At 71.6% G+C, this 55,717-nt stretch carries 51 protein-coding genes and 3 pseudogenes (1 of these 54 cut by a window edge); 29 read left to right on the top strand and 25 right to left on the bottom strand.

The window, feature by feature from the left end; all coding sequences use genetic code 11:
• Positions 1–14: the 5' end (the start) of a DUF1059 domain-containing protein gene (locus AB0F18_RS16565; protein WP_362060531.1), read on the bottom strand. The gene continues 178 nt to the left of window position 1, outside the view; the window shows 14 of its 192 coding nt (coding positions 1–14); the start codon lies at positions 12–14; the stop codon falls past the left edge of the window.
• Between the two features lie 83 nt (positions 15–97).
• Complete coding sequence (locus AB0F18_RS16560) at positions 98–760, bottom strand: deoxynucleoside kinase (protein WP_362060528.1); 663 nt, start codon at positions 758–760, stop codon at positions 98–100.
• Between the two features lie 368 nt (positions 761–1,128).
• Here AB0F18_RS16560 and AB0F18_RS16555 point away from each other — a divergent pair, with 368 nt between their 5' ends.
• The 3 genes from AB0F18_RS16555 to AB0F18_RS16545 all read left to right on the top strand — a co-directional run bounded on the left by AB0F18_RS16555 (position 1,129) and on the right by AB0F18_RS16545 (position 3,221).
• Entirely contained in the window at positions 1,129–1,602 is a 474-nt protein-coding gene (locus tag AB0F18_RS16555) for a tRNA adenosine deaminase-associated protein (RefSeq protein ID WP_362060525.1), read from the top strand.
• A gap of 180 nt (positions 1,603–1,782) precedes the next feature.
• Entirely contained in the window at positions 1,783–2,976 is a 1,194-nt protein-coding gene (locus AB0F18_RS16550) for a cytochrome P450 (RefSeq protein ID WP_362060522.1), read from the top strand.
• Positions 2,973–3,221 carry a ferredoxin gene (locus AB0F18_RS16545; RefSeq protein ID WP_362060519.1) on the top strand — a complete coding sequence of 83 codons (249 nt, stop codon included), beginning with the start codon at positions 2,973–2,975 and terminating at the stop codon, positions 3,219–3,221. The genes AB0F18_RS16550 and AB0F18_RS16545 overlap by 4 nt, the downstream gene beginning before the upstream one ends.
• A 13-nt stretch (positions 3,222–3,234) precedes the next feature.
• On the opposite strand, the gene AB0F18_RS16540 is transcribed toward AB0F18_RS16545, so the two are convergent.
• A complete protein-coding gene (locus AB0F18_RS16540) occupies positions 3,235–3,543 on the bottom strand; it encodes a hypothetical protein (protein ID WP_362060516.1) in 309 nt (102 codons plus the stop codon).
• A gap of 228 nt (positions 3,544–3,771) precedes the next feature.
• Here AB0F18_RS16540 and AB0F18_RS16535 point away from each other — a divergent pair, with 228 nt between their 5' ends.
• Together AB0F18_RS16535 and AB0F18_RS16530 are read left to right on the top strand one after the other, a co-directional pair.
• A complete protein-coding gene (locus tag AB0F18_RS16535; RefSeq protein WP_362060546.1) occupies positions 3,772–4,416 on the top strand; it encodes a phospholipase A2 in 645 nt (214 codons plus the stop codon).
• Entirely contained in the window at positions 4,413–6,650 is a 2,238-nt protein-coding gene (locus AB0F18_RS16530) for a serine/threonine-protein kinase (RefSeq protein ID WP_362060513.1), read from the top strand. Before AB0F18_RS16535 ends, AB0F18_RS16530 begins: the two co-directional genes overlap by 4 nt.
• Before the next feature lie 121 nt (positions 6,651–6,771).
• Here AB0F18_RS16530 and AB0F18_RS16525 read toward each other — a convergent pair whose 3' ends face one another.
• Positions 6,772–7,383, bottom strand: coding sequence for a hypothetical protein (locus AB0F18_RS16525; RefSeq protein WP_362060510.1), 612 nt, complete (start codon positions 7,381–7,383; stop codon positions 6,772–6,774).
• 949 nt (positions 7,384–8,332) lie between these two features.
• Between AB0F18_RS16525 and AB0F18_RS16520 the strand changes: the two genes are divergently transcribed.
• The gene (locus AB0F18_RS16520; protein WP_362060507.1) at positions 8,333–8,731 is read left to right on the top strand and encodes a universal stress protein; all 399 of its coding nucleotides are present in this window, start codon (positions 8,333–8,335) and stop codon (positions 8,729–8,731) included.
• Positions 8,732–8,884: 153 nt separating this feature from the next.
• Positions 8,885–9,115: pseudogene (locus tag AB0F18_RS16515) on the top strand (response regulator); the annotation flags it as partial.
• Between the two features lie 367 nt (positions 9,116–9,482).
• On the opposite strand, the gene AB0F18_RS16510 reads toward AB0F18_RS16515, so the two are convergent.
• Complete coding sequence (locus AB0F18_RS16510; RefSeq protein WP_362060504.1) at positions 9,483–10,514, bottom strand: hypothetical protein; 1,032 nt, start codon at positions 10,512–10,514, stop codon at positions 9,483–9,485.
• Positions 10,515–11,369: 855 nt separating this feature from the next.
• Between AB0F18_RS16510 and AB0F18_RS16505 the strand changes: the two genes are divergently transcribed.
• Complete coding sequence (locus tag AB0F18_RS16505) at positions 11,370–11,582, top strand: hypothetical protein (protein ID WP_362060501.1); 213 nt, start codon at positions 11,370–11,372, stop codon at positions 11,580–11,582.
• Positions 11,583–11,584: 2 nt separating this feature from the next.
• On the top strand, positions 11,585–13,114 hold the full coding sequence (locus AB0F18_RS16500) for a cytochrome P450 (protein WP_362060498.1): 1,530 nt from the start codon (positions 11,585–11,587) through the stop codon (positions 13,112–13,114).
• Here AB0F18_RS16500 and AB0F18_RS16495 read toward each other — a convergent pair.
• The 4 genes from AB0F18_RS16495 to AB0F18_RS16480 all read right to left on the bottom strand — a co-directional run bounded on the left by AB0F18_RS16495 (position 13,048) and on the right by AB0F18_RS16480 (position 16,828).
• The gene (locus AB0F18_RS16495) at positions 13,048–14,571 is read right to left on the bottom strand and encodes an FAD-dependent oxidoreductase (RefSeq protein ID WP_362060495.1); all 1,524 of its coding nucleotides are present in this window, start codon (positions 14,569–14,571) and stop codon (positions 13,048–13,050) included. The two genes, AB0F18_RS16500 and AB0F18_RS16495, sit on opposite strands and share 67 nt — an antisense overlap.
• Before the next feature lie 180 nt (positions 14,572–14,751).
• On the bottom strand, positions 14,752–15,309 hold the full coding sequence (locus tag AB0F18_RS16490; protein WP_362060544.1) for a DUF6817 domain-containing protein: 558 nt from the start codon (positions 15,307–15,309) through the stop codon (positions 14,752–14,754).
• 71 nt (positions 15,310–15,380) lie between these two features.
• Entirely contained in the window at positions 15,381–16,001 is a 621-nt protein-coding gene (locus tag AB0F18_RS16485; protein ID WP_362060492.1) for a nucleoside/nucleotide kinase family protein, read from the bottom strand.
• A gap of 272 nt (positions 16,002–16,273) precedes the next feature.
• Positions 16,274–16,828 (bottom strand): hypothetical protein, encoded by a 555-nt coding sequence (locus tag AB0F18_RS16480; RefSeq protein WP_362060541.1) that lies wholly within the window; start codon positions 16,826–16,828, stop codon positions 16,274–16,276.
• 413 nt (positions 16,829–17,241) lie between these two features.
• On the opposite strand from AB0F18_RS16480, the pseudogene AB0F18_RS16475 reads away from it, so the two are divergent.
• Positions 17,242–17,483: pseudogene (locus AB0F18_RS16475) on the top strand (IS5/IS1182 family transposase); the annotation flags it as partial.
• Positions 17,484–17,506: 23 nt separating this feature from the next.
• Positions 17,507–17,779, top strand: a pseudogene (locus AB0F18_RS16470) (transposase); the annotation flags it as partial.
• Positions 17,780–18,423: 644 nt separating this feature from the next.
• Here AB0F18_RS16470 and AB0F18_RS16465 read toward each other — a convergent pair.
• Positions 18,424–19,044, bottom strand: a complete 621-nt coding sequence (locus tag AB0F18_RS16465) for a TetR/AcrR family transcriptional regulator (RefSeq protein ID WP_362060489.1) — start codon at positions 19,042–19,044, stop codon at positions 18,424–18,426.
• Positions 19,045–19,131: 87 nt separating this feature from the next.
• Here AB0F18_RS16465 and AB0F18_RS16460 point away from each other — a divergent pair, with 87 nt between their 5' ends.
• Positions 19,132–19,569 carry a DUF4345 domain-containing protein gene (locus AB0F18_RS16460; RefSeq protein ID WP_362060486.1) on the top strand — a complete coding sequence of 146 codons (438 nt, stop codon included), beginning with the start codon at positions 19,132–19,134 and terminating at the stop codon, positions 19,567–19,569.
• A 1,261-nt stretch (positions 19,570–20,830) separates the two neighbouring features.
• Positions 20,831–21,265, top strand: a complete 435-nt coding sequence (locus AB0F18_RS16455) for a DUF5958 family protein (protein WP_362060483.1) — start codon at positions 20,831–20,833, stop codon at positions 21,263–21,265.
• A gap of 58 nt (positions 21,266–21,323) precedes the next feature.
• Here AB0F18_RS16455 and AB0F18_RS16450 read toward each other — a convergent pair whose 3' ends face one another.
• Positions 21,324–22,286, bottom strand: coding sequence for a MerR family transcriptional regulator (locus tag AB0F18_RS16450; RefSeq protein WP_362060481.1), 963 nt, complete (start codon positions 22,284–22,286; stop codon positions 21,324–21,326).
• Positions 22,287–22,523: 237 nt separating this feature from the next.
• Here AB0F18_RS16450 and AB0F18_RS16445 point away from each other — a divergent pair, with 237 nt between their 5' ends.
• On the top strand, positions 22,524–24,173 hold the full coding sequence (locus AB0F18_RS16445; protein WP_362060478.1) for a carboxylesterase family protein: 1,650 nt from the start codon (positions 22,524–22,526) through the stop codon (positions 24,171–24,173).
• A gap of 363 nt (positions 24,174–24,536) precedes the next feature.
• Positions 24,537–24,989, top strand: a complete 453-nt coding sequence (locus AB0F18_RS16440) for a hypothetical protein (RefSeq protein ID WP_362060475.1) — start codon at positions 24,537–24,539, stop codon at positions 24,987–24,989.
• A gap of 149 nt (positions 24,990–25,138) precedes the next feature.
• On the opposite strand, the gene AB0F18_RS16435 is transcribed toward AB0F18_RS16440, so the two are convergent.
• Positions 25,139–26,359: an acetylhydrolase gene (locus tag AB0F18_RS16435; protein WP_362060472.1), complete on the bottom strand. Its 1,221-nt coding sequence runs from the start codon at positions 26,357–26,359 to the stop codon at positions 25,139–25,141.
• Positions 26,360–27,079: 720 nt separating this feature from the next.
• Here AB0F18_RS16435 and AB0F18_RS16430 point away from each other — a divergent pair.
• From AB0F18_RS16430 to AB0F18_RS16415, 4 genes are all read left to right on the top strand, one after another.
• Positions 27,080–27,709: a DNA polymerase ligase N-terminal domain-containing protein gene (locus tag AB0F18_RS16430; RefSeq protein WP_362060469.1), complete on the top strand. Its 630-nt coding sequence runs from the start codon at positions 27,080–27,082 to the stop codon at positions 27,707–27,709.
• A complete protein-coding gene (ligD, locus tag AB0F18_RS16425; protein WP_362060467.1) occupies positions 27,706–28,623 on the top strand; it encodes a non-homologous end-joining DNA ligase in 918 nt (305 codons plus the stop codon). Before AB0F18_RS16430 ends, ligD begins: the two co-directional genes overlap by 4 nt.
• A complete protein-coding gene (locus AB0F18_RS16420) occupies positions 28,620–29,267 on the top strand; it encodes an endonuclease (protein ID WP_362060464.1) in 648 nt (215 codons plus the stop codon). The genes ligD and AB0F18_RS16420 overlap by 4 nt, the downstream gene beginning before the upstream one ends.
• A gap of 162 nt (positions 29,268–29,429) precedes the next feature.
• The gene (locus AB0F18_RS16415; RefSeq protein ID WP_362060461.1) at positions 29,430–30,404 is read left to right on the top strand and encodes an LLM class flavin-dependent oxidoreductase; all 975 of its coding nucleotides are present in this window, start codon (positions 29,430–29,432) and stop codon (positions 30,402–30,404) included.
• 80 nt (positions 30,405–30,484) lie between these two features.
• Here the strand turns inward: AB0F18_RS16415 and AB0F18_RS16410 are convergent, their stop codons facing one another.
• Together AB0F18_RS16410 and AB0F18_RS16405 are read right to left on the bottom strand one after the other, a co-directional pair.
• Positions 30,485–31,237 carry a CAP domain-containing protein gene (locus AB0F18_RS16410; RefSeq protein ID WP_362060458.1) on the bottom strand — a complete coding sequence of 251 codons (753 nt, stop codon included), beginning with the start codon at positions 31,235–31,237 and terminating at the stop codon, positions 30,485–30,487.
• Positions 31,238–32,132: 895 nt separating this feature from the next.
• Positions 32,133–32,423 carry a hypothetical protein gene (locus tag AB0F18_RS16405; protein WP_362060455.1) on the bottom strand — a complete coding sequence of 97 codons (291 nt, stop codon included), beginning with the start codon at positions 32,421–32,423 and terminating at the stop codon, positions 32,133–32,135.
• Positions 32,424–32,830: 407 nt separating this feature from the next.
• Here AB0F18_RS16405 and AB0F18_RS16400 point away from each other — a divergent pair, with 407 nt between their 5' ends.
• Positions 32,831–33,178, top strand: a complete 348-nt coding sequence (locus tag AB0F18_RS16400) for a MarR family transcriptional regulator (protein ID WP_362060452.1) — start codon at positions 32,831–32,833, stop codon at positions 33,176–33,178.
• Between the two features lie 20 nt (positions 33,179–33,198).
• On the top strand, positions 33,199–33,825 hold the full coding sequence (locus AB0F18_RS16395) for an STAS domain-containing protein (RefSeq protein ID WP_362060449.1): 627 nt from the start codon (positions 33,199–33,201) through the stop codon (positions 33,823–33,825).
• Between the two features lie 154 nt (positions 33,826–33,979).
• Here AB0F18_RS16395 and AB0F18_RS16390 read toward each other — a convergent pair whose 3' ends face one another.
• A complete protein-coding gene (locus AB0F18_RS16390; RefSeq protein ID WP_362060446.1) occupies positions 33,980–34,255 on the bottom strand; it encodes an isoamylase early set domain-containing protein in 276 nt (91 codons plus the stop codon).
• A 203-nt stretch (positions 34,256–34,458) separates the two neighbouring features.
• Between AB0F18_RS16390 and AB0F18_RS16385 the strand changes: the two genes are divergently transcribed.
• The 3 genes from AB0F18_RS16385 to AB0F18_RS16375 all read left to right on the top strand — a co-directional run bounded on the left by AB0F18_RS16385 (position 34,459) and on the right by AB0F18_RS16375 (position 37,347).
• Positions 34,459–34,665 carry a hypothetical protein gene (locus AB0F18_RS16385; protein WP_362060443.1) on the top strand — a complete coding sequence of 69 codons (207 nt, stop codon included), beginning with the start codon at positions 34,459–34,461 and terminating at the stop codon, positions 34,663–34,665.
• A gap of 548 nt (positions 34,666–35,213) precedes the next feature.
• Positions 35,214–36,356 (top strand): alpha-hydroxy acid oxidase, encoded by a 1,143-nt coding sequence (locus AB0F18_RS16380; RefSeq protein ID WP_362060440.1) that lies wholly within the window; start codon positions 35,214–35,216, stop codon positions 36,354–36,356.
• Positions 36,357–36,555: 199 nt separating this feature from the next.
• Positions 36,556–37,347, top strand: coding sequence for a DUF4239 domain-containing protein (locus tag AB0F18_RS16375; RefSeq protein WP_362060437.1), 792 nt, complete (start codon positions 36,556–36,558; stop codon positions 37,345–37,347).
• A 29-nt stretch (positions 37,348–37,376) separates the two neighbouring features.
• Here the strand turns inward: AB0F18_RS16375 and AB0F18_RS16370 are convergent, their stop codons facing one another.
• The 5 genes from AB0F18_RS16370 to AB0F18_RS16350 form a co-directional block, all read right to left on the bottom strand.
• The gene (locus AB0F18_RS16370) at positions 37,377–37,712 is read right to left on the bottom strand and encodes a hypothetical protein (RefSeq protein WP_362060434.1); all 336 of its coding nucleotides are present in this window, start codon (positions 37,710–37,712) and stop codon (positions 37,377–37,379) included.
• 292 nt (positions 37,713–38,004) lie between these two features.
• Complete coding sequence (locus AB0F18_RS16365; RefSeq protein WP_362060431.1) at positions 38,005–40,143, bottom strand: xanthine dehydrogenase family protein molybdopterin-binding subunit; 2,139 nt, start codon at positions 40,141–40,143, stop codon at positions 38,005–38,007.
• 31 nt (positions 40,144–40,174) lie between these two features.
• On the bottom strand, positions 40,175–41,185 hold the full coding sequence (locus tag AB0F18_RS16360) for a xanthine dehydrogenase family protein subunit M (RefSeq protein WP_362060428.1): 1,011 nt from the start codon (positions 41,183–41,185) through the stop codon (positions 40,175–40,177).
• Complete coding sequence (locus AB0F18_RS16355; RefSeq protein WP_362060539.1) at positions 41,182–41,721, bottom strand: 2Fe-2S iron-sulfur cluster-binding protein; 540 nt, start codon at positions 41,719–41,721, stop codon at positions 41,182–41,184. Before AB0F18_RS16355 ends, AB0F18_RS16360 begins: the two co-directional genes overlap by 4 nt.
• A gap of 217 nt (positions 41,722–41,938) precedes the next feature.
• Entirely contained in the window at positions 41,939–43,177 is a 1,239-nt protein-coding gene (locus AB0F18_RS16350; protein ID WP_362060425.1) for a hypothetical protein, read from the bottom strand.
• Between the two features lie 447 nt (positions 43,178–43,624).
• Between AB0F18_RS16350 and AB0F18_RS16345 the strand changes: the two genes are divergently transcribed.
• Positions 43,625–44,845 (top strand): cytochrome P450, encoded by a 1,221-nt coding sequence (locus tag AB0F18_RS16345; protein WP_362060422.1) that lies wholly within the window; start codon positions 43,625–43,627, stop codon positions 44,843–44,845.
• 90 nt (positions 44,846–44,935) lie between these two features.
• Here the strand turns inward: AB0F18_RS16345 and AB0F18_RS16340 are convergent, their stop codons facing one another.
• The 4 genes from AB0F18_RS16340 to AB0F18_RS16325 form a co-directional block, all read right to left on the bottom strand.
• Positions 44,936–45,385 (bottom strand): SRPBCC family protein, encoded by a 450-nt coding sequence (locus tag AB0F18_RS16340; protein WP_362060419.1) that lies wholly within the window; start codon positions 45,383–45,385, stop codon positions 44,936–44,938.
• Between the two features lie 182 nt (positions 45,386–45,567).
• Positions 45,568–47,988: a SpoIIE family protein phosphatase gene (locus AB0F18_RS16335; RefSeq protein ID WP_362060416.1), complete on the bottom strand. Its 2,421-nt coding sequence runs from the start codon at positions 47,986–47,988 to the stop codon at positions 45,568–45,570.
• The gene (locus AB0F18_RS16330) at positions 47,985–51,767 is read right to left on the bottom strand and encodes a HAMP domain-containing protein (protein ID WP_362060413.1); all 3,783 of its coding nucleotides are present in this window, start codon (positions 51,765–51,767) and stop codon (positions 47,985–47,987) included. The genes AB0F18_RS16335 and AB0F18_RS16330 overlap by 4 nt, the downstream gene beginning before the upstream one ends.
• Positions 51,768–51,834: 67 nt before the next feature.
• Positions 51,835–52,179 (bottom strand): STAS domain-containing protein, encoded by a 345-nt coding sequence (locus tag AB0F18_RS16325; protein WP_362060410.1) that lies wholly within the window; start codon positions 52,177–52,179, stop codon positions 51,835–51,837.
• 188 nt (positions 52,180–52,367) lie between these two features.
• Between AB0F18_RS16325 and AB0F18_RS16320 the strand changes: the two genes are divergently transcribed.
• The 4 genes from AB0F18_RS16320 (at position 52,368) to AB0F18_RS16305 (ending at position 55,124) form a co-directional block, all read left to right on the top strand.
• Entirely contained in the window at positions 52,368–53,276 is a 909-nt protein-coding gene (locus AB0F18_RS16320; protein WP_362060407.1) for a SigB/SigF/SigG family RNA polymerase sigma factor, read from the top strand.
• Between the two features lie 8 nt (positions 53,277–53,284).
• Positions 53,285–53,593, top strand: coding sequence for an STAS domain-containing protein (locus AB0F18_RS16315; RefSeq protein ID WP_362060404.1), 309 nt, complete (start codon positions 53,285–53,287; stop codon positions 53,591–53,593).
• A complete protein-coding gene (locus tag AB0F18_RS16310) occupies positions 53,590–54,543 on the top strand; it encodes a sensor histidine kinase (RefSeq protein WP_362060401.1) in 954 nt (317 codons plus the stop codon). Before AB0F18_RS16315 ends, AB0F18_RS16310 begins: the two co-directional genes overlap by 4 nt.
• Before the next feature lie 113 nt (positions 54,544–54,656).
• Positions 54,657–55,124: an ATP-binding protein gene (locus AB0F18_RS16305; RefSeq protein WP_362060398.1), complete on the top strand. Its 468-nt coding sequence runs from the start codon at positions 54,657–54,659 to the stop codon at positions 55,122–55,124.
• Positions 55,125–55,223: 99 nt separating this feature from the next.
• Here AB0F18_RS16305 and AB0F18_RS16300 read toward each other — a convergent pair whose 3' ends face one another.
• On the bottom strand, positions 55,224–55,631 hold the full coding sequence (locus tag AB0F18_RS16300) for a VOC family protein (RefSeq protein WP_362060395.1): 408 nt from the start codon (positions 55,629–55,631) through the stop codon (positions 55,224–55,226).
• Between the last annotated feature and the right edge of the window lie 86 nt (positions 55,632–55,717).

Here is a 55,717-nt window from a genome sequence, read left to right as displayed (position 1 = left end):
ATGGTCTTGCGCATGACGCGCCTCCCAGTGGCGATTCGTACGGTCTACTCCCACGATCCTCCGCTTCCGCCCGGGGCGAAAGCCCAGACGACCGGCTTCAGGCGCGGCGCCGGCTCGCCGCCAGGGCGTCCTTGACCTCCTGCGCCACGCGGGCCGCGTCCTCGGGGTTGTTCACCACGTCGGTGCGGTTCATGTCGATGACGAGGACTTCGCTGGCCGAGTAGTGCTTGTGCACCCAGTCGTCGTAGCCGGACCACAGGGTCCGGTAGTACTCGACGAGGCTCTCGTCCTGCTCGAAATCGCGGCCCCGCAGCCCGATGCGGTACAGGACGGTCTGGAAGTCCGCCTTGAGGTAGACCATGAGATCCGGCGCCTTGCGGTACGGCAGGCCGTCGATCTCGCGCATCATCTCGTCGAGCAGTCCCTCGTACACCTGCATTTCGAGGGTGCTGATCCGGCCCAGATCGTGGTTGACCTTGGCGAAGTACCAGTCCTCGTAGATGGACCGGTCGAGGACGTTGTCGCCCTGCTTGTACGCCTGCTTGATCGAGGCGAACCGCGTCTGCAGGAAGTACAGCTGGAGGAGGAAGGGGTAGCGCTTGGCCTGGATCTCCTCGGGGCTCGCCGTGTAGAAGAGCGGAAGGATCGGGTTGTCTTCCACGCTCTCGTAGAAGACGTCGCTGCCCAGCTCCTTGGCGAGCAGCTCGGCCACGCTCGTCTTGCCGAGTCCGATCATGCCTCCGACACAGATCACCGGCATACCTCACTTCTCCCTGGGGGTCTTCTGTTCGCGGGCGGGTGGGGCCGGGCGCCCACACCACTGGGACACGTGTCGGCGGTCACTCGATTCCCCGAGATCGTCATGATCGGCGTCATGTGGTCCCCGTCCGGGCCGAGGCCCGGCGCGAGCCTCCCCGACCGGCCGGACTGACCGTTCCGCAGTTGCCGCATACGGCGACGAGCCACCACCCCGCGGCCGCTCTGAAGCATAAATGACAATCCGCTTCCCCCTGGCCAGAGCACCGGCCCCGCTCCGGTGGCGGAGTGGGCGGGGGCGAGCTTGCTCCGTGTGGGCCATGCGCGGCCTCCCGGCGGCTAGCGGGCGCTCCGACGGGGCACTGTGGGGCCGTGACAGAACACAAGAACCACCGATACGCGGTCGCCGTCGTCCGCCGGGACGGCCGCCCGCACTGCACCCGGCTGGACCGCACCGCGCTGACGGGCCTCGACGAGGCGATCTCCGCGGTACGCGACGACGGGACCTCGGACACGGTGTTCGGGTTCTTCAACGCGGACGAGGCGTTCTTCCTGATCCTGCGCTCCACCCCGGAGGGGACCGGCCTGCTGCTGTCGGACGCCCGGGCGGCGCGCCGGCACACGCTCGCCGCCCAGGCCCTGGACGTCCTGGGCGCCGACCCGCCCGACGAGAACGCCGCCGGGGCGCGCCCGGCCGGAGATCTGGGGATCGTCGCCGAACTGGGGCTCACCGCCGACGGCATGGGGGCCATCCTGGCCCGGCCGGACAGCCTGCCCGACGACCAGCTGCGGATGATCGCGGAACGGTGCGGATTCGCAGCCGAGTTCGACCGTATGAAGAGATGACGAACGGCATTGCCTTCGGCGGCAGTCATTGCAACGACTCGTTGCATTCGATTCCAGGCCATTGCATCAATTTATAGGCTTCTACCTGCGGTTATGCGTCAGCGAGATTGACTGCCCTATGAATGCAACGTAGCTTTCGGGAGATACCAAACACGTCATATCGCAAGACGAGGAATGAACGTGAGCGAATCCCTCCACACCGTCACGGCTCTGCCGACGCAGCGTCAGGCCGGCTGCCCCTTCGCCCCCCCGGCGGAGCTGGCCGACGCCCAACGGCACGGCCCCATCAGCCGCTTCACCCACCCCGGCGGCAAGCCCGGCTGGCTGATCACCGGATACGACCTGATCAGGTCGGTCCTGGCCGACCCCCGGTTCAGCTCGCGCAAGGAGCTGCTGAACATCGTCGACTTCGAGCTTCCCCCCGCGCCGCCCGGCGAGTTCCTCCTCATGGACGAGCCGCAGCACAGCCGCTACCGCAAGCCGCTGGTGGGCAAGTTCACCGTGCGGCGGATGCGGCTGCTCACCGAGCGCATCGAGCAGATCACCGCCGAATGCCTGGACGCCATGGAGCAGGCCGGGCCTTCGACGGACCTGGTGACCGCGTTCGCCAAGCCCATCCCCACCATCGTGATCTGCGAGATCCTCGGCGTGCCGTACGAGGACCGGGCCTCCTTCCAGGAGCAGATCGACGCGTTCATGGGCGGCGGGGTCAGCGACGAGGAGGTGATGGCGGCCTACACCGCGACCCAGGAGTACCTCGCACGGCTGGTCGCCGCCAAGCGCGCGAACCCCACCGACGACGTGCTGAGCGAGCTCACCGACAGCGATCTGACCGACGAGGAGCTGAAGGGGATCAGCCTCATCCTGCTGGCGGCCGGTTTCGACACCACCGCCAACATGCTCTCCCTCGGCACCTTCGCGCTGCTGCAGAACCCGGAGCAACTGGCCGCGCTGCGCGCCGATCCCGCGCTCGTCGACGGGGCGGTGGAGGAGCTGCTGCGGTACCTGAGCGTCGCCAAGACGTTCATGAGGACGGCGCTGGAGGACGTCGAGGTGGGCGGCCAGACCATCGAGGCCGGAACGACGGTCGTCCTGTCGTTCAACACCGCCAACCGCGACCCCCACCGCTTCGCCGACCCCGACGTCCTCGACCTCCGGCGGCCGTACGACGGGCATTTGGCCTTCAGCCACGGCATCCACCAGTGCCTGGGCCAGCAGTTGGCCCGTGTCGAGATGCGGGTGGCGTTCCGCGCCCTGTTCGACCGCTTCCCCACGCTGCGCCTGGCCGTGCCGGCCGACGAGGTCCTCCTGCGCCCGGAGAGCGCCGACATCTACGGGGTGAAGAGCCTCCCGGTCACCTGGGACGCGAAGTGAGCACGCCCCGCCTGAGCGTCGACCGCGAGCGGTGCATCGGCGCCGGGATGTGCGCCATGACGGCCCCCGAGGTCTTCGACCAGGACGCCGAGGACGGACTGGTGGTCCTGCTGCGCGCCGAACCGGCCGCCGCCCATCAGGCGGCCGCACGGATGGCCGTGGGCGTGTGCCCGTCGGGGGCGATCACCCTCGGCGAGCGGGAATCCGGCGGAGCGGGCGCAGGAGACCGACCGCCGGCCGCCTGAGCGGGGCCGCGCGTCACCCCTCCGGTGGATCAGCGGCGCAGGAGCAGGGCCCCCACATCGCCCGGGTGCGGTGGGAGCGGTAGGAGAGCCGCGGGAAGGGGCTGTAGCGCCAGGGGAGGCCGTGCGTGTAGCCGTCGACGTGGCGGAACTGGGCGACCGCCTCCCGGTAGCGGCCCTGGCGGAGCAGGAAGTACGCGAGCGTGTGGCGGACCCGCGGCAGTTCGGGGTGGTCCCCGGCCGCGGCGGCGTCCTCCAGCGCGGCGTCGACCAGGGCGATGAGGTGCGGGCTGCGGAAGGCCGCCGCCGTGGGGCGTTGCTCCACGAACACCCCTCTTCGGCATGTTCTCCATCATGGACATCCCTCCCCGGGCCACAAGCCCAGATCTCGGATGTCCGCCAAACCGAAGCAACCCCATTCAAGACCTTGAACCAGGAGGGCGAAGACAGCCGCAAGGCATGGAAGGGCGCCCGCGACGCACACCGCGACGGCACACCCGACCCCTACGAATTCCGGTGGGACACCGACTAATGCAACTTCCCGGCCCTCGACATCGCGTTCGCAACGTTCGACTTCAGGGACGCCTGCGCCCGACACGACTTCCTGCACCGCAACTACCGTGACATGTACGGCGAGAAAGCCTTCCAGCACAACCCCGACGGCCAGGAACACATCGACGAGATCCTCCAGGGCGACATGCTCGACACCTGTGCAGACCGCGCGTTCCTCGTGGAGCAATCATGCGGGTTCACCGCAGACTCGTACTACGAGGGCGTCCGACTCCATTCGCAGGCACGGCTGCCCCTACCCGGCACCACCCCCTTGCCCGGCCCGCAACCAGCTGGCCGGGCAAGGCGCACCCCACCACAGCGCCCTGCGGACTATGCTGATGCCAGCCAGGCCCCGAACATCGTCGGGCTGATGCGGATCTCGAATTTTCCCCAGGGCTGCTCCTTCCCCAGGTGGTTGCTCTCGGCAATGGGGGTCGGAGCCGGCCCGCTCGTGGAGTGTGCGGCCCGTGCTGACTGTGCTGCGGGCGATCCGCTGCGATACCCCTGGCCGGACGCGATCGCGACGTGCCCCTGTCATCTACGCTGCCCCCGCAGTGATGTGAGATGCTCGCGCCAGAGTAGGCAACAGGGGCTTTCTCGGTCGGAGTTGCCGCTGAGGCCTCGATGCATCGGAGGGGGCCGATGAAGCCTTTGGGGGATGCGGACCAGCTCACGCTCAGTCCCTACCGCCTGGTGGCCGAGCTGGGGCGGGGCGGCATGGGGCGGGTGCTGCTGGGCGTCGCGCCGGACGGGCGGTTGGTCGCGGTCAAGGTGGTGCGTTCACAGTTCGTAGAGGACGACGGATTCCGTGTGCGCTTCCGCCGGGAGGTGGAGGCGTCCCGGCGGGTGTCCGGCGCGTACACGGCGGCCGTGGTCGATGCGGACGCAGACGCGCCGCTACCGTGGCTGGCCTCGGTCTTCGTCCCCGGCCCCTCCTTGAGCGATGTCGTGGTGAAGACCGGTCCGCTGCCGTCGTTCGCGCTCGTGCGCCTGGCCGCCGGGCTGGCCGCCGCGTTGGGTGGGATCCATCGGGCCGGGCTCATCCACCGCGACCTCAAGCCGTCCAACGTCCTGCTTGCCGCCGACGGACCCCGGGTCATCGACTTCGGGATCGCCCGTGCCACCGACAGCGAGGGCGGCACCGAGATCACCCACACCGGATGGCTCGTCGGCTCCCCTGCGTTCATGTCCCCGGAGCAGGCCGAAGGGCGGGAACTGGACTCGTCCAGCGATGTGTTCTCGCTCGGCGCGGTGCTGGTGCAGGCGTGCACCGGCCGGAGCCCGTTCACCAGTACCTCTGCACCGCAGACGCTCTACAATGTCGTCCACACCGAGCCCGACCTCGCCGCCGTTCCGGAGGCGCTGCGCGACATCGTCGGCCGATGCCTGTCCAAAGACCGGGCCCTGCGGCCCACACCCGAGCGGATCGCCCGCGCCCTCGGGCCGCTGGCTCCGTCCGTACGGCCGTGGCCCGAAGACGTGCACGCCCTGATCGACGAGCAGCAGGCCACGATCGCCGGCCTCCTCGGCCTGCCTGAGGGTGAGGGGCATTGGGTGACGTCCGGCACCGGGACGGTCGCCCTGACCGGGCGCACCGCGAACGAGGATCTGACGACGAGAACCGCCCTTCCGGTACCGGGTCGGCCGGAACCGCTCGTCCCGCCGCCCGGTACAGCGGATCGCCCGGCGAACGAGGGAGCCGACGAGGACCCGGCGCCGCGCTGGCGCCCGAGCCGGCGAACGATCCTGTTCGGCGCGCTCGGAGCGGGTGCCGCCACCGCGGCCGCGGTGCCGATCGCACTGAGCCGAACCTCGGGTTCTCCCACTGCGGGCGGTTCAGGGACGCCGCGGCCGACAGCCTCGGCAAGCACGCGGCCGTCGGTTCCGGCGAGCCCGAGCCAGACGGCCACACCCTCGACGACCCCAACGGCGGACCCCACGTACAAGGTCTCCCCCAAGTGGCACACCATGCTGTCTGACGTGGACTTCAGCACGGACGGCAAGTTCCTCGCGGTGGGCGACAGGGACGGTGCCGTGATGCTGTGGAACAGCCCTGGTCTGGACGTCGCGACCAAACTCGGCGACAGCGCTGTCCCGGGCATCGGCAACAAGACCCTCGGCGTGAAGTTCAGCCCGGACGGCTCGCTGCTCGCCAGCGTCGACGACTTCGCGACCATCACACTCTGGGACGTGGCATCCCGGCAGAAGACAGGCACCCTCCAAGGTGACAGGATCCAGAAGCAGGCCGGATACACGAATCTCGCCTACAGCCCGGACGGCAAGACGCTGGCGTACGGCGCCAACAGCGTGATGACCTTGTGGGATGTCCAGAGCCGCTCCTTGGCCGCGACCCTCGTGAATGTCCCGGTACAGCAGCCCAGCACGAGCAACGCCGATGGAGACCTGCTGCGCATGGCGTTCGCCCAGGACGGCCGCACCCTCATCACCTCGACCTTCCAAGAACTGCTGCGCTTCTGGGACGTCCGCACCGGCAAGCTCACTGCGACCGTGGAGAACGCCGGCGACGGCGTGATCGGCCTCGCGGTCAGTCCGGACGGCAAGGTCCTCGCCACAGCCTCCCGGGGCGAGGTCAGGGTGTGGAGTGTCGCCACCCGCAAGGTGATCGAAACGCTGCCCTTCTCTTCGAAGCCGGTCTGCTCCGTGGAGTTCAGCCCGGACGGCGCGTTGCTGGCCGCCACCGAGCAGTACGGAGGTGTCCGGATTTGGTCCACGGCCAGCTGGAACCCCGTCCGCGGATTCGACCAGGCGAAGACCATCACCCCGCAACCCTTCATGCCGGGGCCCCTCGTCTTCAGTCCCGACAGCAGGTTCCTGGTCGGAAACTTCGACTACAGCCTGGCCCTTTGGAAGGTCGGGTGAACCAGCGAAAGTAACCCAGGGCAGACGCGCGAACGGCGACGTCGACACCGCCGCCGACAGCGCCGCTCGGCCCCGACGCAGCCCGCTCACCAGCCGCTCAGGAGTCCTTGTGCGGAGGCCGTCAAGGCCGGTACGGGCTCCAGCGTCCCAGTCGGGCGAGTTCGCGGCGGGCGGCCGCCTCGGTCAGGCCGAGCGCGGTGGCGGCCTGGGCCGGGGTGGTGTCGTGCTGGGCGGAGCGGGCGATCCAGTACCCCGCCGCGCGGGCGGCGGCCTCCAGGCGGCGGACGGCGCGGAGTGCGGCGAGGGGTGAGTCGTCGCCGAGTTTGCCGATCTCGGCCTGGAGCTGCTCCAGCAGGTGGGTCACCGATTCGGGGACGGGGATCGTGGCCGCTTCGACGGCGGTCGTGTGGTCGTCCCAGTCCTCGCAGCAGGCATCCGTCTGTTCGTCGGCGGCGTCCTCCAGGTCCTGCTTGCCGATCGCTTCCCAGTCCAGCGGGTGTTCGGGGCCGGTCCATCCGCACGAGCAGGTTCCGCGGAGCGCGGCCGCGCGCGGGATGTGGGCGAAGCGGCCGTCGTAGACGGACCAGTGAGATGTCTGGTGGACGTCGGGGCCCGACCCGGTGTCGAAGAGCGCCGGCGCCGGGACGGTGCCGTCGGCCAGGAGGACCCCGACCCAGCCCTCGTGAGAGGTCCCGAACTCCTCCGTCGTCCACGTCTCCCCGTCGCTGGCCATAACACCCCTTCACCGCCCAGCAGGACCCGCCCGACTGCGGGTCCGTCTGCCACGACCCTGGCGCACCGACGTCGCCTGGGTCAGGCGAACGCGGGAATCCGTCCCGAAAGGCTGACCAGCGCAGCGACGGGCAGGCTGGCCTTCAAGCCGCGGACACCGGGGAAATTCCGGACGGCGGCTCGACGGAAGGACGGTGGTCGCGCTCGCAGTCGAGGCGAATCCGTCGAGGCAGTGCCTTATGCGTTCTCGGTGCCCAATTCGCCCGAGACCTGGCTTCCAGACTGGCCGACGGACCAGAGAGCAGCTGACCGGCCCGGTCCCTCCGTCCTCAGATGCGCCGGATCCGTCCGAGCGATCCGTGACCCCGGCCGCCGGGGCGAAGTCCGGCGCGGAGTTCGCTTCCCCGAACCCACGAAATGGCAGGTGGACGAACCCGGTTGGACCCGGTTTCCACGGTGCCCCACCGAGGCCGGCCGCCGTCACCCTGCGCAGGCACGCGGTTGCGGCCGCCGGGCTGCGACCGATCCCCAGCATGCCCTGGACCAGGTGCCCACCCGCCGCAACCCCACTGGCACCCCGGCCGTGACGGACACGCCGTGGGTGCGGGTTCTGGACAGCCGTACCCGCCACCGTGCACACCGAGGGATGCACGGTGACGGAGCAGCAGGACGCCCCCGTGCTCGACTCTTCCACCGTGACGCCCCAAGCTCACTCCGCCGGGAGTTCAGCGGGCCATCCCGCTCCACCACCCCATCTGGGCCAGGACCACACCCGCCGACATCGCCTTCGCCCATCGCCACACGGCACACGGCACACGGCACGGGGTTCGCGTAGCCGGCGGGCAGGTCCTCATCCGCGTTGCACGTCAGCGAAAGCGGAAGCAGCGTCGCCATATGCTCGTCCCCGGGGCGAACCGGGTGTGCAAGGTGAGTTCGCACATCACTCGGACATGTCTTCGACGACGGCCGGTGAGGTGGCGGGAGGTGGGCCGCGACCTCGGCCGCGACGTCGGAGCGGATCTCCTCGTCCGTTCGCAGGACCGTCGGTTTCCGCCTTCGATCCGGCGTCGATCGCCCCCGAGGTACGGGACGGGGCGGCGGCCGGTGCGGCCGCCGCGCTCGGTGACGTACTGCGGCCTTGGCGCGGCAAGTACCCCGATGTGCACGTCGAAGAGGAATCCGTGGTGGGCCAGTCCGCGGGTCACCTGGTCGACGCCTCGACGGACGCCTCACTGCTGGTCGTCGGCCGGCGGATCCGCCGCTCGGCGATCGGACCGCACCTCGGCCCGGTCGCCCACGCCGTACTGCACCACTCCGCCGCCCCGGCCGCCGTCGTACCCCACCCCTGAGGCAGTCCCCGCATCAAAACGGACGGACAGGGCCGATCGGCCCTGTCCGTCCGGCCTGCGGGAGGGGCACCGTGCTGGAGTTCGCGCGCGTGCCGGACGAGCCACCCAGGCCAAGGAGTTGTGCAATGACCGACAGCGGCGCCCCCGTCCCCCGTGAAGACGCCCATCAGCGTCATCCTCCTCGACGACCACGAAGTCGTACATCGGGGCGTGCACGACCTGCCGGACGCCGAGCCCGATCTGACCGTGATCGGCGAAGCCTCGACTGCCGAGCAGGCGTTGGTCCGGATCCCAGCCCTGCGCCCCCGGGTCGCGATCCTGGACGTCCGGCTCCAGGACAGCGACGGGGTCAGCGTCTGCCGCGAACTGCGCTCGCGGATGCCCGGACCCGCGCGACGGCCACCGGCCGGAGCTCCGCGGGATCCTCGGCATACATCAGGGGAGCGTTGGGCAGTCCGCTGACGAAATCGTGACCGGCCGGCTCACCCGCCACCCCGCCGCCCCGGCTCTACGGCCGAGCCGGATCCGAACTCCTACACAAGATGATCTTGCTTCAGTAGGGGACGTGTTGCCGAGTTCTGGAAACGCGCCGGTACTTGCTCGACGCCCTTCCCGTTTGCTGGCCGACTCGGAACAGGTGGTGAGGTGGTGGGCCAGATGCCGAATGCCCGGGAGGCCCGGTACGCCCGACTCCCCGCTGCCGGCTCCGGGGCCGGCGTCCGCGCGTCCTCGTGCGGTGGTGCGTACGCAGCTACTGGATGCTCGTGAGGTGGGGATGTCCCGGGTCGGCGGGGCAGGCGAAGACGTTCAGCTTGCCCGCGCGGCCCACCGTGATCCCGGTGTCCGCCCCGCCCCTACGGACGGCCGGGTCCCGCTCCTCCAGCGGCATCCAGCTGCCGCTGCCGCCGTCCCACTCCGAGCTGTCGATGGTCAGCAGCAGTTCCATCGGGGCGGCGCAGGCCGGGCAGTCCGTGGCGGCGGGGTCGGTCAGGTTCCAGGACGCGTAGCCCCCGGCGCGCCAGCCGGGCGGGATGGACAGGTCGAACTGGTAGGTCGGCCAGTCCCATTCCTCCGCGCCCGCTTCCTCGGCCTCCTCTTCGAGGGCCTCTTCCCTGGCCTCGATCCGGGCGCACAGTTCTTCGGGCAGCAGCCCGGCGAAGGGGTACGTGACCACCTGCTCGGGGTGCAGCACGCACGGCTCGGGTACGTAACCCTCGAAGCCCACGACCTCCGGCACGGGCGGCTGCGCCAGCGCCCTGACGACCTCCCACGACCGGCGCCAGCGCAGGTCCAGCAGCATGCCGGTCCGGTTCTCGCCGTGCGCGTCGAAGGGGCACCAGAACACCTGGAGCAGATCGCAGTCCTCGGGCCCCGCAAGCAGGTCGGGCACGTCCCGGCGGTACAGCTGGGCCACACCGATCATCGGGAGCGGATCCCTCTCCCCGCTCTCGCCCGCCACCCGGTGCCTGCGCCTGAGCTCCTCCAGGAGCCGACGCTCCTCGTCCGTGGGGCCGGAGTCCGGGTCCCGGGCCCACGCGGCGGCCAGGAGCTGACGCTCCCGGTGGATGTCCGCGGGGCGCCGGCCGCGCCCGTGAGGGTGCGGATCGGTGCACACCGGCCACGGCTCGTCCGCCGGCCAGAGCATCGGCCCGCCCACGGAGCTCACCGACGCGTCGGGGCTGCCCGGCCGCGGGTGCAGCCGGGTGGTCGTGCCGCGGTGGGCGGCGAGCCCGGGGAAGAGCACTTCGACGTCGAGCGGGCGCGGTGGCGTGGTCCTCGTCATGATCCCGAACCCTAAGGCCACGGCCGGGCAGGCCCTCAGCCGGCCCGTCGCCGGGCCGAGGGGCCCGGCGCCGATGGCCGGGAGGTGTTCCTACCTTGCCCACCGCTTCCCAGATCGCAGCAGGAGGGTCACTCGGAGGCAATCACAGAAGGAGGGCTGCGCCCTGCACGGACGGCGGGGAGGGCTGCTGCTATGCAGGGTACCGACACCGTCGCCGTTGCCCCGACGGCTCCGAGCCCCGGGGCAGACCGGCACCCCGTTCTCGCACTCCGTGTCTCCCGGCGCGGCCCTGTCGGTTCGTCGGGTGAGTTCCTGCGGGTCTACCTTGCGGGTAGGCAGGGCTCGGGGCTGGAGCGCTGCCTCTCGCCCGGCGTGCGTCTGTCAGCTCCGGCGGCCCCCCGAGCACCTCCACGCCACCTGGTAGCCGCCCTGTTCAGCCCTGCCTCGAGGTGTGCCCGGCGGCTTTCCGGGCCACCATGGCTGGGAGCCGGGAAGGGCCCTGCGCGCCAGCACCCGGCATGAGAGGGACCGCCCGCCCGGACGGGAGGACACGTGCACCTGGACGAATCAGCCCGAGCCTGCGCCGTGGTCATCGGAGTCGTCGGCATCATCCTCGCGAACCTCACGGCGATCATCCTGATGAACGTCGTCGGCAGGTAAGCCACCGCCAGCCATCGGTACGCCCCCGCCCGACCACGACACCGGACGGGCGGGAGGGGCCGGTCATTGTGCCAGACGCGGCGGCCGAGGGCATGTCCCGTCTCCTCGTGACGTGTCCCGAGCAGCTCCCCAGGGCGGAATGGAGGCAGCAGACCAGGCGGAAACACCGCCCGGCGCCTTCGAAAGGAACCACCCATGGCTGCCCTGATCCCCCTGCGCAAGTCGCTCCTCGTCGCGGTCTCCGCCGTCGCCGCACTCCTCGGCGGAGGATCAGCCTTCGCCGCCTCGAACGCGGCCCCCCTGGCCAATGACCCTTCCGGGGCGAGAATCCAGCGCACCAGCCCGCTCACCACGCTCGGTACGGATCGTGGCAGCGCGTATTACTACTACTACGTACAGGGGCAGTAGCCATGCCGCTGCTCAGCGTGCCGCCCGGCCCCGCCGGGGCCGGGCGGCACGGCAGCCGCCGTGCCTTCGAACGCGACCAGCTCGGCTTCCTGCTCCACCAGCAGCAGTACGGCGACCTCGTCCGCGTCGACGACGGCCTGTACCTCGCGAACTCCCCGGTCCTTGCCGAGGAGGTCTTCAAGCACACCAACACCACGTACGCGATCAGCCGCGACCTCCTGGGCGAGGAGACCGACGGAGGCCGAGCCTCCGAGGACCTGGCCCTGTGGATGCGGGCCCGCAGCCTGGCGGGGCGCGGCCTGAACCGCACCAGCATGCGAGCCGCCGAGGACCGCCTCGCGGCCACAGCCGCCCGGCACGCACAGGCCTGGCGGGCGCGCGGCACCGTCGAGGCGATCCCCGCGCTGGAGGACCTCAGCGCACACCTCATCGCCGAGTTCTGTCTGGGGCCCGATACCGGCAGGGTTCCCGTCCTCCTGGCCCAGCTGCAGGACGCGCTCCTGCCCCCCGTACTGCCGCTGCCCGCCCGCTGGCGCGTCCTGCGCGGGCGGCGCCTGCACCGCGTCAACCGCGACCTGGCGGCCGAGGTGTCCCGCCTGATCGACCACCGGCGCACGGCACACCGCGACGGCTCCCCGCATGTGGTCGCGGACCTGCTCAACACCGCTCGCGACGAAGGCGCCCTCACCCCTCAAGGAGCCACCAGCATCATCGTCGCCAACCTGTTCGCGGCCCACGAGACGACCGCCGCGGCACTCGCCTGGCTGTTCCTCCTCCTCGACCAGCACCCCCTCATCCGCCGACAGGTACGGGACGAGGCCGAGCGGGAACTCGCGGGCCGCCTCCCGACCGCCACGGACGTCCCGCGCCTGGCCGTCACGGAATCCGTCGTGAAGGAGACGCTCCGGCTGTACCCGCCCCTGTGGCTGATCGAAAGGACCGTCGAAGAGCCCACCGAACTCGCCGGCTACCCCCTGCGCCCCGGGCAGCGCGTCGCCGTCAGCCCCTTCGTCCTCCAGCGAGACCCCCGCCACTACCACCAGCCGGCCGCGTTCCGCCCCGACCGCTGGACCGACCGCTCCCCCGCCGATCCGCTGCCCAAGTACGCGTTCATGCCCTTCGGCGGCGGACCGCGCACCTGCCTGGGAACCCACTTCGCCACCGTCGCGATGACCATCACCGCCGCCACCCTCACCAGCAGCTACCAGATCACCCGCACCCCGGGCACCACGCCCGTCTTCAGCACCCGCACCATCCTCCAACCCCACAAGCTCACCCTCGACATCACCGACCACCCGCCCGGCCGCCGCCCACGTCCCACCGGCCCACCAGCCTCCACGACCGATTTCCGGACTCCAGCCACCATCGGCGATCAGACGGCCTCGCCCCGCCCAGGACCGCCGGCGGGGGCGACGCCCGGCGCCGTCGGAGTGGGTGCGGGGGCGGGGCGGGCGCCGGCGGTGGGTCAGGCCGGGGCCGGACCACCGAACCAACGGCCGGCGGCCTGCTCGAACTCCTCCCGGTCAGGGTGACGGTCACCTGCCCAGGCGACCACACCGTCCGGCCGTATCAGCACGGCACCTGACCCGAGGTCGTTGGTCGCCGTCCCGGCCGCGTACCGTATCCGGCCCTCCCAGCCGGTCGCGGAAGCGTGCAGGCGTCGGTCGGTGCTGAAATCGAGCACGACTCCCCGTCCGTCCTCCATGAGGTCGCCGAGACGAGTGCCGTCCTCGAGACGGAAGTCAGGGGCGCTGCGGCCGACCAGCGGATGCTCGCTGCCCAGGTCGTACCGGATCCACGATCCCGACAGCCTCGCGAACACGTAGGTCGCCCCGTCACGCGTCCCGATGAGATCGCGAACCACTGCCTGGATCGCCTGGGCGTACGGTTCCGGCCCCATGGTCGCCACCTGGGCGCGCGACCAGTCGAGCACCGCCGCACCGATCGGATGGCGCTCGTCGGAGTAGGTGTCGAGAAGCCCGTCCGGCGCGTACCCGTGCACGGTCGCCGCGAGCTTCCACCCCAGGTTCACGGCGTCGCCGATGCCGGTGTTCAGCCCCTGGCCGCCGAGGGGGGAGTGGATGTGGGCGGCGTCGCCCGCGAGCAGGACGCGTCCCCGCCGGTAGTCCGTCGTCTGCATCGCCCGGTCGGTGAAGCTCGAGGCGATGTGGACCTCGCCGATCGTCACGTCGACGCCGGACACGCGGCGCAGCACCGCCTGGAGATGGTCGCGGGTCGGCGGCTGTGAACGGTCGAACGCGCCGCCGTCGAAGTCCGCCATGGCGATGTGCCCGTCGGCGGGTATTCGCAGGTACATGCCCGTCGGCGTCAGGTGGAACCCGGGGCGCAGCATGTCGGGATCGGCGAGAGTGACTTGCATGGTGTAGCCGGTGAACCGCGGCTCGGTACCGACGAATTCGAAGCCCGCGAGCCTGCGCACGGTACTGCGTCCGCCGTCGCAGCCGACCAGCCAGCGCGCCTCGTACACGTCCGCGCCGGCTCGTGCGACCACGCTCTCCCCGTTCTGGGAGACGGCCGAGACCGTGACCCCGCGCCTGATGTCCACGCCGAGCTTGGACGCCTGCTCGGACAGCACCGTCTCGACCGCTTCGAGGTCCGTCAGCACGGCTTCGCGCGCCGGGCCGGGAAGCCGGAAGGGGAGGGCCTCGACGTCGACCTGCTCCCCGTCGAGCATCATGCCGGCGAAGTGGCCGATGAACCGGGGGCGTGTCGGCGCACCGGCTTCGGGGGCCGGATCGAAGAACTCCTGGACGCCCGACGCCGCCAGCAGCGGTTCCAGCAGTCCGCGCCGGTAGAACGCCTCGACCGATGCGGCGGACAGCCCACGCCTCCCGAGCGGGGCCGACCGTAACGGGGAGCCGAGCCCCGGCTCCCGTTCGAGCACCAGTACGGAACAGCCCGCGAGGCCAAGCTCGCAGGCGAGGGCCAGACCCACCGGACCGGCTCCCACGATCACCACGTCATGCACGAGAGATCCCCTCCTCGAACTCCGAGCCGGATGGGTACCCGGCCGGACCTCTCAAATGGTGTCAGCCCCCACCGACATCGCACCGACAGCCCCGGCGAGCCACCGACAGACGACCGTCACCACCGACAGACGACCGTCACCAGCGGCGACTCCGCGGTCGCCCCGGGGCCGAATTCGGCCTCAGCCGAGGACCGCGGTCACCTCGCGGCGGGTCGCCTCCGACAGGAGGGACGCCCAGCCTGTGAACAGTTCGAGCAGGCCCGCCCCATTGCGCTCGCGGAAGGACTCGTTCACCCTCGCCAGGTCCAGCTCGTTGGCCACCGTGAGCTCGGCGAAGTCCCGACGCTGCCGCAGCGACGCTGTGAACTCCTCACCCGTGAACCGGTCCCGGAAGGGCGCCTCCGCCCCGTCCGCTGCGGCGAGGCTGGGGTAAGAGGCCTTACGGTCGCAGCTGGCGTAGAAATACACGAGTTCCTCCGCCTCCGCACCGATCACCTCGGCCAGGCGACCGCGCTCGGACAGCTCCAGGAGTACCAACGGCAGCCCGTCGGTGCCGTAGAAGGCGTGACACAGCGCTGCGGTCCGCAGGACGGGCCGCGCACCCCACGCGGCGAGAAGCGCCTCGACGCGCAGCAGGTGGGTCAGGAGCGTGCCGCCGGAGTGTTTGATGGTCTCCGCTCCCAGCTCCTTGAGCAGGGCTATCGCCGGCGAATCGGTGCGCTGATCGTCGCTGTGCATCATGGGCCCATCATGACGAGCTCCCCGCGCCGGCGTATACGGGGACCGGCATGCGGACACCGCCGATTCCTTCAGGCGGTCTCGACGACGAGGTCGGCGCGGTGGCGGCCCAGGGCGACGAGGCGGGCGTTGGGCTCGTCCGAACGGGCCACCCAGGCGCGCGCGTACGCCGGGTCCTTGCCGTGCCTGACGTGGCGGGCGGTCAGCCGGTCCAGGCGCAGGTCGTCGGGCGGGTCGAGGTACCAGGCCTCGTCCAGGAGCGGCCGTACCGAGGCCCACTCCCCCGCGTCGTGCAGCAGGTAGTTCCCCTCGGTGATCACCAGCGGTACGTCCGGGGCGACGGGGATGCTGCCCGCGATCGGCTCCTCCAGCGAGCGGTTGAAGGCCGGCGCGTACACCGTGGACCCCTGTCGCGGCGCGCGCAGCCGCCGCAGCAGGGCCACGTAGCCGGCGGCGTCGAAGGTGTCCGGGGCGCCCTTGCGGTCGGCGCGGCCCGTGCGCTCCAGCACGGCCTGCGCGAGATGGAAGCCGTCCATCGGGACCACCACGGCCCGGTCCGGCCCGAGCGCTTGCGCGATCCGGGCGGCCAGTGTCGACTTTCCGGCCCCCGGGGGGCCGGCGATGCCCAGGACGCGCCGCTCGCCGGTGGTGGCCAGCGCCTCCGCTCTCGATACCGGTTCCGTCGTACGCATCCGTCCATCCTGCCCGAGGAACACCGCCCGGCCGTACCGGTTCCTCAAGGCCGTGCACGCCTGGTCCAGGCAGCCGTCGCCCGCGGCGGGGAGCGGATCAGCCCCACGACGAGAACGCCTGGCCGGCCCTCCCCGACGCCGAACCGCAGCAGTCGACCGGGACCACACCGCGCCTTCGTGCCGCTCGCACACGCACGACTCCCGGGCGTGCTTCTCACTGATCCGGTACCGGCCGAGGGACCACTCATGTCATACCCGTTGTCGATCGCGGTTCACGAGGCGTAGCGGCCGGTGGTCGCGTGCCATTCGTGGCTGCCTCCGAGCCATGCGCGCAGTCCGGAGAGGTAGCGCCACAGTTCCAGGGAGGCGATGGTGGCGCAGAGCTCTGTGTGTGCGGTTTCGAAGCTGCGGACGAGTTCATCGTGGTAGGCAGCACTGAGGTCGATGGCCTCCCGTAGCGGGCAGCCGCGTTCGGCGGCGATGACGTGGGGCAGGCCTCCGTCGCCGATGCCCGGCTCGGCTTCCTCGGCCATCGAGTAGAGGTCGTTGAGGATGATGCTGGCGCTGGCCGCGAGCATGGTGGTCCGGCGTACCGGGGGGTGGGCGTAGAGGGAGGCGGGCAGTTCGTATCCGCCGATGATGTCGATCAAGGTCATGTACGCCAGGAAGCTGTTGACCTGGCGGGCGGCCAGGTACTCCCATGCCGGTGGTGTGGTCCGGTTGGTCCGCCAGCCGGCTTCGGCGTTCATGACGACGAACATGGCCACGGTCTCGTGGCGGACCCGGCTGACCTGTGCGGGGGCGCCGAAGCCGGCTACCCGTTCGATTTAGGACCGCAGGCCCACCAGAACGGGGCCGCCGGCCAGGGCTTGCTCGAGTTCGTCCTGGTAGCCCCGGCCGCCACATGCGTTCCGAACGTAACAGCCGGCTCCTGTCAGCTGCATGGTCGGGCGAGGAGCGACCTCAAGAGGAGGACTTCGAGGGGATCGAGGACGCCATTGAGGCATGGGAAAAGCGCAGGGAACCAGTGATGTGGTCAGAGGACCGCACTGTCGGTGCCATCGTGATCTCAACGCTGGGCTGCGCCGCCCGCGAGTGGCTGATCATCAGCGGCCCGGAGCGTGGGCGAATGTGGTCCGACAGCAGGGTGGATGACGAAGACCTGAAGCCGCTTCTCGACGACACTGGTGCGCCGATGACCTTCGCTAGCTGGTATCTGGCGTGGCGTGAGAAGACCCTGGCACGCTACGTCGTCGATACAGGCTGCAAGGGGAAAGCCCTGCCCGCCGGCTAACCGCCATGGCGCACGGTCTGGGGGTTCATGGCCCGCTGGACCGCGGCTGGCTCATTGGTCAGATCCGCGACCACCTGCGCGGACGGATCCGCCGTGACATGGGCAAAAGGCCTCGTGCCGTCACCACGGTCATCGAGCCCCAGAGCGTGAAGGCCGCTGGAACCGTCGGCAAGAACTCACGCGGCCACCGGATTCATCGTCCTGCCCGCTCGCACAGGATCTCCGCCGGCCCTGGGAGCGGGCGGCGGAACCGAACAGACTCACACCTGCCCGCGTCCGGCGCGGGTTCAGGAACCTGCACGTGAAGACGGGCACGCCAGCCCGTGCACCGAAACCCACTCGGCCCGGCCCCGGCCGGCCACTCGGATCAAAGAACAGGCAGCCAGCCACCCGCTACGACGTCGGACGAGTTCTTGCTACCGGCGAGACCTACACCCGACCCGCACACCACAACGTCGGCACCAAACCCCGCAGGACAAGCTGACAAGCGACATCGAGCATCAGCACACTGAGCACATGCGATACGAGGAGAAGGCGAAGCTCACCGCCACGAGAGCCCTGGTCCCCGTGGCCATCCTTGTCGCCTCACCAGTGCTGCTGATTGCCGGAGCTCCGGTCCGTCGCAGATACCTCCGTTACGTCTACCGGGATAACGTCCCACCGATCCTGGACAAGCAGCAGGGCCGAATCAGTGTCCACTGGTTCGTGGTCACCAGCCCTCTTCTCGCATGGCTCTGCCGGCCCACAGAGTCGCTCGCCCAACTCATCTCGCGGCGAGGTTAAACGGCAAGCTTAGGCGGGCACTGCTGCGGTCACGACGCGAGCGGTTACCCACTCGAGGGTCTCCTCGTTCGCGGGAGCCGACCAGCGCCCGTCGACGCCCGAGTCAATGTGCACGACAGAGTCGGACAGACGAGCCGGCGGAGGCTCCGCATCGGCCACCCAGCGGTCGAGCCGCAGCTCCCGCCCAATCGCCCGGGGCGGGGGTGGGCGGGAGGAGCCAGCAGGTCGGCTGAGCGGCTTGGGCGGGGGGCGCCAGCGGCTGTCGCGGCGCCACCCGTACCGCCGCAATCGCCGAGGTAGAAGGTCCCCTCGTCGTGGATTACTTGGCCCGCCGGTTTGGCCGGTTCAGGCGGGTGGGGCGGGTGGCCAGTTGGGGGCGGGGTCCTTGGACAGCAAGGGGCGCAAGGCGCCGACCGCCGCGCCGATGCAGGTGTCCCGTAGCTCGGTGCGGGTGCAGGTCTCGCGGGTGAGCCAGTCCACGCACAGCACCTGGACGAACACGAGCCAGGCCTTCAGTGCCGCGGAGACGGCGGCGTGCGTGCGTTCGTCGGCGAGTGGGAGGACGCCGAGCAGGCGTGAGCGCAGGGCGTCGAGTTCGTCCGTCATGATCGTCTGGATGACAGGGTCGCCCGCCAGCACCCGGTTCGCGGCCAGGACTGCGTGGCGGTTCGCGATGAAGTAGTCGAGGTGGGCGTCCAGGCCCTGGGTGAGCTGCTCGACGAGCGTGGCACTGGGGTCGAACGTGGTCGCCTCCAGCAGTCGGTCGGCCGCCTGCTGGTAGACCGCCGCGAAGAGGGCGTGCTTGCTCGGGAAGTGCTGGTAGAGCAGGGCGCGGGACACGCCGGCCTGCCGGGCGACGTCTTCCATCAGCACGTCGTCGTAGGGGGCGGCGGAGAAGAGCTGAGCGCCGACGGCGAGCAGTTGGGCACGGCGGTCGGCAGGGGTCAGGCGTCGGCGGGGCGGCACGCACCCAGATTACTACTTGACACACGTCTACCAAAGAGGGCTACCCTCAAGCTAAGTAGACACACGTCAACTAAGTGGGGTGGAGTCATGGCCAAGGCACTCCGGGTGTTCGCATGGGCAATGGGCCTCGCCTGCACGGCGATCGGGCTGTTCCACGTGATCGGCGGCAATGCCGCGATTCCGGGCGAGGCCGACGCCGGCCCCACGATGGACAGCCTGGGCCGGTTCTTCGGCGCGATCTTCGCCGGGTACGGGCTGGCCTGGCTGTGGGCGGCCCGGCAGGACCCCGTCCCGGCGCAGGTGGTGCGGTGGCTCGCGGCGGTGTTCCTGCTGGGCGGCGTGGGGCGGTTGCTGTCACTGGCGGTGCACGGGTGGCCGCACGGGTTCCAGGTGGCACTGGCCGTGATCGAGCTGGTCTTCCCGCTGGTTTGGTTCTGGCTGGCGGATGCCGAGGAGCGGGCGGCCCGGGAGCGGCGGCCCTCGGGTGCTCCGGCCGCCAGGCCGTCCCTTCCGGATCTCGCCTGACCCGCGCCGCCCTGCGCCGTCCGTATCCGCCGCGCTGGGGAGACACCCCGGTGCGGCTACTCCCCGCGGAGTAGCGGCGGCGCCTTCCGCCGCGGGACGACCAAGGCACGCCCGCAGCGGCATTCTGGCTGTCGCACACCCTGGCCTGGCTTCTGAGCCGTACCCGACGGCCGGAGGCGGAGCGGCTACGCCTGATCCGCCTCACCGTCGCCGCGTACGGTGCCGTCGTCGCGCTGGTCACCGCCGCGGCCGCGGCCAGCCTCACCTTCGCGACTCCGGCCACCACGGCCGTGGTGAGCGCGGGCGTCACGATGGCTCCCGCATGCGCGTTCCTGGCGCTCGGCGTAGCGCCGGGTGTACGTGAGAACCGCAGATCCGGCCAGGTCCGGCGACCGGGGACCCAGCCATGGCTCGCACCGCGCCGCCCTGGCCGGCGGTCTGGCCGACGACCGGAGGCATGACACGTGACACATGACGCGGACCGCGGGCAGGAAGCGCCCCGGGACCGTCTTGAGCGGGGCAGCGCAGGGGCCGCAGCCCGCCCGGCGCACCATCCCGGACACCGCCCGCCGCTGGACAGGTTCGGTGCCTGCCCCAGCGATGGCGCAAGGTGATCCGGGTTGCCAGGCTCTGGCGGGAGGTCTTGGGCGAGTTGGGTGAGAACGGTGTTGCAGGCTGGCCGGATGGGAATGTCGTGCGCGCTAAGCCGGTGGGCCAGCACGGTGGCGGAGAGGTGCTGGCCGGGGCGGCTGGGTGAGTTTGCTGCCCAGCCAGAGGGTCCGGCCGGCGAGTTCGGTCAGCAGGGTGGCCAGCGGTCTGGGAAGGCGGATGGGGACGCAGTCCGGCATGACGGCTCGGTCGCCGTTGAATGTCGTCAGGCGTCGGCGGAGAGGGCGGTGGCGGGCCGCGGTGCGGGTGGGGTGGCGTTCGGTGCGGGCGGTGAGCTCGTCGCGGTCGGGCAAGGCCTGGTAGGTGACCCGGGTGGTGCGGAGAGAGGCACCGGCCGGAGGCTTGGGCCGTGGTGTCCAGGACCTCGTGGGTCAACGGCTGGCCGACGGGCGCGAGGTCGGTCAGCAGACGGGCGGAGTGCGAGTTTCGGAGACGGTTCAACGCCGTCCTCGGCGGCTCGCATTCACCCAGGGCAGTTTGCATCTGGCGGTATTCCATACCCATCAGACCCCGGCCGACCGGCCACACACAGGAGTGGGCGGCCCCATGACCGCCGCTACGGCCCGAAACGGCACCCTGCCATCATCAGAAGATGACAGAGACGAACCATGATGACGACCGCGCCCTCAGAGGTGAGACCGAGCGGATCGTCAACGAGATCGCCCAAGAACTCCGCACGCTGGACAGCGGAACGACCTGGTTCTCCGGCCTGTCCCTGCGGCAGCGGAAGAAGGCGCTACAGGAGGTGGCCAAGTACGCGATGCAGGCGCACATCACGGCCGCAGACGGCCGCGCCGGCGTGGCACGGGCCGGGGTGAAGCCCACCGCGAACCCCTCAGTGATGATCTGCATGGACCCACCCCGCTACGGATTCTCCGGCCTTCCCGCCGGCGAACACGTCACAGCGTTCCGCGTCCTCGTCTCCGTGTTCGCCGTCGCCGACACCCGCCGCAGACAGACCCACTGCAAGAACGCCTGTGGACACTCATGGCACAACCTGCAAGCACTCACCCAGCAGCAGCTGTAACAGCGGGCCTCTGCCACCACGCCACCCATGCACACACCAACGGGCATCCGAGCCGACGTCACATGCTCAGCAACTGCTGTTGGGCCTTGTGTGAGGGCGGGGTGCCAGGGGCGGTGCCGGTGATCGAGAGCGACAGGCCGTCGGTCAGCCATCGGTGAGCCACCGTCATGTTCAGGACGCGGCCGCCCGTGACGGTGCCGACCAGGGACCAGTACCGCTCCAGGCGGGGGTCGAAAGCCGACGACCGCGACACCAGCCCGTGCAGGTGGGCGCGGAAGGCAGGGGTGTCCGACTCCCGGCGGGCCCGGCCGTGGGCCGACACGAACGCGTCCACCGCCGGCCCCGCCCCGGGCGGCAGCCCCTGGGCGAGGGCGGCAGCCGTCAGGGCCGCGGCTTCGTCGATCTCCGCGTAGAAGGCCGGGCCGTCCCTCATCTCTTCGTCGTGGTCCTGGGTCCAGCGGGTGAAGCTGGGCGTGGCGATGAGCAGGTGCATCTCGGCGTAGGCCAGGGCCGTGGCGGGGACGGGGTCCTGGGGCGGGGCGGGGGCCAACATGGCGGTCATGATGTCGAGTCGGCGTTTGGGCATGGCCGCGGACAGCTCCCGGTACCAGTGGTCGGTGAGGGTGCGCTGCGCCTCCGGAAGCCGCTGGACGCGCGAGAGTATCTCCAGCCGCCGCAGTCGCTCCTCCCCCGCGCAGTCGTCCAGGGCCTTGAGCGTCGCCTCGCGCCACCGTAGTTCGGTCAGGCGTTCCTGTACTGCTCCGAGCTCGGAGGAAACCAGTTCGTCGAGGGTGCGCTCACCCGTGACCACTTGGGTGATGGTCGCGATCGGGGTGTCCAGCGCCCGCAGCCGTCTGATGAGCCGGATCCGCTCCCACGCCTCGGGGCCGTAGCGCCGATGGCCACCGCTGCTGCGGGCGGCCACGGGCAGCAGGCCGCTGTCGGAGTAGTAGCGGACGGTCTTGACGGGCAGGCCCGTTCCGGCCGCGAGCTCACCGATGCTCCATGTGTCTTGCGTCACAACTCTTGAACCTCCAGCGCGCGGGAGGTCCTAGCGTATTTATCACCGACGGCGTCGGCCCGCTCCGATGCCGCAGCTCAGACCATGTACGCGGCCGGCCTGACCGGTGTGCCCGCGTACGTCCTCGTACGGCCGGGACGGCCTCGTCCCGTGCCGTCCCCGACCCAAGAACGGTTGGTGTGCATGTCCCCGACCACGACAGCACCGCGTCCCGGCCGGAGAGCCGCACTCCGCGTGGTGCTCCTCCCCTTGCTGTGCACGGCGGCACTCCTCACGGCCACCACCACACCCGCCGTCGCACGCCCTGGCGCCCCTGACTCCGCGGGGCAGGGCGGTACCGTCGTCCGGACCGAACAGGGCCTGGTACGCGGTATATCGCACGGCGCGTACGCCACCTTCGGCGGCCTTCCCTACGCCGCGCCGCCGACCGGACCGCTGCGCTGGCAGGCTCCCGTGCCCGCCGCCGCATGGCAGGGCGTCCGCGACGCGACGAAGCCGGCCCAGCGCTGTGTGCAGATGCCGACACCGGGGACGGGCGCGGACGCGGGCGCTGTCGTCGGCTCGGAGGACTGCCTCTACCTCAACGTCACGGTGCCGACGACGAAGCCGTCCGGGAAGAAGCGGCCCGTGCTGGTGTGGATGCACGGCGGCGCGTTCCTGGGCGGTTCCGGCAGCGATTACGGTGCGGAACGCCTGGCGGTTCAGGGTGACGCCGTCGTCGTCACGGTCAACTACCGGCTGGGGATCTTCGGCTACTTCGGGCACGCAGGGCTGGGCGCCGCCCCGCCGTTCGGCCTGGCAGACCAGCAGGCCGCCCTGCGCTGGGTGCAGGCCAACGCCGAACGTTTCGGCGGCGATCCGGGCGGGGTCACGCTGTTCGGGGAGTCCGCAGGTGCCCTCGGTATCTGCGCGCACCTCACCTCCCCGACGGCCGCGGGGCTTTTCCAGCGCGCCATCCTCCAGAGCGGTTCCTGCCTCACGTCCTTCCCGCGCGGCGCCCTCGCCCCCGGAGCACCGGCTTACGAGCCGTTCGCCTCGCAGACCGACGTCCGGACGGCCGGCGCGGAGGCCGCCCGGCAACTGGGCTGCACGGCGGGTGGCGGGGACGAGGTGCTCGCGTGCCTGCGCGGGCAGAGCACCGAACGTCTCGCCACCGCGCAGCTGATGCAGTCCTTCAACCGGCCCGCCTACGGCAACGAACTGCTGCCGGTCGCACCGGACGAGGCGTTGGCGTCGGGACGCTTCCACCGCGTGCCGGTCTTGCTGGGCACCAACCACGATGAGATGCGGATGTTCGTGGGCCTCTCGCTCGCCGCGTTCCCCATACGCACCGAGAGCGACTATCGCGCCCGTCTGGCGGACGCCTTCGGGCCCGCGGCCGCGGCCGTCGAGGCACGGTACCCGGCGGCACGGCATGGCTCTCCCGCGCTGGCGTGGGCTGCGGTGCTCACCGACCGGTCGTTCACGTGCACCACGCTGGCAGCCGGCCGGGCCATCGCCGCACACGCTCCGGGCCTGCCGCTCTACGCCTACGAGTTCAATGACCCGGACGCTCCCGTCCTCGCCGGCCTGCCCGCGAATCCGGGCTTCCTTTACGGCGCGGCGCACGGCTTCGAGATGCCGTTCCTGTTCCCCTCCCTCCCCATCGAACGACCGCTGACCGACGAACAGTCCTCTCTGTCGGACCGGATGGTCGGCTACTGGACGAACTTCGCGCGCACCGGCAATCCGAACACCGCCGACGCGCCGCGCTGGCCCAGGCTCCGCCCGTCGTCACCTCCTCTCGGGCCGTCAGTGCAGTCGCTGGCTCCGGGGCCGGGCGGGATCCGCCCCGTCGACGTGTACTCCGCACACGGATGCTCCTTGTGGGACCGGCTGGCCGAGTGAGCCGAGCGACGACGGGCACCTCGACAGCTGCACGCGGACTGCAGTACAGCCCCGAGCATGCCCGCTGATCACGCTGTCGCACCGGGGGCTCCGCGATCCCTGACAGAGTCGGGCTGATGGGGGGGGGGAACCACCCCTGCCGCTTCCCCCCTTTCGGCAGGAGGCGAGGAGTGTGTCCGGCGTCGGCCGCGTGCTGGTGGGCGGGAGCGGAGGCGGAATCGACCGCCACGTTCCAGTCCACCGCTGCGGCCGGCGTCCATATGACAGTTGTCATGTCGCATGGGTGATCCACAGCCCTGCCGCAGCCGCGGCCCCCTCGGGCAAGGTGATGGTCAACACCACGACCTCGGGGGAAACATGAAGATGCTCACCAGGAAGACCGGCACGGACGAAGCGATCAGCCACACCGACCTCGCGCCCGCCGATTACCGGCTGCCGGTCTGGTTCTTCGCCTTCGAGGGAGTGCTGGCGGCCGCGTTCGACATCCTCAAGGCGTTCCCCGGGGCCTGGCCGGTGCTGGTGGTGCTCCTGGTCGTGAACATCGGTATCTCCCTGACCCTGATGCGCCGCCGGATCAAGCTCGCCAAGGCGCTGTGGCGCGGCAAGGAGACCCGCAAGATCGCCCTCGGGTTGATCGCCCTGCGGATCGGCAGCCACTTCGTGCTCAACGGCCTGGGCCTGGCCGTCACCACCACCTTCGGCCACGTGCTCTTCGCCCTCTTCATGGCGGCGACCACCGTCGGCCTGCTCGCCTACTCCCAGAACACCGCCATCCGCGCCCTCACTCGTGCACCCGAGCCGCAGCCGGCCGGCTGACCTCCCCTGGCTGGATGTCCAACACTTTCTGGTCGGGGCCGGCAGGAAGAACCGCTCGGCTCCCTATTCCAGAGGCACCGCGCCCCGGCCGTACCCACTGACGACCAACCGCCGCCCCCCGTTCACACCAGTGCCGGTCCCCTGGCCACTCAGGGGAGGAACGTCACTGCCGGGAAGGCCGGGGACGGTCCATCGAGTAGGTGCCCACGGTGGTGGCGCAGGTGCTCGTCGAAGAACGCGAGCGGGAACGCCTGCTGGATCTTCACCGCCTGGTCGGGATCGAGGGTGCCGATCACGTCCTGGAGCTGCTGCCGGCTCCATCCGTACAGTTTCGCCACCTGTGGGAACAGCGCCTCGTTGTCGCCGTACGAGACGTGGACGGCGCCCTGGGCCGCAATGTTCAGCCGCCAGCCGCGCAGGTGCGACCAGAATGCGGCGGCCTCGGGATCCGTGGCCCGGGTGAACACGGCGGACATCATCATGAAGGGCCGGTCCAAATCGCCTGCCAGTGGCGGGTTCATCTGCATCGGGGCGTCGAGGCTGAGCCCGGCCCGGATGCGCTCGTCCGCGAGCATGGCGCAGGCGGTGGCTGTCCCGCCCTTGGACCAGCCGAACGCGCCCATGCGCCGCGGGTCGAGGGAGCCGAGCAGCCCGGCCGGCAGCTCCCGGTGGTCGACGTCAGGATTGCACCCGGCTGCGAGCTGCTCGACGCAGTCGAGAACGAAGCGCAGGTCAGTCGCAAAGTCTCCGGGCAGCGTCGGCGCCTGCCTGTCGCGCAGCGGGACGGCGATCCTGCCGTCGGGGAACTCGGTGTACGCATCGTACTGGTGAGCCACCGTCACCACCGCGTACCCATGGCTGGCGAGCTCCTGGACCATGACGGTGTGGTCGCCCTGGTGGCTGTGCGCGCCGTGGGAGAACACGACGACAGGCAGCCGACGTCCCGTTCGCCGGACCGGAGCACCAACGTGGCCGGCGGTGAGCGGCCCCAGAGGGACCAGATCACTGAACCCGACGTCGGCGAGGAACGCCTGAAGTGCGCCGGCGGGCATCCAGGGCGCCACCGGGTACCGCTCGACGTCCTGGGCGGGGTACCAGACGGTGGCCATCAGCTCGCGGAAGTGCCCCGGGCCCGCGATGTCGTCCGGACGCGACCGGTCAACGAGGTGCAGCTGAACGGTGCCCACCGGATACGGCCCGGTGGGCACGGGCAGCATGAGCCGCGCCGCGGCGACGGCCGGGTCGGCCGGGTCGGCCCACGCGGGGCCGGCAACGGCGGCAAGCGGCACGGCGGCCCCGGCGGCCAGTGCGGCTCCCAGCATGCTGCGGCGCGTCATGCCCTTCCGGCTGATGAACGGTGTGGTGATCAAGGGCCCTCCCCCAATCGTCAACCGTGCCGCAACGGCCAGTCCGTGGGCACAGGGGAACCCTGTCACGTGCCCCTCCCGGGCAACATCGGCCCACGGGTTTACACCCTGGGGCCAATGCGGTGGGCGGTCGGCCGCCTCTCCCGGGCCCCGCTCCTTCTCCTGACCCCCCAGGCGCCTCGGGTGGCGCGGCGGACCGCGTCGGATGGTCGAAGGACCGGGCCCCCGGTGGCAGATCACCGGAGATCGAGGGCAGATGCTCCAGGTAGCGAGACGGGTCCAGCACCCCTGACAGGTCGCCGACCTGCGCATCGAGATCGACGTACTCCATCAGCCCTGCCCCCTTGCGGCTTCCTACCGGGCGACGAATCGTCGCACAGGCTCACCAGGCCTCCGTCCGGGCGCCGGCGCCCGACTGCCGGGGCACCACGCCGGACGGGACCGCACCAGCCTGGCGAGCCACCTCGGCACGGGCCGCCGCATCCGTCGGCAGAGCCAAGGACCATGATTCGCAGGGTTTGCAGGCACGCGACGGCCCGGCCCTGCGTGATCAGAGACGGGCCGCCGACCGTTGCGGAGCCCTCCTGCTCGGCTGCTCCGCGCCATGGATACAGGCTGGTATCCGCTGCTCACGATCCGCAGCCAGGGCTCCGTGGATGAGGGCCGCGAAGCGGGGTAGCCGCCTCGGTGGGGTGCCTTGCCCGACGGCGTGAGGAGGATGCGATGACGGCCAGGAGGCCGCTGGACCGCTACCACCGGCGACGTGACTTCTCCAGGACGGCCGAGCCCCAGGGCCGGCTCGAAGAGGCGTCCGGCGAGCGGCCCTCGTACGTCGTGCAGATCCACGACGCCAGCAGCATGCACTTCGATTTCCGGCTGGAAGCGGACAGCGTGCTCAAATCCTTCGCCGTGCCCAAAGGGCCCTCGAACGACCCGCACGACAAGCGCTTCGCGACACCGACCGAGGACCATCCGCTGGAGTACCGCGACTTCGAGGGCACGATTCCGGAAGGCGAGTACGGCGGCGGCACGGTGATCGTCTGGGACCAGGGAACGTACCGCAACGCCACCTCCGACCGCGACGGCCACGAGATCCCCCTCACCGAAGGCCTGGAGCGGGGCCACGCCTCCTTCCGGCTCGACGGCCGCAAGCTGCACGGCGGCTACTCGCTCACCCGGATACGTGACACGGAGGACGGCGGTAAGGAGGCCTGGCTGCTGGTCAAGCACGCCGACGAGCGCGCCTCCACCACCGGTACGCCCGACCCCCGGCGGGCACGGTCGGTCCGTACCGGCCGGACCCTGCACCAGGTCGCGGCCGCCGCACGCCCGGGGCGGGGTGACCACCCTTGACCCGCCCCGGGACCGGCCGCCACGTCGTCGAGATCAGCCGCCCGGACAAGGTCCTCTTCCCCGGTGACGGCATCACCAAGGACGACCTCGCCGGCTACTACCGCACGGTCGCCCGGCGCATGCTGCCCCATCTGCGCGGACGGCCCCTCATGCTGGAACGGCATCCCGACGGGACCGACGGCCCGGCCTTCATGCAGAAGGACGTCCCGGACCACTTCCCGGACTGGATCCACCGTGCCGAGCTGCCCAAGGAAGGCGGCACCGTCACCTACGTGATCTGCGACGACACCGCCACCCTCCTCTACCTGGCCGACCAGGCGTGCACCACCCCGCACCGCTTCCTGTCCAAGGCCGACCGGCCCGGCCACCCGGACCGGCTGGTGTTCGACCTCGATCCGGCGGGCGAGGACTTCACCCCGGTGCGGGAGGCCGCGCTCGGCCTCCACCAGCTGCTGGACGAGCTGGAACTGCCGTCCCTGCTCATGGCCACGGGCTCCCGCGGCCTGCACGTCGTGGTGGCCCTCGACCGCCGTACGCCCTTCGACGACGTACGGGACTTCGCGCGCGGTGTCGCCGACGTCCTGGCCGCCCGCCACCCCGACCGCTTCACCACCGAGGCCCGGAAGAAGGCCCGTCGCGGCCGGCTCTACCTCGACATCGGGCGCAACGCCTACGCCCAGACCGCCGTCGCCCCCTACGCCGTCCGCGCCCGCCCCGGCGCCCCCGTCGCGGCCCCGCTGGCCTGGAGTGAACTCGACGACCCGGACCTCACGGCCCGCCGCTGGACCCTCGCCACCGTCGAGGGCCTGCTCGGGAACGACCCGTGGCAGGACCCGCCTCGGCCCCGCTCCCTCCGAAACCCCCGCAGCCTCCTCACCGCACTGATCCGCGACGAAGGGAACCCGTCGCCATGACGCAGCGACGGCGCACGACCGTACGACGGCTGATGGACGCCTACGGGCGGACGCACGCCGAGGAAGCCGGCATCAGGCTGCGGAACACGCCCGCGCCCCTGTACCAGCTGCTCACCCTCTGCGTGCTCTTCTCGGTACGCATCAAGGCCGACATCGCGGTGGCCGCGGCCCGCGAGCTGTTCGCGGCCGGGATGCGCACACCGCGGGCGATGGCCGAGGCGTCCTGGCAGGACCGGGTGGACGCGCTCGGCCGCGCCCACTACCGCCGCTACGACGAGAGCACGGCCACCGCGCTGGGCGACGGGGCGGAGCTCGTCCTCGACCGGTACCGCGGAGACCTGCGCCGGCTCCGCGACGCGGCCGACGGCGACCCCGACCGGATCCGAGAGCTCCTGCAGGAGGTCCCGCGGATCGGGCCGGTGGGAGCGGACATCTTCTGCCGTGAGGCCCAGGCCGTGTGGCCCGAGCTGCGCCCCTCCTTCGACGACCGCGCGCGTGCGGCCGCCGCCGAGCTCGGCCTCCCGTCCTCGCCCGAGGGCCTCGCGCGCCTCGTGGACGCCGAAAACCTGCCGCGGCTGGCCGCCGCCCTGGTGAGGGCCGAACTCTCCAAGACCGCCGTCGACGACCTCCTGAAGACCGGCTGACAGGACGTCGGTGTGCCCGTCGCGATCGCGTCAATCTGCGCGGGCACGCGCGGCACGACTCCTTGCGGCGTCCGGTTCATTGCGCAGCACGCCGGGCTCGCCGCGTGGCGCGAAAAGGATCACCGTGGTCGTCGCCCCACGCGTGATCCCTATGCTGACCGGATGGTCGACATACCTCTTTCCGCACTCGAAGTCGCGATGGTCCAGACGGGCACCCGTGCCCTGGACACCCTGCGGGACACCACGGCCTTCGCCCAGGAGCTGGAGCGGCTCGGATACCACCGGATCTGGTACGCCGAGCACCACCACTCCCCCGCGATCGGCGCCTTCCCTCCGGTCGTGCTCAGCGCGCACGCCGCCGCCTCCACCTCGGCCATCCGTCTCGGTTCCGGCGGGGTGCTGGCGCCCAACCACGCGCCCATCACCCTGGCGGAGCAGTTCGGAACGCTGGCCGCCCTGCACCCGGACCGCATCGACCTGGGCATCGGCCGCGGCCCCGGGACCTTCGACGAGGCCACCGCGCGGGCACTGCGCCGCGGAGCCGGGCCGACGACGGATGCGGAGTACCGCGACGACGTGGCCGCGATCCTGTCGTTCCTGGTCGACGAGGTCGCGCTCGGCCCGCTGCCGCAGCCCTGGCTGCTGGCCTCCAGCACCGCCGGGGCCGGCCTCGCCGCCGAACTCGGCCTGCCGGTCGCCGTCGCGCACCACATCCGGCCCGAGAACACCCGTGCGGTCCTGGAACGTTACCGGGCGGAGTTCACCCCGTCGCGCTGGTGCGGGCAGCCGCGGGTGCTGCTGTGCGTGGAGACGGTGTGTGCGGAGACGGAAGAGGAGGCCCAGCGGCTCATCGGGCCGATGGACGTCGTCAAGGCCGGGCTCCTCAAGGGGATCAGCGAGATCCCCTTCCCGACGCCCGAGGAGGCGGCCGCGCACCCGTTCACGGAACCGGAGCGGGCGGCCCTGGCGAGCTTCCGCGCACAGCAGGCGGTCGGGACGCCCGAGGTCGTCGTCCGCCGGCTCCGGGAACTGGCCGGGGAGACGGGAGCGGACGAGCTGATGCTGACGACGCCCGTCTACGGCCTGCGCGAGCGCGTCCGCTCGTACGAGCTGATCAAGAAGCACTACGGGGCGTAGGACAGGCTCCGGGGGCCGCGGGCCGAGGGCGGGCGGCGTCCGGGATCCGTCCCGGACCCGCCGGCCCCGCGCCCGACGGGTCAGCGCGTCGCGCCGAAGTCCTGCGTCCAGTACTGGCCCGGCTGGGCCAGGCCGATGCCGATCTCCCGGTAGGAGCAGTCGAGGATGTTCCGCCGGTGGCCCGGGCTGTTCATCCAGCCCTCCATGACCTGTTCGGGGGTGCTGTAGCCGTAGGCGACGTTCTCGCCGTACGTCTGCCACTGGTATCCGGCACGGGTGATGCGCTGGCCCGGGTCGGAGCCGTCGGAGCCGGTGTGGGACATGGTGGCGTGGGCGGCCATGTCGGCGCTGTGGTCCTGGGCGGCCTGCGTGAGCTTCGCGTTCACGGTGAGGGCGGGGCACCCGGCGGCGGCGCGCTCCTGGTTGACCAGCGCGAGGACCTTGGCCTGGGCGTCGGCCGTCGCCCCGGAGGCCTGCGGGGCCGAGGGAGCGGCCGACGGCTCGGCCGGGGGCGCTGCCGGCTGGGGGGCCGCGGGCGGCGCGGCCTCGACTACCTGGTCGGCCGACGGGTCTGCCGACGGCTCGGCGACGGGCTCCACGGGTGCCGGCGGCACGGCTTCGGGGAGCGCGGGGGCGGGACCGGTCTGGACCGGAGCTTCCGCCTGCGGGCCGTCGAGGGAGGGGTCCTGCCATGCGGCGGCGGCAGTGCGTGCGGGACCGGTCTCCTGGGGGTCCAGGCAGGCCATGGCGGCGGTGGGAACGCCCACGATGGCCAGCGCGCCGACGGCGACGGCTATTTTCCTGTAGTGCGTCTTCTTACGGTGCTTCCTCATGCGTGACCTCACTCGGTGATCGCGAAGCTCCCGGCGCCAGAACCGCGAGGGCGCCGGAGGAGTGGTCATTCTGAAAAGCCCCGGAGAGGGATGGCAAGCCCGAGCGCGGGCGCGACGCGGGGATTCCGCGCCAGGGCTTGAAAGGGCCGCAAGATCGTGCATGGCATCGTTCCACCGCATCGGAGCGAAGCTGACGCACCGCCGGAATCGGCTCCCATCAGCCGCGTTGGGCACAAGCAAACGAGAGTCGACAATTCCGTTTCTGGCGGAGTGCGATATGTCTGCGGCAAACAAGGACAAATGAGGAAATGTACGCGCCTGGTCGATCTCCACACGCCTGCTGGAGCGCCGTGCACCCTGTGTCTCATGTCACGGAACCGTCGGGCGCCGCGTCGAGGCTGGACACGAGATGTACGGAGCCGAGCCTCGCGAGGACCGGTGAGCTTCTCCGTGATCGGCAGTCAGAGCTACGAGGCGTTCTGCCCGGTATAGCCCGACCTGGACGACTTCGCCGCCTGCCAGGTGATGCCGAAGTACGTCGTCTCCACGAATCCGCGCCTGGACGGGCCGTCGGCGCATGGGGCCGTCGCGCTCGTCCTGCCGGTGCTCCAGGCGGAGGACCCGCCCGCCGTGCGCGTCTGGGGCGACCGCCACGCGGCCGGACCGCTGAACACCGCTCCCGACTGCGGCGCCCTGCGTGACGGCACTGCGGCCCTCGCTCTCGTTTCCGAGCTGCTGGCGCACCTGCCCGCCGTTCCGGCCCCCGCCGGTGTGCGTCGACTGGCCGACATCGCCGGCGCGATGCTCGACCGGGTCCCCGCGCGCGCCCGCTTTCCACACCGACGCCTTGCCGGCGCCGATACGTATGGTCGGCGGGACCACGTCAGACTGCAGGTCAGGTCCGCCGGCGACCGGGGTCGTCGTCGGCCAGTTGGGCGATCCAGCCGTACGGGAGCTCCCCACCGTCCACGGTGACCGCCTCGACGGCCCTGCTCTCGGGGTCGATCTCCGCCCGGACTCCCCCTCCCTCGTAGCACGGGTAGCCGGAGACACCGGTGGTGCCGGTCGCTTCGACCCGGGCGGTGCGCAGGACCGCGTCGTGGCCCTTGGCATCCTGGACGCCGGGCGGGCCGGGGCGGAGAACGACGGTGTACCGGTCCGGCACAGGGTGGGACGCGGGAGTCATGGGCCCAGGCTAGTGACCGGACCCGCCAACGGCCCGGAGGCACGGCCGGAGAGCGGGTCCGACCGGATCGCGCGCCGTCGAGGTGCCCGCTGAGGCACCTCCACCGGGGTGACGGATCACCGAAGGCCACGTGAATCCCCGGGCCGCTCGACGGAGGCCAAGAGCAGCGACGGCTGACCCGGTGAGGCGTGCGGTGAGGACCGCCGGCCGGGACGTGCGGGACCGGCCCCGCCTCCCGCACCGTGCCGGCCGATCGTCCGCCCTGTGGCGGCTGCACCTCTTCCCGCACCCTGCTTCCCGCCCGAGTGCTTGATCCGGAGCCCAGGGGCCCCGCTTTACCCGGACGGCTGGAGGGCTTCGCATTTGGGTCTGGCGAAACCGGAATCGCGAATCCTATAATTTCGGGCATGGAACGAGTCGAGCCTCGAACCAGCTGGACGTTCGTCACCCACCACGCCCGGATCCTCGCCATGATCCAGCGCGATCCGCAGATCCGGCTGCGGGACCTCGCCGCCGCCTGCCAGGTGACCGAACGTGCCGCCCGGGCCATCGTGACCGACCTGGAGAGCGCCGGCTACCTCACCCGGGAACGCCACGGCCGCCGCAACCGCTACCAGGTCACCCCCGGTACGGCCTTCCGCCACCCGGCCGAGGGCCACCACAAGATCGAGAATCTCCTGGAACTCCTGGCCAACCTCGCCCCGCCAGAAGGGACGGCCGCTTCGCCCCTTCCCCGCGGGGACCACCCTGGGTAGCACTGAAAGGGAGAAGCGCCATGACCGGTCACTTCGCCCGCCAGCCCGCCATACCTGCGGACAGCCTCCACAGCACCCTGCCCCTGGCCCCAGGCGTCACCGCGGACTTCGAAGCCACCCCGCAACGGGTGGTGGCCCGGCTGTGCGGAGAGATCGACCTGGAGGACGCACGCGGTCTGCGCGAAGACCTGGTCACAGCCCTCAGGGCCAGTCGCACCGGCCTTGACCTGGACCTCAGCGCCGTCACCTTCTGCGACAGTTCCGGCTTGCACCTCCTGCTGGACCTGAATCGGCTCGCCACCGAAACCGGTAGAACCCTCGTGCTGACCGTGCTCAGCCGCCCCGTCGCACGCCTGATCCAGCTCACCCAGACCGAACGCGTGTTCACCATCCGTGAGCCCGCCCTGCGAGCCCGAGTGAACGGGGAGCCGGCCACGAGCCGCCGCCCGAGCCCCGATCCGCCTGCAGAATCTGCCGAAGAGGCCGATCATCGCGCTCCCCGCGCGGATGAGCGCCAGCCGCTACCCAGCCTCAGCCCAGGCTTGCTCCCGGACATCCGCGACCTGTGCCGGGTGGCCATTCCCGCCGGCACCACGGTGTACGGGCACGCCGCCGACTCCTCCTTCGCCCACCCCATCGACCCCTGACAGGACGGGAACCGGTCGCTGCGGGTCGAGGCGGCCGCCGCGACATGGCAGCACAGTCCCGGCCGGACATGGGCGCGAGCCGGCCGCTCCGCAAAGGCCGGCCGGGCAGGCGCACGGACGGCCGCCGCCCGGCGGCCGGCGGCCGGCGGCCGGATCAGGTGTGCAGGCGGCTGTTGTGCCCGTCCTGGTCACCGGCGCTCTCGTCGTTGAACCAGTAGTCCCCCGCCGCCAGGTAGCGGAACGCGAACGTGCTCTCGCCCGGCAGCTCGACGGTGACGGCCCGCTTGCCGTCCTTGCGGGGCTTGAAGGCGTGGGCGCCGGGCTGCCAGTCGTTGAAGTCACCCACCACGCTGACCGGACCGGGCGGGGTGTCAAGGGGAAGGATGAACGTGACCTCGGTCCGGTCCTTGCGCATCGTGCGCTCCAGCATGGGCCTGCTCCTAACAACCGCAGAGGATGGGAACGTCGTCCATCGTCGTCGGCGCGGGCCCCGGCCGCACGCCGACTCCCCCGCTCCTTGCGTCGGCGTCACCCTCCCACCGTGATCGTGACGCAAATAATGCGATATGTGACTTTGGGTGGCATCGTGGCCCGGGGAATCCCCCAGCCACACGTCACAGAGGAGTCGCCGTCATGGGCGGTATGCAGGACAAGCGCCAGAAGCCGGGCAAGGGCCGCGAGGAGCAGGAGCGCATCAGCCGCCCCGGCCAGGACCCCGTCCACCCCGGCGCCGGCCAGGAGAACATCCGGGGGAAGAGCCCCGAAGAGCTCAAGCGGCACGGGCGTGACGACATGCGGCACGGGCGTGACGAGGACGACATGCGCGACGAAGAGCTCTGACCACGCCGCAAGGCGTACCCCCGCAAACGCAGGACCCGGCCGAAACCGTAGTCACCACCCCCGGCCGGGTCCTGTCTTGCGCCAGGCCGCAACCCCTGGGAGCAGCAAGGGCGCCGGTCAGTACGGAGAGCAGCGGGGCAGCGGATCTCCCTTCCCTCACCCCCCGGATGGGGGAATGAATGTGGCGGGGGTGGTCCGCCTCGTCCGTTCGGCCCAAAGCGGCGACGCGATCGCGATGCAGGCACTGCTCGCCGCCCTCGCCCCCTACGCGGGGCGGCTCGCCGGGCCCATCGCGCTCAACGCCCCCGTGGGTTTGCGCACCCGGCGAGGGGCGGGAGCGGTCCTCACGCCTCGCCCGGGGTGGCCCGGCAGTACTGTCGGGACGCCATGCCGCCGAGGTTCGGATGCCCGCCGAAAGCAGACGGACGGCTTGGGGCCGGGTCGCTTCTCCTCGATGGCCGGTCAACCGCCCCTGTTCGCCTTCGCCTACGCGCAGGTGGCCGGAACCGGGCTTGCCCGCGGTGGGCGGGCCTGGTGAGGTGAGGGCCGTGGCGGCTGATACGGACAACGCTGACAACTCGCCCGGTGATTGCGGCCGGAGCCTGGTCACCCTGGACGATTACCACGCAGCGGCACGTTCCCGGGTCGAGGCCACTGCCTGGGACTACATCGACGGCGGCAGCGGGGATGAGACGACGCTGCGCGAGAGCCTGGCCGGCTACCGGCGCTACCGGCTGCGGCCGCGGATCCTCGTCGACGTCTCCCACTGCGACACGCGCACCACGCTGCTCGGCTCCCCCGTAGCCCTGCCCGTCGCCATCGCGCCGACCGGTTTCCACGGGCTGGTCACGCCCGAAGCCGAGGCGGCCTGTGCCCGTGCGGCGGGAGAGACGGGCACGCTGATGGTGGTCAGCACATTCGCGACCACGCGGCTCGAGGACGTCGCACGCGTGGCGCGGGGACCGCTGTGGATGCAGTTGTACGTCTTCCGGGACCGCAGCGTCAGCGAGGATCTGGTCAAGAGGGCTGAAGCGGCCGGGTACCGGGCGCTCGTCGTCACCGTGGACGCCCCCGTCAGGGGTCACCGGGTACGGGATCTGCGCAACGCCTTCGCCCTCCCCGCCGGGCTGGCACCGGCCAACTTCCCCGACATGCCCGCCGACGGCTCTTCGGCCGAGCTGGCCGCATTGATGGCCCGGCGCATCGACCCCGCCTTCACCTGGGACGATCTGGCCTGGCTGCGCTCGGTGACCCGGCTTCCGATCGTCCTCAAGGGCATACTCACCGCGGAAGACTCCGCCCGCGCAGCCGAGTCGGGAGTCGCGGCCGTCGTGGTGTCCAACCACGGCGGCCGCCAGCTCGACGGCTCGGTCACCGCCCTCGACGCGCTCCCCGAGGTGGTGGATGCCGTCGCCGGACGCTGTGAGGTCCTCATCGACGGAGGCATCCGCCGCGGCTCGGACGTCCTGGTCGCCCTCGCGCTGGGCGCCCGCGCAGTGCTGGTGGGGCGGCCCGTGCTGTGGGGCATGGCCGTCGCGGGCGCCCAGGGAGCTCAGGCGATCCTGTCCGTCCTGGGCTCCGAGCTCAAGAACGCCATGGCCCTCTGCGGCCGCCCGGACCTCGCCTCCCTGGACACCAGCCTGCTCCACCCCGCACCCCACCGCCCCACTTCGGTACAGCGGCAGCAGTAGCCGCCGCAAGACGGCCACTTCGCGGGATCCTCGTCCGTACGTGGCCGCTGGCCTGTGAGCCCGCGCGGTGCCGCCCGCCGCCTTCGGCATGACGGGGCGGAGCCCATTCACTCGGCGGTGTGAACTTCCTCCGGCGTGCCCGAAGTGGCTGTTGAAACCGCCATTTTGGGTGGGTTGGGTCGGCCTAGACTCGGCGCTCATGTCGCTATGGCTGCTCAACCACTTCAGCACCTTCACCCTTTCCCTCTTCGCCGTCGGTGGGACCGTCCTGTTGTCCGTTGCCGGCAGTGTGCTCCTGCGCCGCAGGTATCCGTCGTTGGCCCGCGGAGAGCACAACGACATGGTCGGTGTGACGCTGGGGATGTTCGGCGCCATCTACGGAATCATCCTCGCGTTCGTCATCGTCACGTTGTGGACGCAGCTGGAGGAGACCCAGACCATCGTCGCCTCCGAGGCCACCGACGCGGCGCTCATCGCCCGTGACGCCGCCGCGTTCCCGCAGCCGGTGCGCGCCGGTCTCGATTCGGCCATGAGCGGTTACGTCCACGCGGTCGTCGAGGACCAGTGGCCCCGCATGCGTGGGGGCAACCCCAGCTACGGAGCGACCGAAGTGCACCTGCAGGCCGCGTACCGGGTGCTGCAGACGTACGACCCGAAGAGTCAGACGGAGCAGGTCTTCTACGAGCAGGCCGTCGGCCATCTCAACGATGTCGCCTCCCAGCGCCGTGCCCGCATCACCATGGCGCGCCAGGAACTTCCCCCGCTGCTTCAGGCTCTGGCGTTCGGCGGTGCGGTCGTCCTGGTCCCGCTCACGTTCCTTTACGGTCTGCGCAAGCTGAGGGTCCAGATCCTCTTCATCGCCGCGGTCTCCGGTCTCGTCGGCTTCAGCCTGCTGCTGGTCCTCGTCCTGGACCGTCCCTTCGCCGGTGACCTCAGCGTCAGTCCCGCCCCGTACCGGGAAGGCGCCCTCGCGCAGTACTGGACCCGGTGAATCCGTAGAGCCTCAAGAGCCCGCGGCTCTCAGGCGTGGCTGAGGATGACCAGCAGCGCGGTGCATTCAGCGAAGACCTGGACGGTGAGTGCCGTCTGGCGGAGCCGTACGGCCGGCGCGGCCAGGGCGACGACCAGCGCCAGGGCGCCGAACGCGGTGCTCCAGCCGAGGAGCGCGAACGGCAGGCCGGCAGCGCACTGCTCCCCGTAGGTGACACAGCGCGAGGTCTGCTCCGAGGCCAGGGCCAGGACCATGGCGATCACGGCAGCGGGCAGGAAGAAGACGGCGGCCAGTACCGCCCAGAATCGCGTGCGCTCCTTGGGAGACGCCGCCTGGAGCGGGGAAGCGGTGGTGGAAGCGTTCATACCTTCATCTCACCCGGCCGGGGGGCGGCCCGGAAGCGCCTTGGTACTCAAGTGCACCCGGGTGCCGTACTCAGAGCCGGCCCCTCGCCGGCGGAGGAGGTGGCGGCGCACGGGGCGCTGCCGTACGCGGCGGTCCGGGTGCTCGGGTCCCCCGGGGGACCGACTTCGCGCTCGCGCACGCCTGGGACGCCGCCCACCCGTCACGGACCGTCGGTGCGGTGTCGGGTGGGGCGTTCCTGGCGCCGGAGCAGGTCCGCACCGGCAGCGCCGGTGCTTCGCGGTCGTGCGGCCCTCATTCCGCCTTGGACGGTTCTTCGGCGAGGGCGGTCAGGATGCGGTCGGGGGTCAGGGGGAGCTCGCGGAGGCGGCGGCCGGTGGCCCGGCTCGCGGCGTTGCCGATGGCCGCCGCGGCGCCGACGATGCCGATCTCCCCGATGCCCTTGCTGCCCATCGGGTTCAGGTGCTTGTCGTGCTCGTCGATCCAGTGGGCCTCGATCGCCGGGACGTCGGCGTTCACCGGCACGTGGTAGGTGGCCAGGTCGCGCTCAGCGAAGTCGCCGAACGCCGGGTCGAGGCCGGCGTGTTCGGTCAGCGCCATGCCCAGCCCCATCACCATCCCTCCGACGAACTGGGAGCGGGCCGTGCGGGGGTTGAGGACGTGGCCGGCGGCGAAGACGCCCAGCAGCCGGCGGACGCGTACCTCTCCGGTGATCGTGTCCGCCTGGACCTCGGCGAAGTGCGCCCCGAACGCGTGGCGCGCGTACGGTGACTTCTGCTTCGCCGACTGGGTGGTGTCGGCGGACGCGGAGAGCCCCGCGTCGGGCAGCGGCCCCTGGTGCCGGGCCAGCCGGTCGGTCAGGGCGGTGCACGCGTCGTGCACGGCCCAGCCCCAGGACGCCGTCCCGGCGGAGCCGCCGGCGACGGGGCCGGCGGGCAGCGCGCTGTTCCCGATGGACAGCGAGACGGCGTCGAGCGGGACGCGCAGGGCGTCGGCGGCGATCTGGGCAAGGACCGTACGGGCTCCGGTGCCGATGTCGGTGGCGTTGACCTCGACGAGGTAGCTCCCGTCGGGGCGGGCGTGGGCCCGGGCGCCGGCAGGGGCGATGTACACGGGGTAGGTGGCGGCGGCCACTCCGCACCCGATGAGGAGCGGCCCCTGCCGCAGGGGCGGCCGGCGGCCGGGCCAGCCGAAGCGGGTCGCGCCCTCGCGCAGGCATTCCACGAGGTGGCGGCTGCTGAAAGGACGGCCGCTGTCGGGCTCGGTGGCCGGGTCGTTGCGGACGCGCAGCTCGACGGGGTCCATGCCGAGGGCGTCGGCGAGCTCGTCCATGGCCGACTCCAGGGCGTACATGCCGGGGGTCTCGCCGGGGGCGCGCATCCAGGAGGGGGTGGGCACGTCGAGCGCGGCGACGCGGTGGGTGGTGCGGCTGTGCTGGACGGCGTACATCACCCGTGCGGGTACGGCGGCCTGCTCGACGAACTCGCGCACCTGCGAGGTGTGCGTGGTGACCTCGTGGATCAGGGAGGTGAGGGTGCCGTCGGGGCGGGCGCCGAGCCGGATGCGGTGCAGGGTGGGGGCGCGGTGGCCGACGGTGGCGGCCATGTGCTGCCGGGGCAGGGCCACGGTGACGGGGCGGCCGCAGTACCGGGTGGCCATGACGGCGAGGACGACGTGGGGGCGCGGTGTGCCCTTGGAGCCGAATCCGCCGCCCACGTGCTCGGCCAGGACGGTGACCCGGTCCTCTGGCAGCCGGAACAGTCCGGCCAGGACGGTGCGCACCACCGTGGTGCCCTGGCAGGAGTCGTACACGGTGAGGTGGCCGCGCTCGGCGTCCCAGTCCGCGGTGGCGGCGTGCGGCTCCATGGCGTGGTTGTGCAGGGGCGGCACCGAGTAGCGGGCGTCGACGCGTACGGGCGCGGCGGCGAACGCCGCGTCCGGGTCGCCCTGTTCGCGGTGCGCGGGGTAGCCGCCGTTGACTTCCTCGGGGGTGTACAGGCCGGGGTGTCCCTCGCGCAGGGTGACGTCGTGGGGCTCGGCCTCGTAGGTGACGCGCACGGCGTCGGCGGCGGCCCGGGCCCCTTCCAGCGTGTCGGCGATGGCGAGGGCCACGTACCAGCCGCGGTGCGGTACCCGCGGGTCCTGGAGCAGTTGGAGGGTGGGGTCGTCGGAGGGGCCCAGGCGCGGTGCGTCGTACGGGGTGAGGACGCCCAGTACGCCGGGCAGGGCCAGGGCGGCGGCGGTGTCCACGGCGGTGATCCGGCCGCGCGCGATCGTCGCGGGTACCGGCCAGGCGTAGGCCCGTCGCGGCAGGTGCCGTTCGGCGGCGTAGAGCGCGGTGCCGGTCACCTTCTCCGTGGCTTCGCGCCGTGGGACGGGGGCACCGAGGGAGGTCTGGGCGGGGGTGTCGAGCGTGGCGGAGGTGGGGCTCATCGTGGTCCTCTGTCCTGGGCGGTGGCGCCGCTCACGGGGTGGCGGGGGGACCGGGGCGCGTACCGGCCAGCGTGGCGACGGCCTCGCAGGCGAGGTTGCGGGCGAGGGGGATCTTGTACGCGTTGTCGCGCAGGGGCTCCGCCCGGGCGAGTTCCGCGTCGACGGCCGCGCGGACGGTGTCGGGGTGCGGCTCGGCGCCGGTCAGCCGCGCCTCGGCCGTGGTGGCCCGCCAGGGCCGGTGGGCGAGGCCGCCGAAGGCGAGGGCGATCCGGCGTACGCGGCCGTCGTCGAGGTCGAGGAGCACGGCGACGGACGCGAGGGCGAAGGCGTACGAGGCGCGTTCGCGGGCCTTGCGGTAGATGGAAACGGCGCCGGGCGCCGCCGCGGGCAGGAGCACCGCCGTGATGATCTCTCCCGGGCGGATGACGGTGTCCTGCTCGGGGTGGTCACCTGGCAGCCGGTGGAACTCGGCGGCCGCGACGGTGCGGGTGGCGTCCGGTCCGCCGTACAGCTCGACCTCGGCGTCCAGCGCGGCGAGGGCCACGGCCATGTCGGAGGGGTGGGTGGCGATGCAGTGCTCGGAGTGTCCGAGGACCGCGTGGTCGCGGTGGATCCCGTCCCGGGCTCCGCAGCCGCTGCCGGGTTCGCGCTTGTTGCAGGGCTTGGAGGGGTCCTGGAAGTAGGTGCAGCGGGTGCGCTGGAGCAGGTTGCCACCGGTGGTGGCGACGTTCCGCAGTTGGCCGGAGGCGCCGGCGAGCAGTGCCTGTCCGAGCAGCGGGTAGCGGGAACGCACCCGGGGGTCGGCGGCCAGGTCGCTGTTGCGGACCGTGGCACCGACGCGCAGGCCTCCGTCGGGGAGTTCGGTGATCTCCGCCAGGGGGAGCCGGGAGATGTCGATGAGGGCGGTGGGGGTCTCGACGCCCAGCTTCATCAGGTCCACGAGATTGGTGCCGCCGCCGAGATAGCGGGAACCGGGGTGTGCGGCGTAGGCGTCGGCGGCCTCGCGGAGGCTGGCGGCGCGTACGTAGGCGAAGGGCTTCATGCGATCACGTCCGCGCCGGTCCTGGTGGCCGCGGGGTCCGCGCCCGCGTCGGCGACGGCCCGGACGATCGCGGGGTAGGCGCCGCAGCGGCACAGGTTCCCGCTGAGCCGTTCCCTGATCTCCTCGGCGGTCAGCACGGCGGGCCCTGCCCGGTGAGCGGCGGCGGTGACGTGCGAGGGGTGTCCCGCGGCGGCTTCTCGGAGCGCGCCGACGGCGGAGCAGAGCTGGCCGGGGGTGCAGTAGCCGCACTGGAAGGCGTCGTGTTCGATGAAGGCGCGCTGGAGCGGGTGGAGGGCGCCGTCGGGTGCGGCGAGGCCCTCCACGGTGGTGATACCGCTGCCGTCGAGGGTGACGGCGAGCAGCAGGCAGCTGTTGGCGCGCCGGCCGTCCACGAGGACGGTGCAGGCGCCGCACTGCCCGTGGTCGCATCCCTTCTTGGCGCCGGTCAGGCCCAGGTGCTCGCGCAGGGCGTCGAGGAGCGTGACGCGGTGGTCCAGGTCGAGGTCGTGGCGGACACCGTTGACGCGCAGGCCCACGCGGGAGCGGGCGTCACCGGCGACCGCCCCGTCCGGCGTGCCGTGCGCCGGCCGGGGTGCGGGCGGGTCGGTTGCGTGGGCCACGACGAACTCCCTTGTCGTCCGTTTTCGGGAGGAACATCCGTCCCGTCCCGCTGTCCAGCCTGGCCCCTTTCATGCCCGCGCGGGCCGCACGCCTCCGGCGGGCTCCTCGGACCTCCCCCATACGGCCGACTCGTCAGGCAGGGTTGAGCGTGATGGCGAACCTCTCGAAGATGTCGCCCACTTCGATCCAGCCCACCAGGTCACGGCAGACCCTGTCGTTGCCGGTGCCGTCACAGCCCCACGCATTGACGACCATGCCGTTCAGCTGCCGGGAGTCCTGGTTGTTGATGGTGATCACGGGGCCGCCGCTGTCGCCGGGGCGGGCGACGACGCCGTAGGTCTGCGGGGCGCCGGCGCTGCCCCAGACGTAGGCGCCGTCGGTCACCCAGGTGGCGTTGCCCGCGTATGTGGTGCGGATGTTGCAGACGACCTTGGAGTTGTAGCCGAGCTGGCAGGTGAAATCGCCCACCGCCGCATTACGTACGCCGTTGAGGTAGCGGTAGTACCCGTTCTCGTCGAGACCGTCCCAGGTGCGGCGGTCCGTCGGCGCCTCGACGAACCCCGAGTCGAGGTCGGCCAGCTTGGCGTTGACCCGGCCGATCTGGCTGCCGCCGGCCGTGTAGACGAGTTCGCCCTGGCCGTAACAGTGGCCTGCCGTGACGAGCCACTGACGGCGGTCCACGGTGCTGATGGCCGGGATGCCGCTGGTGCAGTGCGCGAAGGTGCCCGTCGCGGGGCCGAGCGCGGCGCCGGCGTAGAACGGAGCGGAGTCGTTCCACCGGTTGAGGGGTACCGAGGGGGCCGACCGGTGGATGCGCAGGGGCGTGCCCCGTTCGTTCGTGAGCTGCTGCGAGACGGCGGGCCTGGCGAGGTACTGCCGTGCGGCCTCGGCGTCGTTCACGCCGAGCTCGATCGCACTGCCGTCGACGGTGCTGCCCGCCATTTCGATCGTGAAGGGGAGGTCCTTGCGGGTGCGGAAGGCCGTGATCTCCTTTCTGAGCTGCAGCCGTGTCTTCGCGCTCTTGCGTACGTTGAGCAGTTTCGTGTCGGCCTTCGGGTTGGCCTTGTGCACGGCGTCGAGGAAGGCGGCACGCCGGTTCGGATCGGTGAGGTAGACGTTGACGGAGCGGTAGTCGGAGGCCATCTCGACCTGCGTGTACACGTCCGCCTGCGGGCCCCGTCCGGCCCGTGCCGCGGCGTCGGCCACGACCCTCAGGGGTTCCAGCACCTCGCCCTGCCGCTCCGGTGTCATGGCCGCCACGGCATCGGCGGACAGCGGCCCGGGCGGCTCCGCCTTGGCGGCCGCCGCCCCGAGCGGAAGGACGGCCAGGACGGTTGCGAGCGCGAGCGAATGCCAAGCAGCCTTGTTCATGGATCCCCTTGCGGTGACTGTCTGCGCACGATGCGTACGCTGCGTGACCGTAGTGAGCGTCCGGAATGCCGGGCAAGAGCGCGCGGCGGCCCGCGGAGGCACGTTGAGGGCGTACGGGCATCCGCGCGCGCCCCGGACTCAGGCGGCGGCGGATCTGGCTTGGCCCGCGGCGATGTTCAGGGCGAGGCCGGCGAGGACGGTCCAGCCCGTCCGCGGTCCGGGGCGGCCTCGCCTCACCGCCGCTCCCCGTCCTGGCCGGAGCACTCGAAACCCTTGCCGAGACGGCCCGCAGCACGCCGGAGGACCTCCTGTACTGACCTGAGGCACGCACCCGTCCCTGCCGCCGAGAGGAATCACTCCGCTGAACGGGGCGCGCCGCAGGGGGCACGGCCGGTCCGCGTAGCACCCTCGTTCTGCACGGCGCGGACGACGTCCTCGGGAGGCGACATGAGTGAGCGGCCGGTCCTTCTGCCCTATGCCGACCCCGCCTTCGTCACGGATCCGTTCCCGCTGTACCGGCAGCTGCGCGAGGAAGGTCCCGTGCGACGCGTCGTCGTCGCGGGCGGTCTGGAGGCCTGGCTCGTCACCCGCTACGACGACGCGCTCGCGGCCCTGTCCGACCCCCGGCTCAGCAGCGACGTACGCGATGCCTCGGACGCCCGGCTCCTGCGGCAGCTGCCCGAAGCGGAGCGCGAATCGCTGCTGAGCACCATGCTGCGCAGCGATCCGCCCGACCACACCCGTCTGCGCCGGCTGGTCTCGAAGGCCTTCACCGCCCGCAGGGTGGCGGGGATGCGGCCGCGGATCCAGTCCCTCACCGACCGGCTGCTGGACGCGTTCACCCCGACCGGGCACGCCGACCTCGTCGCGGACTTCGCACTGCCGCTGCCGGTGACGGTCATCAGCGAACTGCTCGGGGTGCCGGTGGACGACCGTCACGACTTCCAGCACTGGACCGACCGCCTGATCAGGCGGGGCTCCGAACCCCCCGACCCGGCCGTGGTGAACGAGGCGTGGCAGCACATGCGCGCGTACGTGACCGGGCTCATCCGCGAGAAGCGGACGGCCCCCGGCGACGACCTGCTCAGCGGCCTCGTCACGGCCCGCGACGAGGAACGGCAGCTGTCGGAGGACGAACTGGTCGCCATGGTGTTCCTGCTGCTGGCCGCCGGCTACATCACCACGGTCAACCTGATCGGCGGCGGCATCGCCATGCTGCTCGCCCATCCCCGGCAGCTCGACCTGCTGCGCTCGGACCCCGCGTTGCTGCCGGGCGCGATCGAGGAGTTCCTCCGCTACGACGGCCCGGTCAGCCCCGGCATCGCGCGGTTCGCGCGCGAGGACGTCGAGATCGCGGGCGTGGGCGTCCCGCGCGGCGCGACCGTGCTGATCGGTTCCGCGCTCGCCGACCGGGACCCGGCACGGTTCGCCGACCCCGACCGGCTCGACATCACCCGGCAGGACAACGCCCACCTCGCGTTCGGTCACGGGATCCACTACTGCCTGGGTGCTCCGCTGGCCCGGCTGGAGGGCGAGATCGCCATCGGTACGGCCCTGCGCCGGCTTCCCGGGCTCGCCCTCGCCGTACCTCCGGACGAGGTCCCCTGGCGACCCGGCGGGCTGCGCGGTCCCGAGAGCCTGCCGGTGACGTTCGTCCCCGGCGGCTGACGGGGGAAGGAGAAGCCCTCCTGCGAGTGCTCCTCTTCCGGGGCCGCCCCACCGGTGCGGCCCCGGCCCGGGGAAGGGGCGGAGTGCGCGTCAGACCTGGCCGCGCCACTGGCCGGTCGGGGTACCGCGGTCCTCGATGAAGTGCTTGAAACGCTTCAGATCGCCCTTGACCTGGCGGTCGACGAACCCGAACTTGTCCCCGATGCTCTCCGCCATCCCGTCGGGATCGAAGTCCATCATCAGGGTCACCTCGGTATGGGCGGGGTCGATCGGCCGGAACGTCACCAGCCCGGACTGCTCCGTCTCACCGCCCACCGTCACCCAGGCGATCTTCGTGTCGGGGACCTGCGCGGTGATCTCCGCGTCGAACTCCCGCTCCACACCGGCGATCTTCGTCACCCAGTGCGTGAGGGTGTCGGTGCGCTGCTCGATCCTCTGCACACCGTCCATGAACTGCGGGAACGATTCGAACTGCGTCCACTGGTCATAGGCGGTACGGACCGGGACGTCGACCTCGATGGACTCCTTGACCTGCGACATGCTCAGCCTCCTGGCATCAGGTGTTCGGGGACCGGGACCGGCCTCTCGGGTGGCCGGCCCCGGGTGGGACCCTTCATCGGTGCCCCCCGCAGCCGCGCCTGCCCCGCCGCGCGGCCCCGCACTCCCCGAACGGGGCGACTTCCGCGACCACTCGGCCCGCACCGCTCGCGCCCCCGCCCCGGTCAGCCGACCTGGACGCCGATGACGCAGGTGTCGTCGTCGGTGTCGGACCAGCTCTCGGTGAGCAGGCCGTCGAGCCTGCCGTCCAGGTCTTCGGCTCCCGTGGTCACGGTGTCCAGCAGCTGGGCCAGGGAGTCCTGTACGGAGGCGTCCCGGCGCTCGACCAGCCCGTCCGTGAACATCAGGAGGGTGTCCCCCGCTTCGAGGCGGACCTCCTGCTCGGCATAGGTGGCGTCGGGCAGCGCGCCGAGGAGGAGGCCGTCGAGGAGGGGGAAGGCCGTGGCCTCGCCCTTCCTGATGTGTACGGGCGGCAGGTGCCCGGCGCGGGCCCAGCGCATGACGCGGGTGCGCGGATCGTAGAGGCCGCAGACGGCCGTCGCGGTGACCTGCTGGGTCAGGTGGTGGGTGACCGTGTTGAGCCAGGACATCAGTTGGGCGGGGCCGGCACCCGTGACGGCGAGGCCGCGCAGGGCATTGCGCAGCACGACCATTCCGGTGGCCGCCTCGATGCCGTGGCCGGCGACGTCACCCACGGAGAGCATGATCAGGCCCGAGGGCAGGACCAGCGTGTCGTACCAGTCGCCCCCGACCAGGGACTCCGTCTCCGCGGGCCGGTAGCGGACCGCCACCCGCAGCCCCGGCGCCTCGACGTGGTGGTGCGGGGGCATGATGGCGTGCTGGAGCTGGAGCGCGAGCCGGTTGCGTTCGGCCGATTCGGCTTCGGTGAGGGCGAGCTGGTCCTGGGTCGCGGCGAGGGCGACCTCGGTCCAGTGTTGTGCGGAGATGTCCTGGTAGGCGCCGCGCACGGCGTGCAGCCGCTGGGCCGCGTCGAGGACGGGCTCGGCGACGACCCGGATGTGGCGCAGGATGCCGTCGGAGCGCCGCAGGCGCAGGTTGACGGAAGCGGGACGCCGGTAGCGCAGTACGGTGCGCAGGAAACGGCCGAGGGCCGCGGAGTCGTCCGGGTGGGCGTACGAAGGCAGGTCGCGCAGCGGTACGGGGGGCGCACCGCTCGGCAGTCCGTGGAGGGCGTAGAGCTCGGAGTTCCAGGTGATGGCGCCGGTGGCGAGGTTCTCCTCGAAGCCGCCGATGCGGCCCAGGCGCTGGGCGTGCTGCAGCAGGTTGGCGAGCCGGGCGGTCTCGTCCTCGATGCGCCAGATCAGCAGGACGGCGGCGCCGTGCCGGCTGACGCTGATGTCCGCGACCGAGGTCAACGGGATCTGGTCGACGAGCGCGGTCAGGCCCATGCGTTCGGCACGGAACGGTTCGCCGGTGGCGTGCACCCGCTCGATGGTGTCGAAGAGGCCGCTCCCGCCCCCGGCCATCGGGTAGGCCTCCAGCAGCAGTGCGCCGTTGACGTCGCCGCGGGGGCGGCCCGCGGGGTCGGCGAACCTGCTGTTCACGTGGCGGATGCGGAAGTCGGACAGCCGGCCGTCGGGGTCGAGCACCGGCGTCAGGATGATGGTGGGGTCGTGCAGTCCCTCGGCGAGGTCGATCAGCTCCGAGACGTCGGGGAGCAGTCCCTCGGGAGCCGTGGCGTGGGGAGGGGGCGCCGTGTCCAGGGTGTGGGCGCACAGTTCGGCCAGCGCCTCGACCTGGCGCCGGATCTGTGGCGACAGCGGCGGCAGGGGATGCGGCCAGCACACTTCGAGGACGCCGTGGACGCGTCCGCCCGTCCCGGCCGGTACGGCCATGCGTCCGCCGTCGGGCCACTGCAGGTGTCCGATCGAGGGAAGCCCCTCGCGCCTGAGGTCGGTGAGGGTCACCGGGGCGCGCTCGCGCAGGGCCAGACGGGGGACGGTCGCGACGCCGGGGGGCACGTGGCGCCAGCGCGAGGCTTCCCCGGAGGCGAATCCGGCGTGGCCGGCCAGGGCCAGCGAGCCGTCGGGGGCCGCGGCCCACACGGCCACGGCGACCGCCCCGAGCGGGGTGAGGGCGTTGGCCAGCAGCGAGTCGGCCACGGCCTGGGTGTCGGCGGCGGCGGCGAGGACCCCGCTCTCGGCGGTGCGCAGGCGTACGGACACGGAGGAGGTCTGCGGGGAGGGCTGCGCCGTCGCGGTCCGTTCGACGAACTCGGCCGCGATCGCGCTGACCTGGTCGCGGGCGGCCTGGTTGACGATGTCGGCGGCGAGTTCCAGGGGGGAGAGCCCGGCCTCGTGGCAGAGGTCGTCGAGCTGGCGGGCCGCGGCGGCGGGGGTGCAGTCCAGCCGCCCCATCAGGATTCCCTTGGCCAGCTCGACCAGTGCCCGGCCGTCGGCGGCGGCGTGTGCCTCCCTGACCTCCCGGCGCAGGCGTTCGACCGTGGCGACGAGCCGCCCCAGGGGTGGGGGCGCCTGCTGGGGCAGGGAGGGCAGCGGCCGTTCGCCGGCCGTCGGCTCCTGCGCTCGTTCCCCGGCCGGCCGGGGGGTGCCGAAGGAGGTCATCGTGTGGCCGGCCCCTGCTGGAGGCGGCCCGGGGCCGTCAGCCAGTGGCGGACGCGGCCGATGAGGTCGTCGGCGTCCACGGGTTTCGTGACGTAGTCGCTGGCCCCGGCCGCGAGGCTCTTCTCCCGGTCGCCGGGCATCGCCTTGGCCGTCACCGCGATGATGGGGAGGTCGGCGTGCGCGGGCATGCCGCGGATCTCCGCGGTCGCGGCGTAGCCGTCGAGCTCGGGCATCATCACGTCCATCAGTATGAGGTCGACGCCGTGGTTGCGGGTGAGGGTCTCGATGCCCTTGCGGCCGTCCTCGGCGTGGAGCACACGCATGCCGTGCAGTTCGAGGATGCCGCTGAGGGCGTACAGGTTGCGTGCGTCGTCGTCGACTACGAGGACGGTGCGTCCCGCGAGGTCCCCGTCGGGGGTCCGGGAGGCCTGCCCGCCTTCCACCGCCCCGTTGACGAGCGGCGCCTCACCGGGCCGGTCGGCCGACAGGTGCCGGACGATGCGTGCGCGGAGCTCGTCCAGGCTGCTCAGCAGTTCCAGGCGACCGGACTCGGCGCGCTCGCGCAGGGCCTGTTCCCGACCGTTCTCTAGGCGGGGGCTGTCGTGCGCGAGGACCGGCAGGGAGCTGAGCGCCGGGTCGCCGTCGAGGGCGTCGAGGAACCGGATGGCCTCGCCGCCGGGCATGCCGAGTTCGAGGACGACGCAGTGGAACGGCTCCGACGCCAGTGCCGCGGCCGCTTCGCTTGAGCTGGTGGCGCCGACCACCTGGATGCCCGCATGCTCCCCGCCCTCCGCCCCGCGCGGTACGAGGTCGCGCCCGGCGCTCTCGGCGACCAGGGAGAGCAGGCCGTTCGGGCGTTCCTCGATCACGAGGAGCCGGCGGCCCTGCCGCGGTCCCGCGCCGTTGGTCCCGCTGCCGCTCCCACCCGGGTCGGGGGCCCCGTACGCGGCGCCGTGGGCCGTCGGGTCCGGGGCCGCGGGGCGGGGTCCCGGGCCTTCCTCGAAGTCCGCGTGGCTGACGGGGAGGTAGAGCGTGAAGGTGCTGCCCTGGCCGGGAGTGCTCTCGGCCGTCACGGCACCGCCCAGCAGCTGGGCGATCTCGCGCGTGATGGACAGGCCGAGGCCGGTGCCACCGTACTTGCGGCTCGTGGTGCCGTCGGCCTGCTGGAAGGCGCCGAACACGGATTCCAGCTGCTGTTCGGGGATGCCGATGCCGGTGTCGCGGACACGGAAGGCCATCATGGCGCCGCGGTGGAGCACCCCTGCCGGGATCTCGGCGTCAGCGGCCCGTTCGATGCGCAGCTCCACCCCGCCGCGCTCGGTGAACTTGACGGCGTTCGACAGCAGGTTGCGCAGGACCTGGCGCAGCCTGGAGTCGTCGGTGAGCAGGTCGGCGGGCGCGTCGGGGGCGGTGGTGACGGTGAAGTCGAGGCTCTTCTGGGTGGTCATCGGGCGGAAGGTGGCTTCGACGTAGTCCAGCAGCTGCGGCAGGTCGACCCGTTCGGGGTGGATGTCCATCTTGCCCGCTTCGACCTTGGAGAGGTCGAGGATGTCGTTGATGAGCTGCAGCAGGTCGGAGCCGGCGGAGTGGATGATGCCCGCGTACTCGACCTGCTTCGGGGTGAGGTTGCGGGTCGGGTTCTGGGCCAGGAGCTGCGCGAGGATGAGCAGGCTGTTGAGCGGGGTGCGCAGTTCGTGGCTCATGTTCGCCAGGAACTCGGACTTGTAGGTGGAGGCCAGCGACAGTTGCCGGGCGCGGTCCTCCAGTTCCTGCCGGGCCTGTTCGATCTGCAGGTTCTTGGCCTCGATGTCGCGGTTCTGGCTGGCCAGCAGGGCGGCCTTCTCCTCCAGTTCGGCGTTGGAGCGCTGCAATTCCTCCTGTTGGTCCTGGAGTTCCGCGGACCGGGCCCGGAGTTCGGCGGTCAGGCGCTGGGACTCGTCCAGGAGCTCGTCGGTGCGCGCGTTGGCGAGGATGGTGTTGACGTTGACGCCGATGGTCTCCATCAGCCTGCTGAGGAAGTCGCGGTGGACGGCGGTGAAGGCGGAGAACGAGGCGAGTTCGATCACCCCGAGGACCTGGTCGTCGACGACGATCGGCAGGATGACCAGGCTGCCCGGCGTGGTGTGGCCGAGCCCGGAGGAGATGACGTAGCCGGCGGGGACCTGGTCGGTGGCGATGGTGCGGCGGCTGCGGGCCGCCTGCCCGACGAGGGAGTGACCGAGGGCGAAACTTTCGGCCACTCCCTCGGAGGTGGAGCGCCCGTACGAGCCGACGAGGGTGAGCATCGTGCCCCGGGGGGTGTCCTCGGCCAGGTAGAAGGCGCCGTACTGGGCGGCGACCAGCGGGGTCAGCTCGTCCATGACGAGTTCGGCGACGACCGCGAGGTCGCGGTGGCCCTGCATCAGGCTGGAGATGCGCGCCAGGTTGGACTTGAGCCAGTCCTGCTCCTGGTTGGCGCGGGTGGTCTCCCGCAGCGAGCCGACCATGGAGTTGATGTTGTCCTTGAGGTCGCCCATCTCGCCCGGGGCCTCCACGGTGATGGAGCGGGTGAGGTCGCCCTCGGCGACGGCGCTGGTGACGGCGGCGATGGCCCGTACCTGGCGGGTGAGGTTGCCGGCGAGCCCGTTGACGTTCTCGGTGAGCCGCTTCCAGGTGCCGGAGACGCCCTCGACCTCGGCCTGACCGCCGAGGCGGCCCTCACTGCCGACCTCGCGGGCCACGCGGGTGACTTCGGCGGCGAAGGAGGAGAGCTGGTCGACCATCGTGTTGATGGTGGTCTTCAGCTCCAGGATCTCGCCGCGGGCCTCCACGTCGATCTTCTTCGACAGGTCCCCGTTGGCCACGGCCGTCGTGACGAGCGCGATGTTGCGGACCTGACCGGTGAGGTTGTCCGCCATGGAGTTGACGTTGTCGGTGAGGTCCTTCCAGGTGCCCGCCACGCTGGACACGCGGGCCTGGCCGCCGAGGCGGCCCTCGGTACCGACTTCCCGGGCCACGCGCGTCACCTCGTCGGCGAACGCGGACAGCTGGTCGACCATCGTGTTGATGGTGGTCTTCAGCTCCAGGATCTCGCCCCGTGCGGTGACGGTGATCTTCTGGGAGAGGTCTCCTCTGGCGACGGCCGTGGCGACCTGGGCGATGGAACGCACCTGGGCGGTGAGGTTCCCGGCCATGAAGTTCACCGAGTCGGTGAGGTCCCGCCAGGTTCCGGAGACTCCCTTGACGTCGGCCTGGCCGCCGAGGAGCCCTTCGGTCCCGACCTCGCGCGCCATGCGGGTGACCTCGCCGGCGAAGGAGGAGAGCTGGTCGACCATCGTGTTGATCGTGTTCTTCAGCTCCAGGATCTCGCCCCGGGCATCGACGGTGATCTTCTGCGAGAGGTCCCCCTGCGCGACGGCGGTGGTCACCTGGGCGATGTTGCGGACCTGGTCCGCGAGATTTCCGGCCATGAAGTTGACCGAATCCGTAAGGTCCAGCCATGCCCCGCCGACCCCGGGAACCTCCGCCTGGCCTCCCAGGGTCCCTTCCGTACCGACCTCGCGGGCCACCCGCGTCACCTCGGACGTGAACAGCGACATCTGGTTGGCCATCCCGTTGAAGACCGTGGCGATCTCCCCGAGGAGCCCTTCCGCCGAGTCGGGCAGCCGGGTACGGAAGTCCCCGTCGCGCACGGCCGTCAGCCCTGCCAGCAGCAGGCGGAGCTCCGACTCGGTGATGCCGCCCCCGCCGGGGGCCCCTGGCGCCCCGTCCGGTGCAGCCGCGCCAGTCCGCTCAGCCATCGCCACCCTCACTCTCGCCGTCCTTGACGGGGGGAAGGCTAACCCGCGCCGCAGGACCCCACGGCCGTCAGGCGTCCAGCGCGGCCTGAACGTCGGGGTACAGCGAGAGGACCGTGTCCGCTCCCGTCAGAGCGAACAGACGGCGCAGCTGGTCGCCCGGCGCGGCGATCCGCAGCGCGGTCGTGCGGCGCACCCGCAGGAGCAGGTTGAGGAAGGAGGAGTCGCCGAAAGTGACGGCGGTCGCGTCGAGCACCACCATCGGGTGCCGGTCCGCGGCGGCGGTCAGGGCCTCCTCCAGCGAGACCAGGGTGTCCTGGTCCAGTTCTCCGCGAGCGACCACGACCCAGCCGGGCCCTGCCGCGTAGCTGTCTTCGACCACGCCGTCGCCCGGCACGTCCTCTGCTCCGGTCATGTGCGCCTCCCCGAATGGTCACCGTACGGGTTCCGGAATGGAGTATGCACGGTCGCTCACCCGGGGGGCGAAGCCCGGGCCCTGGACGTACCGCGGACGGGGTGGCCGTACCGCGGCAGGTGTACGGACCGGATCCCGGGGCAGGAGCGCGGACGGCAGCCATCGACTACAGGGAGGGAACGGCCATCATGCCTCTTTCGGCCGCAGTCATAAGCCCGGGTCGTGCGCCGGGCCGCCGGACCCCGGTCGCGCAGGGGGAGCCGTCGGCGGAAGCCCTCCCCCGGGTGGAGCAGGCGCGGGAGCTTTCACCCGCGGACGCCCGGGAGTTGTCGCGGTTGTTCCTCGCGAGGCTGCGTGCCCTGGAGGAGGGGACGCGTGCGTACCAGTACGCCCGCAACACCCTGATCGAGATGAACCTCTCCCTCGTGCAGTACGCCGCCCGTCGCTTCCGGGCCCGGGCCGCCGGGGGCGGGATCGACATGGACGACATCGTCCAGGTCGGCACCATCGGCCTGATCAAGGCCATCGACCGTTACGACCCCGACCGCGGGGTGGAGTTCAGCACGCTCGCGCTCCCCTACATCACCGGCGAGATCAAGCGGCACTTCCGCGACACCACCTGGGCCGTCCACGTACCGCGCCGCCTCCAGGAGATGCGCACCGAGCTCGCCAAGGCCCAGGAGGCCCTCACCGACGCGCTGAACCGGGCGCCGACGGTCAGAGAGGTGGCCGGGCACCTCGGGCTGTCGGAGGAGGAGGTGATAGACGGCCTGGTCGCCGCCAACGGCTACACCAGCGGCTCCCTGGATCTCGCCTGCGAGGCGGACGAGGCCCAGGGGACGGGCCGTCCCGCACGCGCCCTGGCGGACAAGCTGGGCGAAACGGACCCGGCCATGGAGTTGTTCGAGGACTTCCACACCCTCGCTCCCCTGCTGCGGGAGCTCGGCGCCCGGGACCGGCTGATCCTGCACATGCGGTTCGGCCAGGAGAAGACGCAGGCGGAGATCGGCGTCGAACTCGGCATCTCACAGATGCAGGTCTCCCGGCTGCTCTCACGCGTGCTGGGCCGGCTGCGCGCCGGCATGCTCACCCCGTAGGAGTTCCCGTGGCCCTGACAGCCCTACCGCTGGAAGACCGGGCCGGTGCGCGCCTCAGCGGCAGCGGGGACCTGGACAGCCGGCCGGAGCTGCGCGCGGCTCTGGCCGACGTGAGCCGGATCCCGGCCGCCGTCGTCCACCTCGACCTGTCGGCCGTGAGCTTCCTCGACGTCGCCGCCGTGGCCGCCCTGGTGCAGGCATCGGCGGTCTTCCACGGGCAGGGCCGGTGCCTGCTGCTCCACAGCCCGCCGTACTCGCTCCGCAAGGTGGTTGAGATGTTCCCGGACGAATGTGCCGCGCTGGAGGTCGCCGCATGATCAGAGTTCCTGCGGCCGACGGGCCCGGGGCCTTCGTCCATTCCGCGCTCTTCTACGAGGATCTCGGCCAATACCTGGGCGGCGTGGGCGGTTTCGTGCGTGCCGCGCTCGGAGCGGACGAGCCGGTCCTGGTGGCCGTGCCCGGCCTCCGGCTGGGGCCACTGCGGGAGAGCCTCGGTGGCGGGCCGGACGTCGCGTACCTGGACATGACGACGCTGGGGCGCAATCCGGGCCGTATCCTCGCCGCCCTGCGGGATTTCGCCGAACGGCACGAAGGCCGGCCCGCCCGTATCGTCGGCGAGCCGATCTGGCCGGGGCGCACGGAGGCCGAGGTGCTGGAGGCCACACGCCACGAGGCGCTGATCAACACCGCCTTCGCAGGCCGCGCTGCCACCGTCCTGTGCCCCTACGATGTCGCGGGGCTGCCCGGGACCGTGGTGGCGGACGCCCGGCGTACGCATCCCACGCTGATCGAGAAGGGCCGCGAACCGGCCGGTCCCAGTCCCGCCTACGCCGATGCCTCGGTCGTCTGCGCCGACTGCGACCTGCCGCTGTCCGAACCCGGTCCGGGAGCGGTGGGCCTGCACTACACGCACGGGGAGCTCGCCGCGGTGCGCGACTTCGTCGAGGCGTGGGCCCGCGACGCCTCCCTGGCCGCGGGGCGGCGGGGCGACCTCGTCCTCGCCGTCAGCGAGGCCGCGGCCAACTCCCTCGGCCACGGCGGCGGCCAGGGGACGCTGCGGCTGTGGGCCGACGCCGGCCACGGTGTGGTCGCCGAAGTCCGCGACGGTGGCCGGCTGGCCGACCCCCTGGCGGGCCGCCGCCGCCCCTCCCTCGCCTCGGCGAACGGCGGGCGCGGGCTGTGGATGATCCACCAGCTGTGCGACCTGGTAGAGACCCGTTCCACACCCTCCGGCCTCGTCCTGAGACTGCACATGGCCGACGCGTGAGAATCCGGCCCCTTACACTGTCCCGGCGCTCGAAGGCGCACCGCAATGCGACCGCGGGAGGTCCTTGCGGTCGCCACGAGAAGTCAGCCACGCAACGGTGGGGGTGGAGCACAGTGAAGAGCAGCGGATCGCCGGCCGGCCATCCACCGCCGCAGCAGCAGCCTCCGGCAACGCGCCAGCGGCGGCACCTCGCCCTGGCCGGTGCCCGGGGCCAGGTCGCGAAGGGGCGCGACTTCACCCGGCTTGCGCTGCAGGACTGGGACTGGGACCGGACCGAGAGCGCGGAGGACGCCCTGCTCGTCGTCTCGGAGCTGGTGACCAATGCGAACCTGCATGCCGGCGGCTGCCTCCAGCTCGTCCTCACCCGCACGGACGTCCTGCGCATCGAGGTGGTCGACGGCTCCGCGGTCCCGCCGCGCAGTGACCCTTCCCCCCGGCGCGGTGTCCCGGGGGGGCACGGGCTCTACATCATCGACCGCCTGTGCGACCGCTGGGGCCACGAGGCCCACGCGGAGGGCAAGGTGGTGTGGGCGGAGATCGAGGGGACCCGGCTGATCTCGGGCAGGGCCGCGGGAGGCTGAGCCCCGCGTCCGTGCCCGTACGGGTCGGCGACGCTCCCCAGGGCCGGCGGGGGTACATCGCACCGGGCCGGCCGTCCGGCCACCGGGGGCACGTCAGGTTCAGGCGGACGGGGCGGGCACGGCCACCAGGACGAAAGCGTGGCCCGCCGGGTCGGCGTAGCGGCGCTGTGTCGTCCTGCTGCCGGGGCGGGACTCCTCCCCCTCCGCCCCGACCGGGCGGGCCCCGAGGGTCACGGCTTCGCGCTCCGCTGCGTCGAGCGCCTCCGGCGCCACCAGTATCTGCAGGTGCGGCTGTTGGGACCCCTCGGGCAGCGGCCAGCTGGGCGGTACGTGGTCGGGGTCCCGACGGATCCCGAGCACGGTGCCCGAGGTGCCGGCGACCAGGAGGAGATCGCCGTCGGCCCCGGCCGGGCCCACCTGGGCGCCCAGCAGGGAGGCGTAGAAGCGGGCCAGTGCTTCGGGCTCCGCGCAGTCCAGTACGAGAACGCTTGTCTTGGGGACGGTCATGAAGACCGTGTGCCCCGCGCGGCCGTGTGCACACGCGGCGTCATGCCGGAGTCTGGACGCGCGCGGCTCCCCGGCGCCGTGCAGGC

The organism is Streptomyces sp. NPDC029216 (assembly GCF_040648015.1).
Classification (GTDB): domain Bacteria; phylum Actinomycetota; class Actinomycetes; order Streptomycetales; family Streptomycetaceae; genus Streptomyces.
Note: the sequence above shows the minus strand (reverse complement) of the source record. Positions and strands in the feature narration are given on the sequence as shown.

Bases quoted from the DNA above. Each gene is read 5' to 3' on its own strand.
- AB0F18_RS16440 (WP_362060475.1), top strand. From the start codon at position 24,537: ATGCTCACCAGGAAGACCGGCACGGACGAAGCGATCAGCCACACCGAC.
- AB0F18_RS16390 (WP_362060446.1), bottom strand. From the start codon at position 34,255: ATGCTGGAGCGCACGATGCGCAAGGACCGGACCGAGGTCACGTTCATC.
- AB0F18_RS16325 (WP_362060410.1), bottom strand. From the start codon at position 52,179: ATGACCGGAGCAGAGGACGTGCCGGGCGACGGCGTGGTCGAAGACAGC.
- AB0F18_RS16370 (WP_362060434.1), bottom strand. From the start codon at position 37,712: ATGAACGCTTCCACCACCGCTTCCCCGCTCCAGGCGGCGTCTCCCAAG.
- AB0F18_RS16345 (WP_362060422.1), top strand. From the start codon at position 43,625: ATGAGTGAGCGGCCGGTCCTTCTGCCCTATGCCGACCCCGCCTTCGTC.
- AB0F18_RS16500 (WP_362060498.1), top strand. From the start codon at position 11,585: ATGCCGCTGCTCAGCGTGCCGCCCGGCCCCGCCGGGGCCGGGCGGCAC.
- AB0F18_RS16405 (WP_362060455.1), bottom strand. From the start codon at position 32,423: ATGACTCCCGCGTCCCACCCTGTGCCGGACCGGTACACCGTCGTTCTC.
- AB0F18_RS16430 (WP_362060469.1), top strand. From the start codon at position 27,080: ATGACGGCCAGGAGGCCGCTGGACCGCTACCACCGGCGACGTGACTTC.
- AB0F18_RS16300 (WP_362060395.1), bottom strand. From the start codon at position 55,631: ATGACCGTCCCCAAGACAAGCGTTCTCGTACTGGACTGCGCGGAGCCC.
- AB0F18_RS16335 (WP_362060416.1), bottom strand. From the start codon at position 47,988: ATGACCTCCTTCGGCACCCCCCGGCCGGCCGGGGAACGAGCGCAGGAG.
- AB0F18_RS16505 (WP_362060501.1), top strand. From the start codon at position 11,370: ATGGCTGCCCTGATCCCCCTGCGCAAGTCGCTCCTCGTCGCGGTCTCC.
- AB0F18_RS16365 (WP_362060431.1), bottom strand. From the start codon at position 40,143: ATGAGCCCCACCTCCGCCACGCTCGACACCCCCGCCCAGACCTCCCTC.
- AB0F18_RS16360 (WP_362060428.1), bottom strand. From the start codon at position 41,185: ATGAAGCCCTTCGCCTACGTACGCGCCGCCAGCCTCCGCGAGGCCGCC.
- AB0F18_RS16485 (WP_362060492.1), bottom strand. From the start codon at position 16,001: ATGCGTACGACGGAACCGGTATCGAGAGCGGAGGCGCTGGCCACCACC.
- AB0F18_RS16520 (WP_362060507.1), top strand. From the start codon at position 8,333: ATGTCTTCGACGACGGCCGGTGAGGTGGCGGGAGGTGGGCCGCGACCT.
- AB0F18_RS16560 (WP_362060528.1), bottom strand. From the start codon at position 760: ATGCCGGTGATCTGTGTCGGAGGCATGATCGGACTCGGCAAGACGAGC.
- AB0F18_RS16340 (WP_362060419.1), bottom strand. From the start codon at position 45,385: ATGTCGCAGGTCAAGGAGTCCATCGAGGTCGACGTCCCGGTCCGTACC.
- AB0F18_RS16310 (WP_362060401.1), top strand. From the start codon at position 53,590: ATGATCAGAGTTCCTGCGGCCGACGGGCCCGGGGCCTTCGTCCATTCC.
- AB0F18_RS16455 (WP_362060483.1), top strand. From the start codon at position 20,831: ATGACAGAGACGAACCATGATGACGACCGCGCCCTCAGAGGTGAGACC.
- AB0F18_RS16530 (WP_362060513.1), top strand. From the start codon at position 4,413: ATGAAGCCTTTGGGGGATGCGGACCAGCTCACGCTCAGTCCCTACCGC.
- AB0F18_RS16395 (WP_362060449.1), top strand. From the start codon at position 33,199: ATGACCGGTCACTTCGCCCGCCAGCCCGCCATACCTGCGGACAGCCTC.
- AB0F18_RS16510 (WP_362060504.1), bottom strand. From the start codon at position 10,514: ATGACGAGGACCACGCCACCGCGCCCGCTCGACGTCGAAGTGCTCTTC.
- AB0F18_RS16400 (WP_362060452.1), top strand. From the start codon at position 32,831: ATGGAACGAGTCGAGCCTCGAACCAGCTGGACGTTCGTCACCCACCAC.
- AB0F18_RS16410 (WP_362060458.1), bottom strand. From the start codon at position 31,237: ATGAGGAAGCACCGTAAGAAGACGCACTACAGGAAAATAGCCGTCGCC.
- AB0F18_RS16525 (WP_362060510.1), bottom strand. From the start codon at position 7,383: ATGGCCAGCGACGGGGAGACGTGGACGACGGAGGAGTTCGGGACCTCT.
- AB0F18_RS16420 (WP_362060464.1), top strand. From the start codon at position 28,620: ATGACGCAGCGACGGCGCACGACCGTACGACGGCTGATGGACGCCTAC.
- AB0F18_RS16385 (WP_362060443.1), top strand. From the start codon at position 34,459: ATGGGCGGTATGCAGGACAAGCGCCAGAAGCCGGGCAAGGGCCGCGAG.
- AB0F18_RS16320 (WP_362060407.1), top strand. From the start codon at position 52,368: ATGCCTCTTTCGGCCGCAGTCATAAGCCCGGGTCGTGCGCCGGGCCGC.
- AB0F18_RS16490 (WP_362060544.1), bottom strand. From the start codon at position 15,309: ATGCACAGCGACGATCAGCGCACCGATTCGCCGGCGATAGCCCTGCTC.
- AB0F18_RS16330 (WP_362060413.1), bottom strand. From the start codon at position 51,767: ATGGCTGAGCGGACTGGCGCGGCTGCACCGGACGGGGCGCCAGGGGCC.
- AB0F18_RS16350 (WP_362060425.1), bottom strand. From the start codon at position 43,177: ATGAACAAGGCTGCTTGGCATTCGCTCGCGCTCGCAACCGTCCTGGCC.
- AB0F18_RS16375 (WP_362060437.1), top strand. From the start codon at position 36,556: ATGTCGCTATGGCTGCTCAACCACTTCAGCACCTTCACCCTTTCCCTC.
- AB0F18_RS16460 (WP_362060486.1), top strand. From the start codon at position 19,132: ATGGCCAAGGCACTCCGGGTGTTCGCATGGGCAATGGGCCTCGCCTGC.
- AB0F18_RS16415 (WP_362060461.1), top strand. From the start codon at position 29,430: ATGGTCGACATACCTCTTTCCGCACTCGAAGTCGCGATGGTCCAGACG.